Consider the following 57,671-nt stretch of genomic DNA (forward strand, 5'->3'; position numbering starts at 1 on the left):
TCGGCGGCTCCTCGAACAGCCAATTGAAATGGGTGTCGTCCAGCAGCGGGGAGTCCGCACCGAAGTGGTCGCGCTGGAAGGACTCCAGCGCGACACGATCCTCGGACATGAACCGTTCCACACCCCGCTGAAGCCAGGGCATTGCGGTCATGCGTCGCTCCCATCCACCTCGACCGGCTGCACCAGCGCGGCGTTGCGCAGGATGCGGCCCGACGTGCGGCGCTTCAGGACGATGTCCTTGTAGACGCGGCGGACCTGATCGACCGACAGGTTGAGGGCGCGGGCCGCCTCGTCCTCCGGCACGCCGCGGCCGTAGGCGCAGAGCGCGAGGTCCAGCTTGTCGTAGGGGATGGCGTAGTAGAACTCCTCCTGCGACTGCGGCAGGGTGTAGGTGTCGGTGCTCGGCGACTGGCTCTGGATGTCGTCGGGCAGGCCGAGCCAGGCGGCCATCTGGTAGACCTGGGTCTTGAACAGATGGGCGATCGGCTTCAGGTCGGCCAGACCGTCGCCGCCGCGCACGAAGAAGCCCAGCTCATACTCCAGCCGGTTCGGCGTGCCGAGGACCGCGTAGTTCAGCCGGTCGGCGTGGGTGTATTCCATCGTCTTGCGGACGCGCTGCTTCAGGTTGGTGGCGGCGACCACCGACAGATAGACGTCCACCGGCATGCGGCTGGTCTGGCGGTCGCCCTCCGGCGATTCCACCGTCATGGTGAAGTAGTTGACGCGGTCGGCGTCGAGCAGGCCGGCGGCGAGGCCGATCTTCTGCTTCCAGCCCGGACCGTATTCCGGGAAAAGGCGGCGGATGGCGCTGTCGCGGCGGTCGTAGCAGCCGAGCGCGGTCAGCGGAGCGGTAAGGTTCTCCATGATCGGCTCGATGCCCAGGCTCTCGCAGAGCAACCGGCCCCGGCGGGTGCTGTCGGGCGAGGATTCCTTCTCCGGCATCAGGATGGCCAGGACGCGCTCCGGCCCCAGCGCGCGCACGGCCAACGCCGCGCAGACCGAGCTGTCGATGCCGCCGGACACGCCGAGCACGATGCCCTGGCGCTTCAGGTCATGGGCGACGGTGCGCTGGATGAACTGTTCGATCTCCCGGGCAGCCGCCGCGCAGTCGAGCGAGAGGGCGTTGGCGTCGAAGGGATGCAGGGCGTTCAGCATGGTGTCGGTTTTCCCGGTTGGCGTTGTTGCATCGACTGTGAGAAGGGGACTGTGAGAAGGGGACTGTGAGAAGGACTGTGCCTTGGGGACCACGCCGGTCCGCCGGATCAGGCGGCGGCGCTGTCCAAATGCTCTTCGAGAATGTGGATGGGCGCGGCGTCCAAGCGGGTGCGGAGCGTCGAGGCCCGGCCCGGCAGCTCGTCCAGCACGTTCCTGGCGAGCATCTGGAGGGTGAGCACGCCGACCAGGGCCATCTCCTCGCGCTCGCCGGCCATACGGCCGTCGGTGCGGTGGGCCTTGGCGGCGAGGGCGGCGACGCCGACGGCATCGACCAGCCCGTAGCGGTTCAGCGACTCCTCGGACAGCAGGTCCTGGACATAGGCCGGTGCCTGGGCGCCGAAGAGGGCGGTGGTCATCGGGGCGCGGTAGGGGCGCTTCGGGCGGTGGAAGATCTCCGCCGGCAGCAGGCGCGAGGCGACGCGGCGCAACGCCAGCTTGTCGCGCAGCCCCAGCATCTTGACCCGGTCGGGGAGGGCGGCGCAGAGGTCGTCCACCTCCGGATCGAGGAAGGGGTAGCGGACCTCGATGCTGTTGGCCATCGCCACCCGGTCGCCCTGGCTGGTCAGCAGGTAGGGCGACATGAAGGCGGCGATCTCCGTCCACTGGGTGCGGGCGAGCGGGCTCCAGCGCGACCAGCCCGCGGGCAGATGGGCGGCGACGACCTCGTCGAATGCCTGCGTGTTGGCGGCGGAGCGCACGTCCGGGGCCAGCAGGCGCTGGGTCCAGGCGGTGTTCTGCCAGCGGATGCGGTGGGCGTAGAAGGGATCGTCCGTCTCCGTCATGCCGCGCTTCCAGAAAGCCTGCCAGAGCGGGCTGTCCTTCTGGCCGCTGGTGGCGGCGTAGGGATGGATGCGGCTGAGCAGCTTCGGGCGCGCCGTGGAGTGCGGCTGCCGCGCCCAGAAGCGGCGGACCTTGTCCTCCTTGAAGATGTCGTAGCCGGCCAGCCACTCGTCGGCGCCCTCGCCGGACAGCACGACGCGGATGCCGCTGTCGCGGACGAGGCGGGAGAGCAGGAAGAGCGGCGCCGGGGCGGTGCGGACCAGCGGCGATTCGCCGTGCCAGATCACATCGGGCAGGGCCGCCTGGATGTCCTCCGCCGTGCAGAGGATGTCGTGATGCTCCGTCCCGACATGGCCGGCGACCAGCCGCTGCTGCGGCGTCTCGTCGAAGGCGTTGTCGGCGAAGCGCACGCCGAAGCTGTGCATCTGCGTGGTGTCGAGCTTGCGGGCCAGCGCCGCGATCACCGAGCTGTCCAGCCCGCCGCTGATGTAGACGCCCACCGGCACGTCGGCGCGCAGCCGCAGGCGGATGGCGTCGAGCAGCTTCTCCTCCAGCCGGTCCGCCGCCTCGTCCAGCGTGATGCGGGACAGGGCGGGATCACCGGCCATGTCCGGCTCCCAATAGCGGGCCTCGTGCAGGCGCAGGTCGGCGTCGATGCGGATGGCGGTGGCCGGCGGCACGCTCTGCACTCCGGCGAAGACGCTGCCCTGGGGGGCGACGCTCCAGTGGGTGAAGACCTGGGCGAGGCGGGCGGCGTCGAAGCGCGGCTCGATGCGGCCGCCGCCGAACAGGGCCTTGGCTTCCGACGCGAAGGCGAGATGGTCGCCGCTGCGGGCGTAGAACAGCGGCAGGATGCCCAGCCGGTCGCGGACCAGCCACAGCTCGCGCTTCACCGCGTCCCACAGGCCGATGGCGAACTGGCCGTTCAGCTTGGCCCAGGCGGCGGGGCCGTACTCCTCGAAGGCGTGGACGATCACCTCGGTGTCGGTGCGGGTGTAGAAGCGGTGCCCGCGCGCCTCCAGGTCACGCCGCAGCTCGACGTGGTTGAAGATCTCGCCGTTGAAGGTGATCCAGAGAGTCCGCTCCTCGTTGTGGATCGGCTGGAAGCCGCCGGCCAAGCCGACGATGCTGAGGCGCGCATGGGCGAGCCCGATCCGCCCGTCGCGGTAGAAGCCGTAGCCGTCCGGGCCGCGGTGCCCGATCATGGCGATCATGCGCTTCAGTTCGTCGAGTCCGGCGGGCTCGGCACGCGGCCCGGCGAGAACTCCGGCGACACCACACATCGCACGCTCTCCTGTGTGTCTTGATCCGGCGGGAAAGGGATCGGCGGTAAGAAAGTCAGGCGGTTTCGGCGAGCATCGCGCGCTTGATCTTGCCGGACTCGGTCTTCGGCAACTCGTCGCGGATCTCGATGAATTTGGGCACCAGATGGCTTTCCAGGCGGCCCCGGCAGTGCTGGCGGATCGCCATCTCGGTCAGGGTGGCGCCGGGGCGGACGACCAGATAGGCCTTCACCGCCATGCCGTCGGCGGAGTCGGGCACGCCGAGAACGGCGGCCTCGACAACGGCTTCCAGCTCGTAGAGGGCGTTCTCGACCTCCTTGGGGCTGACCTTCTCACCGCGGCACTTGAACACGTCGTCCTTGCGGCTGACGAAGTAGAGGCAGCCGTCGGCGTCCATGGTGAAGAGGTCGCCGGTGTAGAGCAGGGTTTCACCCTGCGGCCCGCTGCGCAGGCGCTTGGCGGTTTCCTCCGGACGGTTCCAGTAGCCGCGCATCACGTTGGCGCCGCGGACCACCAGCTCGCCGACCTCGCCGGGGGCGGCGCGGTTGCCCAACTCGTCCACCACATAGGCTTCGCAGTTGGGAATGGCCCGGCCCACCGAGGCGGTCTTGGTGCCGAGGTCGCGCGGGTCGAGGTAGCAGATGCGGGTGCAGCATTCCGTCATGCCGTACATCGAATAGAAGGCGGCATCCGGGAAGCGCTCGCGCAGGCGGTCGATGTGGGCGGTCGGCAGGGGAGCCGCCGCGTTGGTCAGGTAGCGCAGGGAGGACAGGTCGGCGGTCTTCAGCGCCTCCATCCCGAGAAGGGTGGAGAAGAAGGTCGGCACGCCGGGCAGGCCGGTGATGCGGTGCTTCACCATGCGCGCCAGCGTTTCCGCCGGAAAGGCGAAGGAGCGTTCCAGAACCACCGTGAAGCCGACGCGCGCCCCGGTCAGGATCTGCGACAGGCCGTACCCGAAGGTCAGCGGCAGGACGCACATCACGACGTCGTTGGGCGTGTTCTCCAGATAGGTGGAGATCGACCAGGTGGTGTTCACCAGCGCGGCGTGGCTGAGCATAACGCCCTTGGGCCGCCCGGTGGTTCCCGAGGTGTAGAGGATGGCGGCCAGATCCTGATCGATCAGGCCGCGGTTCTGCGGCTTGGTGCCTCCGGACTGGGGGTCCGGGTGGGTGGCCACGATATCCGTGAAGGAGAGCCCGCCGGCCCCGGCCGGCACAGCGGGCCCAACCCACAGCGTGGTGGCGAGGTGAGGCGCCTCGCCAGCCGCCGGCACAACCTGCCGGGCGAGCGCGGAGGGCGCAATGAGTGCCCGCACGCCGGCGTCGGTCAGGATGTAGGCCAGCTTGTCCGCCTTGGTGGACGGGTTGACGGGGACGTAGACGGCCCCGGCCTTCAGCGCGCCGAACAGGCCCGCGACATACTCGATCGAGTTCTCCAGCATGACCGCCACACGGTCGCCGCGCACCACCCCGGCGGACTGGAGCGCGCAGGCGACGGCGTCGCTCTGGCGATCCAGCTCGGCAAAGGTGACGGCGTTCTCCCCCGCGATCAGCGCGGTGTGGTGAGGCCGCCTTGCGGCGGTTTCGCTGAGGAACTGATGAAGCAGGTGCGCCATGACGCTGTTCCCTTGCCTGGCTTCGGTGACTGTCCCGATGACCCGTTCCGTCCTGGCGGATGGATCAGGCCGCGTCCTTCAGGGTCCGCTTGCGCTCGACGTAGGCGGCGATGCGGCTGACCGATTCGAGGTTGTCGGCCACCATGTCGTCGTCCTCGACGATGATGCCGAAGTGCTCCTCGAGGAAGGCCACGACGTGCATGATGCCGGTGGAGTCGATGATGCCGGTCTCCAGCAGGGATTCGGCGTTGTCGAAGCCGGAGTCGCTGCCGAGCAGGAAGTTCTCCACGATGAAGGCGCGGATTTCCTGGGTGGCGGGTGCGCTCAGGGTCGTCGTCTCGGTGGTGATGGCGGTCCGCATGTCGCTGGCAACTCCTGTGGGTTTGATCGTCGATCCTTGGCCGGCAGTTCGGGACGGTGGTCGGCCTCGTTGGGAGTTACTCCAAAGGGGCCGGTCCGTTCCTTTCGGTGTTACCGCCTCGTTGCGTGGGATTGGGAAAGGCATTTCCCGTTCTTTGCAGAGAGGCTTCGGCAACGCCGCCGAGTACGTCATTCTTTATTGCATTCGAATGCGGTGTTTTCGAGAGTGCAAAGGACGATCGGACGGTGAAGACAGTGGCTAACCACTCAGGGTCATTGCAATTGAGCAGGGAATACCTTCTCGTACTCTTGGGGAGCCCTCTCTGACTTGCGGCGTAGGAGGGCCTATCGCTCTCGTCATGGTTGCTGAGAGGGCGTGCGTGCTTTCCCTCGCCCCTCCGGGGAGAGGGTGGCCCGAAGGGCCGGGTGAGGGGGGTGCCCGTGGCGCCAAGTCCGGCAAAAGCGCAACCCCCTCACCCTAACCCTCTCCCCAGAGGGGAGAGGGGACATGGGAAGCGCTTGTCATAAGGCGAGGATCACGCCGCCGGCAGAGGATCGCCGTGCGTCGGGGTCGGGGCCGGCGTGACACCGTCGCCTTTGCGCTTGCGCAGCCAGGCCGGAATGCCGGTCACCTGCACCGACAGCCAGTCCACCGAGGCGTCGTCGGAAATCGGCACGGCGTGCAGCCGCAGCGGGTCGGCCTTCGGGCCGTTCCAGCCCGGATCGATGGTGCGCGCGGTGCGGTAGCCGGCCTGCCGGATGATCGCCACCTCGCGGTCGCTGAAATCGCCGTTGGGAAAGGCGAAATGACGGCAGGGCAGGCCGGTCGCCTCCTCCAGCTCAGTCTTGCACAGCGCGATCTCCTCGGCGCAGCGCTGGTCGTCGCATTGCAGGAGAATCGGGTGGGTGCGGGTGTGGGCGCCGTAATCGGTGACGGCGGCCAGATGCCGGACCTCGTCCCAGGTCAGCGACTGGCGGTCGGCGCCGTCCCGGTCGGGATCGTCGCCGGCTTCGGCAAGCCGGCGGCGGCGCTCCGGGTCGGGGAGGCGTTTCAGAGTCTCGGCGCCGATTCGCGCGGCGGCGGCGGTCTTCCACCAATAGGGGCGGGCGGTGCCGACCACACGGCTGCACAGGTAGATGGTCGGACGCACCCCGAATTCCTTGAACAGGGGTTCCAGGCGGGCGTTGTTGCGGTGGCCGTCGTCGAAGGTGACGACAAGCGGATAGGGCGGCAGGTCACCCCACCGCCCGCTTTCCAGCGCATCGGCCACCGCGTCCAGCGTGGTGAAACTGTAGCGTTCGGCGTACCAGGCGAGGTGCGCGCGCATCACCTCCGGGTCCGGGTCGTGATACACGACGATGGTCACGTTCCGGCGCGCGAACAAGTTTCGGAACAGGGCACCGACTCCCGTCCAGCGCACGATTCCGGCCGCGATGGCTTGCTTCATGGGGATTGGACCTCTGCTGTGGTTCCGGTCCTTTGTTCACGGCTGGCGAGGCGGTTGCGGACCGGTTGAAAGGCAGGACGGGCCCGGTTCGGAACCGGGCCCGGATCGGCGGGATCGTCAGCCGGACCGCGCCCGGCGCGGCCCGATGGAGGCTGTGGGCGCCGGCTCGGACATCCAGCCGCGGGCGTTGCGTCGGTAGATCTCCACGATGCGCTCCCGGTAGACGGCGATGTCGAACTGGCGTTCGAAGCGGCGGCGGGCGCCCTGGCCCAGCCGGCGGCGCAGCTCCGCGTCGTCGATCACGCGGGCCAGCGCCTCGGCCAGGGCCGTCCGGTCGCCCGGAGGCACCAGCAGGCCGGTCTCCTCGTCGGCGATGGCGTCGCCCACGCTGCCGACCGGGGTGGCGACGATGGTCAGGCCGTTGGCCATGGCCTCCAGCACCGACATCGGCAGACCCTCGAACATGGAGGGCTGGACCAGCACATGGGCCTGCACCAGCTCCTTGCGGCAGCCGGTCTGGTCGAGCCAGCCGGTGAAGCGCACGCGCTCCTCAAGCCCCAGCGCCTTGGCCTGGGCGCGGTAGGTCTCCAGGTCGCCGTCGCCGGCGATGGTCAACTGCCAGGAGCGGCTGCGGCACGCCTCGGACGCCAGGGCGTCCAGCAGCACGTCGATGCCCTTCAGCTTGATCAGGCGGCCGAGGAACAGCAGGCGCACCGGCCCGTCCTCCGCGCGCTCCGGGATCGTCTCCGGACCCGGAACCGCGTTGTGCAGCAGGGTCGTGCGGCGCACGGCCGGGAAGGTGGTGACCACCCAGTTGCGCCAGTATTCACCCAGCACCACCACCTCGCTGGTCATCTCCATCATGTGGCGGATGGCCCAGCGGGACAGCGGCTTGGCGTCCTCGTAATGCTTGGGGAAACGGCCCCCGTGCAGATGCAGGACGACCGGCACCCGGAACAGAGAGGCCATGGCGACGATCAGCCCCTTGCGGAGCACGCTGCCATATTCGGCCATGTGGATGTGCACGAGCTGGGCCTTGCCGGTCGCGAAGCAGCCGAACAGGCGCAGCATCGCTGCGGCGAAGTAGAAGGGCATCAGATGAAATTTCGCGTCCGGCCCGTAGCTGTCGATCACCTCGAACTTCACGTCGGGACGGTTCTCCCGTAAGTCCGTCGTGAAGTTGTCGACGATTCGCCCCATGCCGCCCTTTTCGAGCGTGCCGCCGGGTGAAACGATGTAGATCATATCCGCTCCTGACTGTCGCGCTCCCCTCGCGAGGCTTCAGGGAGGAAGGAATTAGGGACCCCGCGGAAAAATGGGTTCTTACTGTCGGCCCGCGCGGGTCAGCGATGGCTTGGCCGCCGCGGCGTCGGGCAGCGCTCCCAATGAGGGGCGCCGAACGGCGTCGGGACGGTTCAGCTCCGCATAGATGTCCTGAAGGCTGCGGCCATAGGACTCGATGACGAATTTCTCCAGGAACAGCCGGCGCCCCTCCGCCGACAGGTGCGCGTAGAGCGCCGGCCGGGCGGCAAGGTCGCGGACCGCATGGGCCAACGCCTCCGGGTCGTTGACCGGGACGATGCGCGCCGTCTCCCCGTCGGTCAGCACCTCCGGGATCGAGCCGACCGGGGTGGTGATGACGGGCATGCCGGTGGACAGCGCCTCCAGGATCACCATGGGCAACCCCTCGTGGGTCGAGGGAAGCAGCAGCATGTCGTGATCGCGCAGATGGGCGTGCGCCTGCTCGCGGGAGATCCAGCCCTCGAACCGGCATTCGCCGTCCACGCCCAGCTCCGCCGCCATGCGGCGGTAGCCCTCGACGTCGCCGCCACCGCCGATGGTCACGCGGAAGCGGAAGCCCCGGTCCTTCATCAGCCGGCAGGAACGCAGCAGCGTGCCGATGCCCTTGCGCTCCGACAGGTTGGCGAGCACCAGCAGCGACACGATCGCCCCCTCCGGCGGCGCCGCGCGGACGGGCAGGTCGGCGCCGATGTCCGGCACGGCGTTGTAGAGCACGCGGACCTTGTGCGGGTCCGTCCCGACCGACTGCACCAGGAAGTTCCGCCAGCTCTCGCCCAGCACCAGAGCGATGCCGCAGCGGTCGAACAGCCAGCGGCTGATCGCGCGGGACACCGGCCCCTTTTCAAAATACTCCATGAAGGACGCGCCGTGCAGATGCACCACCGTGGGGCAGGAGAACAGTCCGGCGAAGAGCTGGACCACCGCCTTGCGCCAGACGCTGGCGTTCTCCGACACGTTGATGTGCACGACCGTCTGGCGGCGGCGCAGCATCAGGGCGCCCAGCCGCGCCAGCGTGCCGGCCAGATAGACCGGCGACAGCAGGGCGCTGCCGGTGCCGCGGGTGTCGAGCACCACGGTCTCCGGGGCGGTGGAGCTGTTCTGGAAGGCGTCGACGATGTAACCCGTCATCCGCCCGATCCCCCCGCCGCCGTCGAGCGCGCCGGGGGTGGCGAAGACAATGCAGGCGCGGGCCGCCTTTTTGCGCCGGAAACCCCTATCGATCAAACCCATTCTGCCCTCACGCCGCGCCGGGAGCCGAGAAGATGGCCTGACGCAGCCGACGCCGCAGCCCGACCGGCATCAGCGAATGCATCAGGAAGGTGGTCAGCGCCATCGGAGTCGGCGCGCCGTCCCGCAGCGCCGATTTCAGGATGCGCTTGCGCACCGCCGGGGTCCGCGCCGCCTGTTCGCCGCCGGTGGCCTGGAGCAGCAGGCTGGCGTAGGCGCGGGGCGACAGCTTGGGCCGCACCGACTCCGCCCAGTTCAGGGCCATGTCGATGTTGTGGCAGGTCGACAGGGTGATGCGGTCGGATTCCGTGTAGTGGATCGCCAGCACTTCCGGCACCGTCACCAGGGCGCAGCTTTCGATCTGCCCGCAGGAGATCAGCCACTCCCAGTCGTCGAAGGCCGACTTCGGGATCGGCTGGCGCTGGAGCAGCGCCTTCGGGGCGAGCAGGGTGGTGGTGGGGGCGAAGGTCTCGCCCTTGAACAGCCCGTGGCGGACGAACAGGTAGTCGCCGATCCGGTCCCGCGGGGTGCACAGGCGCCGCGGCCATTCGAAGTCGCCGCGGGCCGTCACCACCTTGCAGCGGCAGCTCATGATCGGGTAGCGCACGCCGGGCGGGCGGGCGGCCATCTGCAGGGCGATCTTGCCCGGCATCCACTCGTCGTCGTCGTCGAGGAAGGCGATCCAGGCGCCTTTCGCGCGCTCCACGCCCAGATTGCGGGCGCCGGCGGCGCCGCGGTTCTGTTCCAGCGCGATCACGGTCAGCCGCGCATCGCCGAACGCCCTCAGGCGCTCCTCGGTGGCGGGGTCGGGCCCGTCGATGACGACGACGACCTCGAGCGGGGCGTAGGTCTGTGCCAGCGCGCTTTCCACGGCCCGCGCGACCATGTCCGGCCGGTTGCGGGTGGGAATGACGACGGTGACCATCTCTTGTGAGGGCGTCATGACATTACCTTCTGTCGCGACGGAGAATGCGGGGGGCGGAACATGAGGGGGCCTCCTTCCGTCAGCCGGGCCGGGCCGGACCGCTCCAGCCGGCGGCCGGAGGCCCGCCGTAGGAGGTTCCGTAAGGGGAGGAACTGGCGAAGCCGGCGTTGTACGCCTGCTGCTGGTCCTGCATCCGGGCCTGCATCTTCGCCCAGCGGCGGCGCTGCACGAGACGGGTCGCCGCGATCACCAGCACGATCCAGTTCAGGGAATGGCGCTCCAGGAACACGCTCTCCGACACCGAGATCAGCAGCAGGGCGCAGCCGACGGTGAAGATCCAGGCGGGCTCGGCGCGGTTCTCGCTGTAGCGGATGGCGCCGAAGCCCTGGATCAGCAGGCGGCCCATCAGCATCGCCGTCAGGATCACGCCGGGCAGGCCGAGGTCGAGCCACGCCTCCATCCACCCGTTGTGGGCGGAGTTGATGCCCCAGCCCTGGGTGAAGGTGCTGCCCGGACCGTAGGCTCCGTACCAGTAGGCGCCGTAGCCCCAGCCGAGCAGGAAGCGGTCCTGGATGGACATCAGCGTGTGTTCCCACAGCACCGTGCGCCCGGTCAGCGTCGGATCGCGGCCCAGCATGTAGAGGATGTCGTGCCAGAAGGTCGTGCCGCTGGTGATGCCGACCACCGCGACCAGCAGGACGAAGGCCATGGCCGGCGCGAAGCTGCGGATGCCGCCGCGCACGAAGCCGCTGACCAGCAGCAGGCCGGCGACCAGGATCGAGGTCACCAGGCCGGTGCCCGACCGGCTCATCACGATGAGCAGCAGGGCCATCAGCAGCAGCGGGCGGACCACCCAGCGCTTGCCCTCGCGCGTCCAGTCGAGCCAGAGCAGGCAGAGCACCAGCCAGACCATCATGCGGCCCGTGACGTTCTTCTGCCAGAAGATGCCCTTCCAGGCGCCGACATGCTGCTCGTGGTCGAGCCCGACCGCCGGCATGGCGAAGACCGAGGCGTAGGACAGCACCATCAGGATCGACAGGCCCGTCGCCAGCATCCGGACGATCTCCGGAAAGGTGTAGCGCAGGGCGAGATAGACGGCGAAGGCGGTGGTGAACAGGAAGGCCACCGCGCGGCGCAGCGTCACGTCCGGGTAGATCGACCACAGGGCCGACAGGAAGGCCAGCGCCACGATCAGCGACACCGCCGGGCTTCCCGTCGGGATGCGGAAGGCCAGGCTGGGCCGCAGCGCGATCAGGCCCAGGATCATGACGTAGACGGCCATGAAGTAGATCACCGCGCCCGGCGCGTCCGGATCGGTCGCACCGCCGCCGGTCAGCAGCGCCGGGAGCACCGACCCGCCGAACGAGACGATGCAGAAGACGGTGATGCTCTTTTCCAGAACTTCGAGGACTTTCATGGGGCCGCTGTTCCGGTGAAAAGGGCTGCTATGGCAGTGAACGCCCATGACGGGCGCACCGCATCGTTTTCTGAAGATGCCAACCCGATGCCCGGACCTGTAGCCGGGCGGAGGCATTAGGCCGAAGGAGGCCATCCCCGTCGGGGCTACCTCCGGTTGGGCCATCCACCCCGATCTTGCGGGTCCCGCAGGGCCTATGACGGCCGCTTCCGGCGGCGTCGGAGCGGACCCCGGAAAAGGGAAAGCCCCTCTCCCGGGTGGGAAGAGGGGCCTGGATGGAGCGCTGCGGGGTCATGACCCTTCGCCCTTGAGGACGATCACCGCCGTCTTGCACAGGATGTAGAAGTCGAACAGCAGGCCGCAGTTGCGGACGTAGAAGACGTCCATGGCGACGCGTTCCTGGAAGGTGGTGCGGTGGCGACCCGACACCTGCCAGTAGCCGGTCAGGCCCGGACGGACGGAGCCGATGACGTCCGCCGAGGCGCCGACCTCCGGCAGTTCCTTCGGCATGTAGGCGCGCGGGCCGATCAGGCTCATGTCGCCCATCAGGATGTTCACCAGCTGCGGCAGCTCGTCGAGCGAGGTCTTGCGCAGGAAGCGGCCGACCGGGGTGATGCGCGGGTCGTAGGTCAGCTTGTGGTAGGTCATGTACTCTTCGCGCATCTTCGGATCGTTCTCCAGCAGGCGCTGGAGATGCTCCTCCGCGTTGATGTGCATCGAACGGAACTTCAGCACGTCGAAGGTCTTGTCGCCACCGGCCCAGCGCTTCTGGCGGAACATGACCGGGCCGGGGCTGTCGAGACGGATCGCCGCGGCGATGCCCAGCATCAGCGGCGCCACCGCCACCAGCAGCATGGCCGACAGCAGGATGTCCAGCGCGCGGCGGATGCGCAGGTAGCTGGTCGGCGGACGGACCGAGACGCGCAGGGCCAGCGAACCGTGCAGATTGTGGTAGGTAGCGTCCACCGCGCTGACGTTGCCCTCGCCGAGCAGGCAGTAGACCTGCTTGAAGGGCAGCCGTTCGACCAGGGCCGTCAGCTCCTTCTTGTGGCGACCGATGTCGGCGACGATGGCGGCCTGGGCCTGCTGGGCGTAGGCCGGGGACTTGGCGAGCAGGTCGGTCGAGCCGACCACCGGCAGGTTGGCGACGCGGGTCTGCCACAGCGTGTCGTCGTCGTCGAAGAAGCAGACCGGACGCATCCCCAGCCAGGGCAGGCGCTGCAGCTTCTCCGCGATGGCCGCACCCTGCGGGCCGGCGCCGACGATCACCACCGGGGTGCGCCAGTTCAGCGCGCTGGCCATCAGGCCGTGCACCAACAGCAGGTCGGCGGCGTAGGTGATCGCGAAGCCGATCAGGGCGACCGACAGCGCCTCGACGAAGAAGGAGCGGAAGCCGTCCATCACGATGAAGGGCACGGCGAGAACGGCCACAGACAGCAGGGCGGCCTGGAAGGTGCGGCGGGTCCGCTCCAGATAGTCGAAGCGGCCGAGCGAATAAATTCCGAAAACCGATTTCACCAGCGGCACCAGCATCAGGCCGGTGACCAGGGCGCGCTGCGACAGGTCCGCTTCCGCGGTCAGGGTGTCGCTTCCGAACAGCTGGATGAGCGTCCAGCCGAGCAGGGCGAGCATGAAGCCGTCGGACAGCGCCAACAGCAGCCCGGGTCCCACCGTCGGCATGGCCGTCTTCTTCACCGGGGCCAGATTGATGACCGCTTCTGGGTCGAGTTTGCTCATCGCAGGTCCCATTTATGTGTGAAACGGAATGTCATCCGTCTCGCGCCTGACCTAACGCGCCGCAGCGAAAGACGGTTTCTCATCAGCTTTTTCTTTGAGTCCTTCTGTGTTCAGAAAGACACACAAATATCAGCGCGTGCTCCGCCTCTGTGCAGACAGATCAGAAGGTTGCGCTGTTCTCCACGAATTAGGATAAAGGCGGCCGTCAATCAACAAATCACAAGAGGCTTCCTCCGCCACCGGCGATACCCCTTACATCCAGAGTGGATTCCCCTGGGTGAGTTTGAAGAGATTAAGGAAAGTGGGTGACTTCGTCCGGATCATCCGGATCGGTGGCGGCGCTGCCTCCGCCGCTCTCCGACTACTCCTTTCCTTCCCGCAATTTGGAGGTATTCGGGGGATGTTCCGCGTCCCCTATGGTGGGGTGCGGCACCGGGCGGCAGCGGCATGTCCCGAGTTGGTCTGCCTGTCCCGCCGAGGCGGCAGCGTGGGCGTATCCCATAAGAAGCCGCTCGGCGATTCCGGATGAGACTGTGTCTCCAACGCCCCGTTGATCACGGTGGAGTGCCCTCGCAGGCTGGGTCGGTTGTCTGCCGGGTGGTTCGGCCGATTGCCCCCACCCCGGCCCTCCCCCGCTTTCGCAGGGGAGGGTGCCTTCTGCGAAGCGGCGGCAGTCCCCTCCCCTGCGTCAGCGGGGGAGGGTTAGGGTGGGGGCAGGGACGCCGCCGATGCGCCTTCATGGGGATAAGCCTGAAGAACAGCGCGACGGCACCAACGCGAAATTGAAACGTCCCGGTCCGGTTCCAATCATCGGAATTGCGTTCGCGGGTGCGGCAGAGCCGCCCCACCGGAGTTCTAGGCGGAGTTCCTGATGGCGTCCGAAGCAGCGACGATCTTGAAACACGGTTGGCTGTTCATGCTGGCCAACGTGGTGAACCGGGCTGCCGGGCTTCTGCTCCTGCCGCTCTACACACGGCTTCTCAGCCCTTCCGAATTCGGCGTCTACGCGCTGGTGGTGGTGGTCGCCGACCTGCTGGCGGTCATGCTGATGATCGGCATGAACAACGCCTTCACCGCCGTCTACTTCGAACACGCCGAGGAGGGTGACCGGCAGCGCGTCGCCAGCACCTGCCTGCTGGCGGTGGTCGGCACGTCGGTGGCGATGGTCGGGCTGGCCTGGCCGCTGGGCATGGCGGGAAGCTGGGCGATGTTCGGCGACACCGGCCATGCGGCGGTGATGGCGATCGCGCTGGCCGGCGTCGCCCTGACCACCCTGTTCGAGCTGGCGCTGGCCTATTACCGGGCGCGCAAGCGGTCGGGCCTGTGCTTGCTGGTGTCGCTGGCCAAGGTGATCGCCCTGCTGGCCTTCAACCTGCTGTTCCTGTGGGCGCTCGGCTTCGGGGTGGAGGGCATCTTCCTGGCGAACGGCGCGTCCTTCCTGGCGCTCGGCCTCCTGCTGGTGGTGGCGATCCTGAAGGACACGGGCTTCTCCTTCTCCCTGCCGATCCTGAAGCGGGTGGCGGCGCTGGGGCTGCCTTACGCGCCGCAGTCTCTGCTGGACATCGCCAACAACTTCGTCTCGCGCTGGCTGCTGAACATCCTGCTGTCCACGGCGGCGGTGGGCCTGTTCGCCTTCGGGATGCGGCTGTCGCAAATCCTCTTCATGTTCCTGACCGCTTCCTTCCTGCAGATATGGTCGGTCAGCCGGCTGGAGTCCCAGCATGGCGCCGCGGACCACGGTCAGGCGGATTTCGTCTTCCACCTCTTCGTCGTCCTATTGACCGGAGCCGGGCTGGGGCTGGCGCTGACCGCGCCGGAAATCCTCTGGCTGATCGCGTCGGCCGACTACACGCCGGTCCTGACCAGCATGCCCTTCCTGGTGCTGGCTTATGTGCTGCACGGGGTGCGGATGAACCCGGAGGTGGCGATCCTGAAGGCCAAGCGCGTCGGCGTGCTGCCCTGGATCTCCGCGGCCAGCCTCGCGGTGGGCTCGGCGCTGGCGCTGGCGCTGGTCTGGCAGTGGGGCCTGCTCGGCGCCGCGTTGGCCAACCTCGGGCGCGAGGTCTTCCAGATCGTGCTCACCGAGACGGTGCGCCGGCGCATCTGCCGCGACGAGGTGCCGCTGAACGCCGTGCGGATCGGCTGGATCCTGGTGCCGGCGGCCTTCGCCTACGCGGCGGGCTGGTACCTGTTCGGCACTGAGGTCGACCCGGCCTTCACCGCCGAGAAGGTGTTGCTGGTGCTGGTCTTCCTGGCGGCGGCGGTGTTCGGTCCGGGCATGGGATCGACGGGCCGGGCGATGCTGGGCAAGATGCTGCTGGGCCGCGTCCGCCGCCTGCAATCGGCGTCCTGAAGGCGCATGCCCTGAAAGCGGAAAGGGCCGGCGGATCGCTCCGCCGGCCCTTTGTCATGATCCGCTTCCGCGGTCGTTACGCGGCCTGATGCTCGAGCAGCAGGTTCGCGGCGTCCATTGCCATCATGTGCGCGACGTCGACCGTCGAGAGGTCGAGCGCGCTCTGCGCATCCGCCGCCTGAGCGGTCGCCGTGTCCTGGGCCAGGGCGTGGGCCAGCAGGTCCGCCGACAGGGCCTGGGCCGAGCCCGGCGGGTTGATGGTGCCCACACCGGTCCCGTCGGCGATGGTCGCCTGCGTCGGGTTGGAGAGCTTCAGGTTGAAGGTCTCGACACCCTCGACCACGTCGTCGCTCAGCACCTTGACGGCGACCGTCTTGGTGGTCTCGCCGGCGGCGAAGGTCAGCTTGCCGCTGGTCGCCAGATAGTCCGAGCCGGCCTTGGCCGTGCCGTCCGCCGTGGCGTAGTCCACCGTCACCGTCTGGTTGTAGGCCTGGGACAGCTTGATCGTGAACACCGCGTCGGTGGTGACCGGGCTGGCGGCGGTGCTGCTGTACAGACCCGCCTTGATGGCGTTGTACTTGTTGTAGTCCACCTGCCAGCTGTCGTTCATGATGCCGCCGGTGTCGCCCGAACCGGGGCTCCAGGCCCAGTAGGTCCAGCTCGCCCCCTGATCGCCCGTGGCGAGGTCGATCTTGCCGTCGCCGTTCCAGTCGCCGTTCATGTACTGGATCAGCTTGGGCATCCACGCCTTGTCGATGGCGGTTTCCATGCGGCTGCCGAACTCGCCGACCAGGATCGGGGTCTCATCGTTCTGGATGAAGTGGCCCCACATCTGGTCCCACTTCGCCGGCATGTTGTTCGGGAAGTTGTTGGCCTTGAACCAGTCCATCATGTAGAGCGACGGGCCGTAGTCGTGGACCGAGTAGACCAGCTTGCCCGGCTCGTTGAACTTGACCTCGTAGTTCTTCTCGCCCAGCAGGTTGCCGCCCCACCAGTACCACTGGTTCTGATAGGTCTCGATGCCCTCGACGATCAGCAGCCAGTCCTTGTTGACCGACTGGATGGCGTTGCCGATGCGCTCCGCGGCGCGGGCCCAGTCGTTCGGACCGCCGTCGCCCCAGGTGGCCGGGTTGTGCGGCTCGTTGTGCAGGTCGGCGCCGATGACGGCGTCGTTGCCCTTGTAGCGCTCGGCCAGCATCTTCCAGTTTTCGATCATCTTCGATTCCGGGTACTGGCTGGTGTACCAGAGCCCGTTCTCGTTGGCCGACGCGCCATCACCGGAGCGGTGGTGGTCGAGGATGATCTTCATGCCGATCTTGTCGGCGTAGTCGATGATCTTGTCGAACACCTCCAGCGAGGTCTTGCCGCGCAGGTCGGGATTCTTCGAGTAGTCGATGCCGGTCGGCATGCGGCCGTTGTCGAGCATCGCGTCGGAGTAGGGCAGGCGGATGGTGTTGAAGCCCAGATCCTTCATCTGGTTCATGTGGCTCTGGTAGCTGTCCATCCACAGGCCCTGCGGCGCGAAGGCGTAGCCCTCGGACCCGAACCAGTTCACGCCGGTCAGCTTCACGGCCTTGCCGCTGCTGTCCATGATCTGGCCGCCCTCGGTGTGCAGGAAGCCCGGCGCGATGCCGCTGGTCTTGCCGGTCGGCTCGGTCACCGACACGTCGCTGACCGTCAGGGTCGGCTTGGTCGGGGTGGGGGCCGGTGGGTTGGTCGGCGTGGTCGGATTGGAGGAGCCGGGGAAGAAGCTCTTGTCGGCGTCGACGACCAGCGTGCCGTCCCACCACATGCCCTGCTGGCCCTTGATCACGTCCTTGCCGTCGAGCGCACCCTTGTCATAGGTGACGATGCTGTCGGTGGGCAGGACGGACTTGCCGTTGATGGTGATCTTGTTGACCAGCAGGTTGCGGTCCTGGCCGTTCACGAAGCCATCGTTGTCGTACTGGATCTGGACCTTGTGCGCCTGATCCGCCGTGGCGTTGATCGAGAAGACGTAGTCCTTGGCGGTCGTGCCGGCGACACCCTCACCGACCTTCTTGCCGTCGATCAGCAGGTTGAAATGCGCGTTGGTGCCGCCCGCCTCGTTGCCCTGCAGGTTCAGCACGACCTGGGTGGTGCCAGTGACGGGCGCCGGCGGCGTGGTCGGGGTGGTGGGGTTGGTCGGGGTGGAGGAGCCGGGGAAGAAACCCTTGTCGGCGTCCACCACCAGCGTGCCGTTCCACCACATGCCGGACTGGCCGGGGACCACGTCCTTGCCGTCGAGCGCGCCCTTGTCATAGGTGACGATGCTGTCGGTGGGCAGGACGGACTTGCCGTTGATGGTGATCTTGTTGACCAGCAGGTTGCGGTCCTGGCCGTTCACGAAGCCGTCGTTGTCGTACTGGATCTGGACCTTGTGCGCCTGATCCGCCGTGGCGTTGATCGAGAAGACGTAGTCCTTGGCGGTCGTGCCGGCCACGCCCTCGCCGACCTTCTTGCCGTCGATCAGCAGGTTGAAATGCGCGTTGGTGCCGCCCGCCGGGTTGCCCTGAAGGTTCAGGATGACCTGGGTGTTGCCCGCGGGGGCCGGCGGCGTCGGGACCGGGAAATAGTCCTTGGTCAGCGCGAAGTCGAGCGAACCGTCCCACCACATGCCTTCCTGGCCGGGGATCACGTCCTGGCCATCGGCGGCGCCGCGGTCGTAGGTGACCAGCGAGCTGGTGGAGTCGACGGTCTTGCCGTTCACTTCCACCGACTTGACGAGCAGGTTGCGGTCCTGCCCGTTCACGGAACCGTCATTGAAGTAGACGATCTGAAGCTTGTGCGCCTGATCCGGAGCGACCTGGGCCTTGAAGGTGTAACGGCCGGCGCTGGTCGAGCTGACCGTCGCCTGGCCGAGGTTGACACCATCCAGGAGCAGCCGGAACTGCGGCCAGATCCCGCCGGCAGCCTGCCCCGAGGCGTTGACGACGAAGGTCGTGTCGACGAGACCCGTGGTGGTCGTTGCCATTGGAAGTAACCTCTCTCCATTTTCGGTGGAGCAAAGGTGAGGCCCAATTGGTTAACGAGATATTTCGGATTTTAGGGAAATGCTGCTCAAAAGCCACGGGCGGCTGTGAAAAGAATGAGGCGCGAAAAACCGCCTTTGCTGCGGTTTCCGCGCCACAGTGGGGCCTTGCGGCCACGGGGAGGAGAAAGTGTAAAGTCTTGTTACAGAAAGGTTTCCGAAATCCGCCGTCTCAGCCCTCGTGACTTTTGTGAGCCACCATGAAGACCTCCGGACGGAACAGGTAGAGCTGGCCAAGCTTCCCGAGCTTGCGCCGCAGGGTTAACGGCATCGCCCCCATGAAGGATTCCACGGCCTTCACATAGGCGAGGTAGCCGCGCCCGGACCCATGGATGTGCATGCGCCGGCGGATCGCCATCGGGGCAATGTAGACGGCCTCCATCCGGGTGAAGCCGGCCTCGCGCAGCGCGCGCTCGGTCTCGCTCCAGGTGTATTCGCGCAGATGCATGCAGATCGGCTCGTCCAGCCCGAAGACCTCCGACAGGTCCATCGGCCCGGCGTGCTTGTGCGGCATGCTGAGCACGTAGCGCCCGCCCGGCTTGAGGATGGCGTGCACGTTGGACAGGTGCACGGACACGTCCTCGGGGTGGAGATGCTCGATGACGTGGGTGGAGACGACGGCGTCGTAATGGCCGCGCGGCTCGAACTCGGCGAGGTTGACGCCGTCGCAGCAGCGCCACGTCACGTTGGAGCGCTCGTCCGTCCAGCGCTCACCACGCTCGCGGGTGATCTCGGTGGCGACGCAGCGGTGGCCGTGGCGGGCCAGATAGCTGAGCAGCCGGCCTTTGCCCGACCCGACCTCGTAGACGTCCCGCGCGCCCTTGAGCAGCGTCAGGAAGTGGCGGAAGTCCAGCTCGTCGTTCTGCGCCGCCGTATCCACCGCGTCGTTCAGCCAGGGGCATTCGCTGTAGAGGGTGGTGTAGTTCCGCTCGAACACCGTCCAGCGCTCTTCGCGGCGGGAGTCCAGCAGCTCGCGGGCGAGCTGGCGTTCCAGGTCCCAATGCTGGCGGACCATGGTTTCGCTGAGGGGATAGTTCGGGGCCAGACCGAACTTCCGCTTGTAGCGGGCGACCAGCTCATCCGACGTCAACGTGTCCACAGATCACCTCGTTGGGAGAAACGCTGCTGTTCCGCTAATCTAAGGTCGCTGTCGGAAATCCTTACAGGCGCGGACGGCGGAGCGGGTCGCGCGATCGGGCGGGGTAGCGGGGCCGGAAGGGGTACCGCGCCGACTGCCGGACGGATTCGCCCCGGTCCGCCTCACCCCGATCCGCCTCACCCCGACCGGTTGCGCCCGCGCAACGCCTGCACCGACGCCTCGTACAAGGGCAGCGGGCGCGACGCCGCGTCGTAGGGGGAGGGATGGGGCTTCAGCTCCGGCATCTCCCGGGAGATGTAATTCAGGTCGGAACGCAGGTGCCACCAGCACAGCTCGGCCAGCCGGGCGTTGCCGGCGATGTCGCCCAGATACTGCCCGGCCAGGAAGGCCATGGCGCGGTCCTTCTCCGCCCGCGACCAGGAGCGCGGCAGGTGCTTTTCGTTCACGTCGAACTCGGTGACGTGGATGGGCAGGCCCAGCCGGTCCATGGCCCGCAGAAAGCCCTTCATGCCCTCGCGGTCGTAGGGCTTGCCGGCCATCAGGTGGCTTTGCAGACCCACCCCGTCGATCGGCACGCCGCGCTTGACCGCGTCGGTCAGCCAGGTCTGGAAATAGGCGCGCTTGCGCTGCTGCCAGCCCTCGTCGATCTCGATGCCGAACTCGTTGATGACCAGCTTGGCGGAGGGGAATTCCTTGCGGATGTGGTGGAAGAAGGGATCGAGCCAGTCCGGTCCCTTGGTGCCGCCGGCCACCACCCACCACATGCCCTTGCGGAAGCCGTAACGGTCCTGCTCCTGGGGGTGGCTGCGCTCGGTCTCCCAGAAAAAGGCCTCGTTCATCACGTCGATGCGGTAGAAGCTGTCGCCGTAGCGCTGCTTGACCGCCGCGACCATGGCGGTGAAGCGCGGCCAGTAATTGTCCTCGGACAGCGTGCCGTCGGCCGAGAAGTACGCGCTTTCGCCGATGCCCAACGCGCGCTGGCGGCTGGCCGGCAGCGTCATGTAGTCGGGCATGCCCATGTGCTGCCACAGGGCGCAGTGCCAGTTCGGCTTGGCGCCGATGCGGCGGGCCAGTTCCACCCCGGCGTCGAAGCGGCCCCAGTCGAAGTTGCCCTCCTGCGGCTGGAAGACGGCCCATTTGCCGCCGTTCTCGGGAGTCACCACGTCGCATTCCCGCGCCATCAGCGTGTCGAGCATGGGGTCTTCCGGCTCGATCAGGTGGTCGCGGGCGGCGCCGTGAAGAATCCCGGCGGCTCGGCAGGTGTCGCGCAGGGTGGGGTTGGGCACCGCCGCGGACGCTGCCTCGGCGACGGATGGGCCGGCGGCGGCCTTGCAGCTTGCCAGCACCGCGGCCGCGGCGGCGGCGCGCAATGCGTCCCGGCGCGTGAAGGAGAGGGTTTTCGGCGAGGTGGCTTTTGGCGAGGTCTGGGCCATGGGCGTCGGGCCTCGTGTGGTTTGCGATGAAATGAAAATTCCCTCTCCCCCCTGGGGAGAGGGTTAGGGTGAGGGGGTTGTGCGTGTCGGAACGTCCCTCACAAGCGCATCCCCCTCACCGGCCCTCCGGGCCACCCTCTCCCCAGGGGGGAGAGGGTTATTCAGGCAGAGGTGAAGGAGACGTCGCTTACGGCGCGGCGCGCAGGGTCTGGTCGCCGTAGTATTTCCGCGTGGCGACGTAGCTGTTGTACGGACCCTGGTAGCCCTTGCTGGCCGCCTTCTTCAGGTTCACGTCGGTCATCACGCAGACGAACTTGCTGTGGTCGATCGGACCCAGGTCGGCCACCGCGTCCAGGTCGCTCGCCGTGGTGTGGCCCCAGCGGGTGACGAAGAGCACCTTGGAGGCGGCGCCGCAGACGATGCGGGCATCCGACACGGCCAGCGCCGGGGCGGTGTCGAACACCACCAGATCGAAGCTGGGCGACAGGCCGGCCATCAGCTGCACCAGGCTGTCGACGTTGAAGCGGTCCAGCGTCATCGGGTTCAGCTTGCCCGCCGGAACCATGGCGAAGGGCACGTCGTCGGAGGTGTGGACGATCTCGTCCAGCGTGGCGTCACCGGCGATCCAGTCCGACAGACCCTTCTTGGTGGACAAGTCGAACAGACCCTCCATGCGGGAGCGGCGGAAGTCGGTGTCCACCACCACCACCCGGCGGCCGGCCTGGCTGGCGACCTGGGCGACGGCGAGCGTCAGCGAGGTCTTGCCGTCCTGCGGGCGGGCCGAGGTCACCGCCAGCGCACCGACCGGACCGAGATCCGACAGATGGTTGCGGAACAGGGCGCGCAGGGATTCGCTGAACAGCGAGAAGGGGTGGCGCTGGAAGATCTTGTAGAGCCGGCCCTTGGCCCCGCGGTCGCTGTGGTGCGGCACGATGTGGACGGTGCCGACGCCCAGGATGCGGCGCACGGCGTCCGGGGTGTGGATGCGGCGCTGGAGAAGCTCCAGACCGAAGACGCTGAAGATGGCCAGCGCAAGGGCGGCGACGAAGCCGGCCAGCAGCAGGAGGACGCGGAAGGGACCCGACGGCTCGTGCGGCACCTGCGGCGCGGAGACCAGCTTGACGGCGGCCGGGAAGGCGCGGCTGTCCTTCTGGGCCTCGACCTCTTCCAGACGGCCCAGCAGGCTGTCGAGAAGCTGGCGCTTGGCGGTCGCCTCGGATTCCAGGGTGCGCAGCGGGATCGCCTGCTCCTGCATGGTGGCGTAGCTGCCCTCCATGCGGGTGATCATGGAGCGGAGCGCGGTTTCCTGCTCGACCGCGACCTGGGCGGCTTCGCGGACGCCGTTGATCTCGCGGCGGATTTCCTGCTGGAGCGAGGAGTTGGCCTCGTTCAGGCGGCCCTGCAGCTCGACGATGCGCGGGTGCTTCGGACCGTACTGGCGGGAGAGCTGGGCCATTTCCGTGGAGATGGCGGCGACCGTGGCGCGGAGCTGGGCGACGACCGGGGAGGCGATGCTGCCGCCGATGGCGTTCCAGTTGCCGGCCTTCAGGTTGCGCTCCAGCGTGTCGGCCTGGGCGACCGAGCGGGCGCGGATGGCCGAGGCCTCGCTCAGGCGCAGGCGGGTCTGCTCAAGCTCGTTCTGGGCCATCAGGCCGGTGCCGCCCTTCAGCAGGCCGCCCTTGACGCGCGCTTCCTCGACCTTGGCGTCGGCCTCGGCCACCTCCTTGCGCAGCAGGACGATGCGGTCCTGCAGCCAGGAGATCGCGCTGGTCGACAGGTCGCGGTCCATCTGCTGGCGGGTTTCCATGTAGCGGCGGACGATGCCGTCCACCACGTCGCGGCTCAGCTGCGGCTCCTTGGAGGTGAAGCGCACCTGGATCACGCGCGACCGGCCGACGATGGCGACGTCCAGCTTGCGGTGGATGCGCGCGATGATCTGGTCGTTGCCCAGCGCCGCGTGCGCCTCGCGCGCCCGGATGTCCTGCGCCACCTCGTCACCATGGCTCAGCAGCCAGGCGACCGGGGCCGGCGGGGTGCCCTCCCAGAAGCGCCCGGCGAGGTCGCGGCCGTAGGCCACCGCGCGCTCGACGAGCGGGAGCGTCTCGTCCTCCTGCGCCGGCGGGTTGAATTCCGGATGCTGGGCGAGCTGGAGATCGTTCACCACCTGGTTCAGCACCTGCGGCGACTTCAGGATCTCGATCTCGCTCAGGATGGCGGCGTCCTCGGTGGGGATCGCGCCCACCACCTGCTCGACCTCGCGGACGACGCGGACCTGCCGGTTGTCGACCAGCAGAAGGGCTTCGGAGGTGTACTGGTCCTTGAGCGTGGAGACGCCCAGGGCCGACAGGCCGGTCAGCACCACCACGATGGCCGCGATCAGCCACTTGTGGCTGCCCAGCACGCGCAGGATGAAGCGGAAGTCGGGACCCATGGACGGGGTCTGGGATTCGAACTCGCTGCGCCGGGACGGGCCGGGGGCGGCGGGCCATGCCGGAACCGGAGCCGGCGGACCGCCGTGATGGCCGCCATGATTGACTTGGGGCAGATTTTCCACGTCTCAAAGCTCCTTATGCATGGGCGCTGGTGCTGGGGCGCTGGACGAACGCATGGCGGCACGGCGCATAAGCATGACGGTGTGGGCGAAGCCGAAAGCGCCGACGCAATAGCGGCGAAACAGGCGGCGGGGCTCCTGGACCAACCGGAACGCCCATTCCAGCCCGATGCGCTGGACGGCGGCGGGGGCCCGGGTGAAGCGCCCGGCGAGGAAATCGATGATGGCGCCGCCGTTGACGATCAGCACCTTATGATCCAGCGCGCGCTTGAGCTGCACCGCGACCTCCTCCTGGCGGGGCATGCCCATGGCCAGGATGATGACGTCGGGCTGAAGCTCCCGCGCACGGGCGATGTAATGCTCCACGGAATGGAACCCGTGCTGGGCATCGACGTAGTCGTGCGGGGTCCGCTCCTTCAGCCGCTCGATCCCTTCGTCCAGCCAGGGCGCCGCGGTGCCGTAGACGGCGACCCGACGGGGCGACAGGTGGCGGAGGAGAAGCGGGATGAAGTCGGTGCCGTTCATGTTCAGCCCGACCGGCTGGTCGAGCCACGGCAGGGCCGTCTCCAGCGCCACCCCGTCCCGCAACAGGACGTCGGAGGCGCGGAAGGCCGACCACGCGGCGGAGGATCCCGCGCAGAGGTTCACGCCGTGAGCGTTGAGGAACGACAGGATGGTCGGTCGCTCGACGGCTGACAATGTCTTTATCAATGCATGGCGCTCGTCCTCGCAAGAAATACACCGTATTCTCTCGATCAGTGCCAGGACGTCACGAGGGGTCGGCATGCACATCTCCTAACCAAATCTGCGAAGCGACGACAGTTACGTTGTCTGTGCAACGATGATGCCCGACAGTTTGCGGTGCAGTAAGACGATATTGCTTGCTAACACTTTCGATTGGTGGCAGCCGGCGAAACCGTTACCGGGTACCCCTTTCGACGCGACCGCCGGACAACAGGGAATGATGTGGCCGGCACCGCCCCTTTTTCGCAGCGGTGGGATGGGAGAAGGGAAAGTTCAGGCGAATTAGCCCGGCCACGCCGGGAGAACCCCTGAATCGGCTTGCCCTATCCTATGGCTCCGACCATATAGGTACGCCCGTAGGGTGCCGGTGTGCAGAATAGGGGGTGGGCGTCCGTCCCGCGGCGCGGCACTGTTCGAGGTCCGGCAAAGCCCCGCAAGACCGCCAGCCCCAACCAGCCCGCCAACCAGCCCCTTGAATTCTCAGGCCGATCTCTCCGGGGCCGGCGATGGAAGAAGACCAGTTCATGAGCAACGACGAGACCACCCCCCGCCAAGCCGGCACCGCTGACGAATTCGACCGCCGCGACGCGCTGCGCGCCATCGCCGCGGTGGTGCGCGGCGACGGGATCGAGGTGGACGCCGACAGCACCCCGGCCCGCTGGTCGGTCGCCGTCGTCCACGAGGTGGTCGTTCCCGGAACCGACCGGAAGCTGAAGCTGCGGTTCCGCGTGGCGCTCGGGCCGCTGCCCGACATCGAGGCGGAGCTGTGGGGCCTGATGACCGCGGAGGAGGGCTTCGGCCGTCCCCAGGCGAAGACACTGGGCAAGCGGGTCAAGGCGGCCTGCCTGTCCTCCGCCGCCATCGAGAAGGCGCGCGGGCGGGTGGACGGCTGGTTCGCCTCCATGGCCCAGCGCGCCAACGGCTTCGGCGAGGCGTGGCGGCCCAAGGGCTTCGCCGACGAGCTGGGCCGGGTGATCGGCTTCGGCGGCCGCATCCCGCGCCTGCAGACCCTGCTGGACGCGCTGGAGGAGGCCTTTTCCACCGCCGCCGCCCGCGCCGGCCTGAAGGTCCGGCGGGAGCGGCTGGAGAACGCCTCCGGCCTCGGCGTCTATCTCGACAGCTTCGCCACGGCCCGCGCCATGGTGCGCAAGCTGCGGCTGTTCGTCGGCCCGACCAACTCCGGCAAGACCCACGCCGCCATGGACCGGCTGGCCGAGGCGCAGAGCGGCTGCTACCTCGCCCCGCTGCGCCTGCTGGCGCTGGAGGGGCAGGAGGCACTGGAGACGCGCGGGCGCCCGTGCAGCCTCGTCACCGGCGAGGAGCGCGACGTGCGGCCCGGCGCCTCCTTCACCTCCTCGACCATCGAAATGGTCAATACGTCCAAGGTCTGGGGCGCCTGCGTCATCGACGAGATCCAGATGATCGGCGATCCCGACCGCGGCTGGGCCTGGACCCAGGCGGTGGCCGGCGTGGCCGCTCCGGAAATCCTGATGACCGGCTCCGCCGACGCCATCCCTTACGTGCAGCGCCTCGCCACCGCGCTGGGGGAGGAGCTGGAGGTCGTGGAGTTCACCCGCAAGTCGCCGCTGCGTGTGCAGGAGGAGCGGGTGCCGCTGGAGAATGTCCGCCGCGGCGACGCGGTGATCGCCTTCTCGCGCAAGGACGTGATGGGGCTGCGGCGCGAGCTGCTGGCCCGCGACCACACGGTGGCGGTGATCTACGGCGCGCTGTCGCCGGAGGTGCGGCGGGCCGAGGCGCGGCGCTTCCGCGACGGCACGGCGGACGTGCTGGTGGCGACCGACGCCATCGGCATGGGGCTGAACCTTCCGGTTGCCCGCGTCGTCCTGTCGACCACCCGCAAGTATGACGGGCGGGAGGAGCGCGACCTGAACTCCTCCGAAATCCGTCAGATCGGCGGACGGGCGGGGCGCTTCGGCATGCACGAGGAAGGCCGCGTCGCGGTGCTGGAGGGGGAGAACATCAACCCGGTGCGCCGGGCGCTGACCACCCCGCCGGTGCCGCCGGAGGACCCGCGGGCCTGGATCAGCCCCAACCTGACCCACGTCGAGGCCATCGCGCGCGAGCTGGACACCGACAGCCTCGCCAAGGTGCTGCGCACGGCGGGGCAGGAGCTGCTGCGCGCCAACCAGACCTTCCGCATGACCGACCTGGAGCAGCGCATCCAGGCCGCCACGGCGGTGGACCGGGCGAAGCTGCCGCTGGCGGAGCGCGACATGCTGGCGCGCTGCCCCATCGACGTGCGCGACCAGAACAACCTGCGCCTGCTGGCGCTGTGGGCGACCAACCAGGGTAAGGGAATCCGCAACTCCGCCCCCGACGCCGCCGAACGCTTCCACCACCGCGTCGGCACCGACGTGGAGTTGGAGAAGGCGGAGCGCGCGGTAAAGGAGCTGACCGCCTACGCGTGGCTGGCCTACCGCTTCCCCGACGCCTATCCGGACATGGACCTGTGCCAGGAGCGCCGGGCCATGCTGAACGCCTTTATCGAGCGGACCCTGGCCGAACGCTCGCTGGCCCGCGCCTGCCCGGTCTGCGGCACGCGGCTGAAGGCCAACCACCGCTTCCGGGTCTGCGACAGCTGCTACGCCGGGCGGGTGGAGGAGCGGCAGGGCGACCGCCGCGGCCGCCGTCCCGACGGGGCGCGGGGTCCGGACAAGGGGGCGGCCTCGGCGGAGGGCGGCCACCCGCAATTCCACCACCCGCTGCCTGGCCGCAAGCGCGGCAAGGGCGGGGCGGGGCATCGCGGGCGCCGGCCGGCCGGGGGATGAGGTTTGCCCCTCGCCCCTCTGGGGAGAGGGTGGCCCGAAGGGCCGGGTGAGGGGGATGCGCGTGACGGCAGGTTCGGCACAAGCGCAACCCCTCACCCCAACCCTCTCCCGGGGCGGGAGAGGGAATTCCAAGCCCTCAGGCTGCCACGACGCCGCTCGGACCGCTGTCCTCCCGGCGGGTCCAGGTGATCTCCTCGGTGCCGCCGCCCTCGGTCAGGAAATAGCGGCGCAGCGGCACCAGATCGGCGCCGAGCTCGTAGACCAGCGGGCGGCTGGTCGGGATTTCGAACAGCGGGATGTCCTGGTCGGGCACCTTGTCGAGATGCTTCACGAGGCCGCGCAGGCTGTTGCCGTGGGCCGACACCAGCACCCGCGCGCCCAGCCGCAGGGCCGGGCAAATGCCCTCCTCCCAGAAGGGGATCACCCGGTCCGTGGTGTCCTTCAGGCTTTCGCCGCGGGGCAGATTCGCGCGGCCGATGCCGGCGTAGCGCCGGTCCGACACCGCGGAGCACGGGTCCTCGGGCTCGACCGGCGGGGGCGGGACGTCCCAGCTCCGCCGCCACAGGAAAACCTGATCGGCGCCATGCCGGGCCGCCGTCTCCGTCTTGTTCAGCCCCTGGAGCGCGCCGTAATGGCGCTCGTTCAGGCGCCAGTGCTTGTGCACCGGCAGCCACATCCGGTCCATCTCCTCCAGCACGATGTCGAGCGTCTTGATCGCCCGCTTCAGGACGGAGGTGAAGGCCACGTCGAAATCGAATCCGGCCTGTTTCATCAGACCGGCGGCGTGGCGGGTTTCGGCCACCCCCTGTTCGGTCAGATCGACGTCGGTCCAGCCGGTGAACAGATCCGAGCGGTTCCAGACGCTCTGACCGTGCCGCAGCAGCACGAGCCGATGCATGGGTCCCCTCCTCCTCACGTGACGGTTGCTCCTTCGGGGAACGGGAGGGTGGGGGAAAGGGTTCCGGCCGGGGCGTCACAAATGGCCCAGCTTTATGTCAATTTGGAAACGCACGCGACACATTCGGACAACAAATGCGGGGTAATCTGCGGAGCAGGCGAAATTATACGCCCGGCGCGTTGCGCAGCCGGACTGCGACGCCGAGCCAACTTGCGTTCCGAGGCCGCCATGCAGCATCATGACCTCCTCTCCAGGACCGTTTCGACCGATCGGGACATCACCCTGGAGGCGCTTCGTGTGTTCACCTATCTGAGCCGGCGGCTCCATTTCGACCGTCCCGTGCCGGTGCTCCAGTCCGAACTGGCGGATGCGCTCGGCATGCAGCGGCCCAACGTCAACCGGGCCATCAAGCTGCTGGAGACCAAGCAGATCCTTCTGCGGGACTCCAAACTGGGGCGTGCGATCACGTTTCGGTTGAACCCGGAACTGGAGGGCGGCCGGGCCTGAAACTGGTCCGGAATGATTTTCGAAACGCGTCACCTTGTCTTCACGAACTCGGCCCTCAAGAAAGCCTTCGGCTGGTACCAGAAGGTGCCGAATCAGACCGATCTTCCCTTGGGGCTGATCGCCTCCGTCGTTCCCAAATCGGACGGGAGCGTGGTGGTCATGGTGCAGCAGGGGGCCGCGAAGGTGCGGGACGTCGCCTTCATGCCCAGCAAGACGCTCGGCATCCTCCTGCTTTTCTGCCGCCGCCAGAAAATTCCGATTCCGCGCGACGCCGACAAGGACATCTTCCAGTCCGACGACGGGATCATGCTGACGATCCGCGGCAGTTGCAGCACCACGGCGCCGCCGCCGTGATCGCGCCTGCGTGATCGTTCCCGGCCGGCTCAGTCGGTTCCGCAGGCGACGGGCTGGGCCACGGCCAATGGAATGTCCGCCTCGGTGAAGCGGTAACCGTGACCGGCGGCGAAATCCACCAGATCGCCCAGGGTCAGCAGGCCGCGCGACGCCCGCCGCAGCGCCACACGCAGAGCCGGGTCGGCTTCGGTCGCAACCAGGAATCGGATGTAGTCGCCATGACACATGCCCAAACCTCCTGGAATGGTTGCGACTGCCCTTCGTCCCCGGAGCGTGGAAACGACGTCGATGCTGCGTTGCGGACGCAAGCAATGGCTCAACGCGAACAGTCCGTCGTCTTGATATCGTCTATTTGCCTAAAATTGTATATAAAAAGATCGAGAAACGGTGCGTCGTCCTGCCGCACCGTTCTCTAAGACCAGATCGGGCCGGTGATCACTCGCCCGACTGCTGCACCGCCTCGGCCGGGCTGGAGCCCGACGCGATGCTGTCCGGCGTGATCGCCGCCACCGGCTCGCCCGGCCCGGAGGCGGCGCGCAAAGCCCGCGCGGCGGCCTTCAGCCCGATGTCCGAGCGGCGGTCGGGCATCAGTTCGAACAGCAGCAGCGACCGCCCGTTGACCGGGATCTCGTCGCCGGTCTGGGCGGTGGCGACCTCCAGCCGGTCGGGCTCCGTGGTGTCCACCAGCGTCAGCCAACGGCTGCCGCCCGCGACCTCCGGCAGCTTGAAGGGCACCACGTCGTGGTAGGCGTTGATGATGAGCAGCAGCGTGGCGTCGGATGCCACCTTCTTGATGCCCGTGGCCTGCGCCCGCCCGTCGAGCAGCATGCCCAGGCAGCGCGCCATGGGGTCCTGCCACTGCTCGGTCGTCTTCTCCTCGCCGGCGGGGGTGATCCAGGTGAGGTCCTTCACCTCCAGATCGGGGTTGTAGGCGCCGGTGAAGAAGCGCCCGCGGCGCAGCAGCGGGTGGCTCTGCCGCAGCCCGATCAGGTGGCGGACGAAGTCGGTCAGCGCCCAGCCCTCGTCGCTGACGCCCTCCCAGTCGATCCAGCTGATTTCGTTGTCCTGGCAGTAGGCGTTGTTGTTGCCGTTCTGGCTGCGGGCGAACTCGTCGCCGGCCAGGATCATCGGCGTGCCCTGGGACAGCAGCAGCGTGGCCAGCAGGTTGCGCATCTGGCGGAAGCGCAGGGCGTTGATCTCCGGATCGTCGGTCGGCCCCTCCGCCCCGTGGTTCCAGGAGATGTTGTGCGAATGGCCGTCGCGGTTGTCCTCGCCGTTCGCGTCGTTGTGCTTGTCGTTGTAGGAGACGAGATCGTGCAGCGTGAAGCCGTCATGGGCGGTGACGAAGTTGACGCTGGCCCAGGGCTTGCGCCCACGCCGGTTGAACACGTCCGCCGAGGCGGCCATGCGGGTCGCCAGTTCGGGCAGCTTGCCCTCGTCGCCCTTCCAGTAGGAGCGCACGGTGTCGCGGAACTTGTCGTTCCACTCCGCCCAGCCCGGCGGGAAGCCGCCGACCTGATAGCCGCCGGGGCCGCAGTCCCACGGCTCGGCGATCAGCTTGACGCGCGACAGCACCGGGTCCTGGCGGCAGGCGTCGAGGAAGCCGCCGCTGTGGTCGAAGCCGTAGGTCTCCCGCGCCAGGATGGTGGCGAGGTCGAAGCGGAAGCCGTCCACATGCATCTCGGTCACCCAGTAGCGCAGGGAATCGGTGACCATCTGCAGGACGCGCGAATGCACGAGGTTCAGCGTGTTGCCCGTGCCGGTGTCGTTGATGTAGTAGCGCGGGTCCGGCGCCAGCCGGTAGTAGGAGGCGTTGTCGATGCCCTTGAAGGACAGCGTCGGCCCCATCTCGTTGCCTTCGGCGGTGTGGTTGTAGACGACGTCGAGGATCACCTCGATCCCGGCGTCGTGCAGGCGGGCGACCATCTCCTTGAACTCGTGGATCGCGCCGGTCGCCATGTAGCGCGGGTCGGGCGCGAAGAAGGAGATGCTGTTGTAGCCCCAGTAGTTGCGCAGCCCCTTTTCCAGCAGGTAGCGGTCGTCCACGAAGGCGTGGACCGGCAGAAGCTCCACCGCCGTGACGCCCAGCGAGCGGATGTACTCCACCACCTCCTGCTGGGCGAAGCCGGCGAAGGTGCCGCGGTACTGCGGCGGCACCGCCGGGTGCCGCATGGTGTAGCCGCGCACGTGGGTCTCGTAGAAGATCGACTTCTCCCAGGGGATCGCCGGGTGGCGGTCATGGCCCCAGGTGAAGGCCGGGTCGATCACCACGCATTTCGGCATGCCGGGGGCGCTGTCGCGCCGGTCGAAGGACAGATCGCCGCGCGGCGAGCCGACGCGGTAGCCGAAATGCGCGTCCGACCAGCGCAGCGGCCCGACCATATGCTTGGCGTAGGGATCGAGCAGCAGCTTGTTCGGGTTGAAGCGATGGCCCGCCTTGGGTTCGTACGGCCCGTGGACCCGGTAGCCGTAGACGGTGCCCGGCCGGGCGTCCGGCAGATAGCCGTGCCACACCTCGTCGGTGTATTCGGGCAGCTCGATCCGTTCCAGCTCGCGGCGTCCCTCCTGGTCGAACAGGCACAGTTCCACCTTGGTGGCGTTGGCGGAAAACAGCGCGAAGTTGACGCCAAGCCCGTCCCATGTGGCACCGAGAGGGTAGGGAAGACCTTCCCGGATGCGGGACTGGCGGAAAACTTTAGGAGCGAACGGCGGCTTCTTCACGGTTGAACCTCGTGTGGGCGCGTTGCGGCATGAAGCAGCACAGGAACGCGCAGACCGCCTTGGTGATCCCGTCATCGGCACAATTTCCGATGAATGCCGGAGCCTCAACTCCTGGCCGAACCAATTGGTGCCCCCTCACCCAAAGAGTGGGTTCGGTATGAGCATGGTCATAGTCGTCATGGCGGGTCGCGCCGATAACTATCGCATGCTATCATCGGTTCCAGACAATAAAGGCAAATAAACTTCTGGGGGATGTCCGGGAGCTTCTCGATAAAGGGCTGAGGAAACGGGTGTAACGCAGATGACAACTTTCGCCTTTCCACACCGTCCCCGGGTCTTTAGGGCTGAAGTCGCGGGAAGATCAATGAAGGGCAGGTCCGGCCGCCATTCCTCTCCGGCCTTTTCGACCCAGACGCGATTTGCTGTCCGGCGACCCGCGAACCATTGAGTGTCCTCCCCATCCATCGATCATCGCTCCAGGCACAGGCTTCGCCGGTGACCTGTGGCATCGTGCATCCGGCGGGCCGGCGACGCCCTCTCCGTTCCGCCTTACCAAGACGCCCCCGCCCATGATCCGGCTCTCGGTCAACGCCCTGCTGAACTTCCACCCGAAGGCCATCCTGGCGGCCATTGTCCTGGTGATGACGCTGCTTGGCGGTGTGGCCTGGGGTGGGCTGTCTCTGGTCGATTACGTCAGCACGCTCGACCGGGCCGAGCGCGGCACCCGGCAGGCCGCCGCCTTTCTCGAAGGCCACGCCGACGCGGTGCTGGACGGCGGCGCCGCCGCTCTGGCGCGGGTGGCCGACCGTCTGGAGGAGGGCGGCTTCGCGGCGCTCCCCGACCATGCTCTGGGCGAGGCGCTGGCGGCGTCGCGCTTCGGTGCGCTGTCCATCCTGGACGCCGGCGGCCGGACGGTGTTCGGCCCCTCCATCCATCCCGACGGTGGCACGGCCAGCCTGTTTCAGGGGGTGGACGGCGGTCTCGAGCTTTTGCACGGACAGGTGGACGGGCTGGACTCCATCCTGATGGTCCGCCGCATCCTGGGGCGCGAGGGCATCCTGGAGGGGGCGGTCCTGCTGGCGCTTCCGTCCTCCAGCCTGCACACCGTGCTCGACGTCTTCGGCGACGGGCGGCACAGCGTGGCCGGGCTGTTCCGCTTGGACGGCACGCGGCTGGCCGGCATCGGAGGCGCTGGGGGCATCGGCATTGGGGGCGGCACTGGAGGCGGCACCGGGATCGGACCGCTTCCCACGCTGGAGCCGGGGGCGGAGAGCGGCGACGGCGACTGGAGCGTCGCGGGGCAGGGGGTGGTCATCGGCCTGAAGCGGATGCGCGACTTCCCGGCGGTGGCGGCGGTCGCCCTGCCGCGCAGCGTCGTCCTGGAGCCGTGGAGCAACCGCCTGCAGCACGGCTTCATGATGGTCGGCGTCAGCGTCGTCGCGCTGTTCGGTCTGGCCGCGCTCGGCTGGGCCAGCCTGCGGCGCGAGGCGGCGGCCCGCGACGCCCTGCGCGACGCCAACGCCCGGCTGGAGCAGCGGGTGGAGGAGCGCACTGCCGACCTGCGCTCGCTCAACCAGAAGCTCGTCCGCGCCCTGGCCGAGAAGGAGCGCGCCAATCAGGCCAAGGCCCGCTTCCTGTCGGCGGCCAACCACGACCTGCGCCAGCCTTTCCAGGCGCTGCGTCTGTTCCACCACCTGCTGATGGAACGGCTGAAGGAGCCGCGCGAGCGGTCCATCGCCGAGAAGATGGGCGAGGCGCTGGACAGCGGAGAAAAGCTGCTGCACGCGCTGCTGGAGGTCGCCACGCTGGACGCCGGGGTGGTCCGCCCGAACATTGCCGACGTGCCGGTCGCCACCGTTCTGGACGGTGTGGCGGCGGAGTTCCGGGGGCTGGCGGCGGACAAGAAACTGGATTTGCGGGTGCGCGGCTGCACCGCCATGGTGCGCACCGACGCCACGCTGCTGACGCGGATGCTGGGCGACCTGCTGCGCAACGCAATCGCCTACACCCCGGCGGGCGGCGTCGTGGTCGGCTGCCGGCGGCGCGGCCAATGGCTGCGCATCGAGGTGTGGGACACCGGCTCCGGCATCGCGGCGGAGCATCTCGACGCCATTTTCGAAGACTTCGTGCAGTTGGGCAACCCGGAGCGCGACCGCCGCCGCGGCCTGGGGCTGGGGCTCCCCAAGGTGCGCCGCAAGGCCGCGCTTCTGGGGCACGCGGTGGAGGTCCGCTCGCGTCCCGGCCAGGGGTCCGTCTTCTCGATCATGGTTCCGCTGGCGGCCAGCGAATCGCGGACGGACGCGGTGGCCGCGGCTCCCGCCGGCCGGGCGGAGGGTTCCGACACCCGCCTGATCCTGATCGTGGAGGACGACCCGGTGCAGAGCGCTGGGATGCAGCTCCTTCTGGAAAGCTGGGGGCACGATGTTCTGGTGGCGGCGGACGGGCCGGCGGCGCTGGTGACCCTGCGCGCGGCGCCGCGCTGTCCGGACGTGATCCTGTCGGATTTCCGCCTGCCGGGACCGCTGACCGGCGCCGAGATGGTCACCCGCGCGGCGGAGCAGCAAGGGCGCCCCATTCCCGGCATCATCCTGACCGGCGACACCGCCCCCGAGCGCATCCGCGAGGCGGTGGCCGTCGGCTGCCGTCTGCTGCACAAGCCCGTCACCCCCGACGTGCTGCGCGACGCGCTGAACGCCCTGGGCACGGAGCGCCAGCCGCTCCGCCAGCCGTCCGCGGCCTGACGGGTGGAACAGCGCTTCCGGCGACAGGAACGGTCTCCTATCGAGAGCTGCATTAAAGCGGATTGCAATCCGCTTTGGACCGCGACGGCGGTCCCGGTCGCATATGCGACCGGAGCCCGCCGGCGAATGAGGCGATAAGAGTCTAAAGCGAACGGAAGTTCGCTTTAATCATTCGTGAAGGCCACAAAGGGTACTCTGAAACCGTGATCAGAGGCGAACACGGCCATGCAGCAGCGTCCTCTCACCCGTCTGGATCAGGTCCAGCTCGATGCGGTGGTGCGCCGGCACGAGATGTTTCGGAACGCCCGCATCGGCGGAGCGCGGGCGACGCTGTCCTTTTTCGACCTGAACGGGCTCGATCTCGCGGGGCGTGACCTCGCCCATGCCGACTTCGTCGGGGCCAGCCTGCGCGGCGCCAATCTGGCCGGGGCGCGGCTCGACTGCGCGTCGATGTTCGCCACCGACCTGCGGCTGGCCAATCTGGAAAACGCCAGCCTGATCAAGGCGGACCTGCGCGGCGCCTGCCTGCGCGGGTCGATCCTGATCGGCGCCAACCTGTTCGAGGCCGACCTGCGCGACGGCTCGCTGGCGGAAAAGGACCGCGACGGCAGCCTGCGCGTCATCCGGGTGGAGGGCCAGCCGACGGAAGCGTCGGGGGCCGACCTGTCCGGCGCCAACCTGACCAACGCCCGGCTGTCCGGGGCCATGGCGATCCACACCGACTTCACCGACGCGCTGATGCGCGGGTGCAAGCTGGTCCGCGCGACCATGCGCGGGGCCAACTTCACAGGATCGAACCTGGAGGGGGCGGACCTCTCGGGGGCGGACCTGCGCGGCGCCTGCCTGCGCGGTGCGGTGCTGACCGGCGCCACCATGGTGATGACGGAGCTGGCCGACGCCGACATGGAGGACGCGCTGACCGACGATCCGGTGGGCCGTGTCGTCGCCGAACTCGGGCGTCCGCTCGACGAGCTTCTGCACGACCACATCCGCTGGGTCGGGTCGAGCGGGGCGGAGGGGACGGCGCTCGACCTGTCGGGCTTCGACCTGCGGCACGCCCCATCGCTGGCCCACACCTGCCTGACCATGCTGCGGGCGGTGGGGGCGACCCTCTACGGGCTGGACCTGACCAACGTGCAGCTCCAGGCCGCGATCCTGGAGAAGGGCGACCTCCGGCTCGCCAAGCTGGTGGGCGGCGATCTGCGCGGCGTGAACCTGCGGCTCGCCAAGCTGAACAACGCCGACCTGCGCAAGGCCAACCTGCGCCCGCTCTACTTCGACGAAAGGCGGTCGATGCAGTCCGACCTGTCGGGCGCGCGGCTGCGCTACGCCGACCTGCGCGGCGCCTGCCTGCGCGAGGTGAATTTCGCGGGCGCCGACCTGTCCTTCGCCAATCTGGCCGGCTGCGACCTGACCAAGACGGACCTGACCAACGCCCGCATGTTCGGGGCGAAGCTGGAGCGCCGCGCCCTGTCTGACGGCGCCATTCTCGACGGTGTGGCGGGGCTCAAGCTTTAGGACTATATCTGTTGCGGATTTCCTGCGGGAGTGCGGTCCCATGTCCGGGCGCGTCGGTGCGGTTTGCGGTGGCGTGATGTTCGGTCTGGTGCTGGCGGTCGGGCTGACGGCCCTGTCCGGTCCGGCGCAGGCGCGGTCGTCGGTGTTCCTGTCCTTCGGGGGGCCGGTCTATCCCGACTATCCGCCCCTCTACCGGCATTTCCACGGCTATCCGCCGCCGGTCTACGGGCACCCGGTCTATGGGCCGCCGGTCTACGTGGTGCCGGCCCCGCCGCCGGTCGTCTATGTGCAGCCGGCGCCCGTTCCGGCCCCGTCGCCCACGGTGGTCTTCACCGAGCCGGCCCCGGCCCCCATCGCCGCCACCCCGACCGGTCCGGCCTACACGGCGCGCAACGGCCAGCTCTGCCGCGAGTACCAGACGACGGTGATGGTCGGCGGCCTGGCGCAGCCCGGTTACGGCACCGCCTGCCGCCAGCCGGACGGAAGCTGGCGGGTGGTCAACTGACCGGCGGGCGCGGCCGTCGAAAGCGTCGTCAGGCCGCGCCGCCCGGCGTGCCGATGGTGGCGCTGCCCTTCTCGTGCCCGTCGGGGTCCATCGTGTCGGCGTAAGGTTTGCCATCCGGCGTCGTCGTTTTCGGGTGGCGGCCTTCCTTTTCGGCCTGAAGCCGTTCGGAGATGCCGGTCGGCGCGTCGTCGGCGCGGCGCGGGTCGGCGTTCGGCGCGGGGCCGCCCGTGCTGCTGGGGTCGCCCGGGATCTGCAGGCCCCGGGGATTGACCGGCTGGTTGGAACGGTCCTGTGCCATGGCGTCTGTCCTTTCCTGGAAAGGCGAATCCAACCGGTCCGGGTGGAGCGAGTTCCCCATTTCATCGACGGACAGGGCCGCTCTGCACCGCACTATGCCTCCTAAGACCGTGACGGCGGCGCGGAATGTGGTATATCCGGGCAGCGGTTCAGCCCGAGGAGAGTTCTTTGCCCGCCGATACCCGTGCTCTTGGCGCGCCGGCGCCCAGCGCGTTGGCCGATGACTCGTCGAATGCGCCGGCCGGTCAGCCGCTGGTTCTGGCCCTGCCCAAGGGGCGCATCCTGAAGGAGCTTCGCCCGTTGCTCGCCCACGCCGGCATCGAGCCGGAAGCGGCGTTCGACGACGCGGACAGCCGGCTCCTGCGTTTTGCGACCAACATTCCGAATCTCAGCATCATCCGCGTCCGGTCCTTCGACGTGGCGACCTTCGTCGCCTTTGGTGCCGCCCATCTGGGCGTGGCCGGCAACGACGTGCTGATGGAATTCGACTATCCGGAAATCTACGCGCCGCTCGACCTCGGCATCGGAAAGTGCCGCCTGTCGGTCGCCGAACCGGTCGAACTGGGGGAGAGCGACGATCCGTCGCGTTGGAGCCACGTGCGCGTCGCGACCAAATACCCGGAGGTCACCAGGAAGCATTTCGCAGCGCGCGGGGTGCAGGCGGAGTGCGTGAAACTGAACGGCGCGATGGAGCTTGCCCCGACCCTCGGCCTGTGCCGCCGCATCGTCGATCTGGTGTCCACCGGCTCGACGCTGAAGGCGAACGGGCTGGTGGAGATCGAGCACATCGCCGACGTCACCTCCCGCCTCATCGTCAACCGGGCCGCCTTCAAGACGCGGCCCGAGGAAATCTCCGGTTGGATCGACCGCTTCCGGGAGGCTGTGAATGCCCGTCAGGCTTGATGCCCAGGACCCCCGCTTCGCCGAAGGCTTCGAGGGGCTGCTGCACGCCAAGCGCGAGACCAGCGAGGATGTGCAGGCGCTGGTCGCCGGCGTCATCGACGCGGTGCGCAAGCGCGGCGACGCGGCGCTGATCGACTACACCGCCCGCTGGGACCGCCAGACGCTGACTCCCGCCACCCTGCGCATCTCCCAGGAGGAGGTGGACGCGGCGGTCGGGCAGTGTGGCGGCGACCTGCTGCGCGCGCTCGACACCGCGGCGGAGCGGATCGAGAGCTTCCACCGGCTCCAGGTGCCGGAGACAACCGACTACCGCGACGCCCAGGGCGTGCGGCTGGGCGCCCGCTGGACGGCGGTCGGCGCCGCCGGCCTCTATGTGCCGGGCGGCACGGCGTCCTACCCCAGCTCCGTCCTGATGAACGCGCTGCCGGCCAAGGTGGCCGGGGTGGAGCGCATCGTCATGGTGGTGCCGACCCCGGACGGGGCGATCAACCCGCTGGTCCTGGCCGCCGCCAAGCGCTGCGGCATCACCGAGATCTACCGCATCGGCGGCGCCCAGGCCGTGGCGGCGCTGGCCTACGGCACCGAGACCATCGCGCCGGTGGACAAGATCGTCGGGCCCGGCAATGCCTTCGTCGCCGCCGCAAAGCGGCTGGTCTACGGCACCGTGGGCATCGACAGCATCGCCGGCCCGTCGGAGATCCTGGTGGTCGCCGACAACCGGAACGATCCGGCCTGGATCGCCATGGACCTGCTGTCCCAGGCGGAGCACGATACCTCGGCCCAGTCGATCCTCATCACCGACGACCCGGCTTTCGCCGACGCGGTCGCGGCGGCGGTGGACCGGCATCTGGAGACGCTGCCCCGCGCCGCCATCGCCGGGGAAAGCTGGCGCGAGCACGGCGGCATCATCGTGGTGCGCGACCTGCTGGCCGAGTCGCCGGCCCTGATCGACCGTCTGGCGCCGGAGCATCTGGAACTGGCGGTGGAGGACCCCGACGCGTTGGCCGCGAAGGTGCGCAACGCCGGGGCCATCTTCCTCGGCCGCTACACGCCGGAGGCCATCGGCGACTACGTCGCCGGTCCGAACCACGTCCTGCCGACGGCGCGCTCCGCGCGCTTCTCGTCGGGCCTGAACGTGCTGGATTTCATGAAGCGGACGACCTTCGTCGCCTGCGACGCGGAGAGCGTGAAGGCGATCGGCCCGGCGGCGGTGACGCTGGCCCGGTCGGAGGGTCTGGACGCGCACGCGCTGTCGGTGGCGCTGCGCCTGCCGGGGGGAGGTCAGGGGTGAGCACGAAGGGCAACCGCCGCATCGTCCACGTGACGCTCGACGAGAAGACCGTCATCCGGCGCAAGCCGGAGGTGGAGCACGAGCGCGCGGTTGCCATCTTCGACCTGCTCGAAGACAACGAGTTCTGCCCCTGCGACCATGCGGACGACGGCCCCTATCACCTGCATCTGTCGATCGAGGACAACCGGCTGGTCTTCGACGTCCGGCGCGACGACGACAGCGCGCTGGACAAGATCACCCTGCCGGTGACCGGCTTCAGGTCCATCGTCCGGGACTATTTCCTGATCTGCGAAAGCTACTATCAGGCGATCAAGCGCTCCACGCCCTCGCAGATCGAGGCGATCGACATGGGGCGCCGCGGCCTGCACAACGAAGGATCGGAGATGCTGCGCGAACGGCTGGCCGGAAAGGTCGAAATGGATCTCCAGACGGCGCGTCGGCTGTTCACGCTGATCTGCGTCCTCCACATCCGCGGCTGACGGGGTCGGGCGGCGCATGGCCCCGGTGCTGCAACCGCTCCCCGTGACGAGCGTGTTGTTCGCCTGCACCTACAACATGATCCGCTCCCCGATGGCGGCGGCGATCATGCGGCATTTCCATGGCACGCGCGTCTATGTCGACTCGGTCGGCGTGCGCGAGGGGGACGAGGTCGATCCCTTCGCCGTGGCGGTGATGGAGGAGATGGGCATCGACCTGTCCCGCCACCGCTGCCGCAGCTTCGAGGATCTGGAGGACACGAATTTCGACCTGATCGTGTCGCTGTCGCCGGAGGCGCAGCACCGCGCCATCGAGATGACCCGCACCATGGCCTGCGACGTGGAGTTCTGGAACACCTTCGACCCCACGCTGGTGGACGGCAACCGCGAGGCGATGATGGAGGCCTACCGGAAGGTGCGCGACGGGCTGCTGAGCAGGATCAAGGAGCGATTCCCCCTCTCCCGCGGTCCGACGGTGTGACCATCCGGTGGTTTGGCGGCGGGATTTCGCGAAGTGCTTTTTCAAGGTTGGGTTGAGGTGCTATTGAGATGAATCATCGAATGGCATGCGCGCCTCCCCCTAGACTTTAGCGGTCCCTGAGAGGTTCCCCGCCTGATGCTCGCCGGTCTGCCGTCCCGCCTGTTTCGTAGCACCGGCCTGCGGAGTCTCCGGCTGCGTCTGATGGGCGTCGTGCTGATGTCCCTGGCCCTGCCGCTGGCCGGGGCGCTGTACTTCTTCGACCAGCAGCTCGACCAGCGCCTGAGCAGCGCCCGGGAACTGGCCCGGCACCTGACCGAGGACGGGGTGGAGCGGCAGCGCGACCTGATCGGCGAGGCGCGGAACCTGCTGGGCGTCCTTGCCCTGGTGCCGGCGGTCCGCGACGCCGCCCACGGCAACACCGACGCCTGCGTCGCCACGCTGGCGCCGATGCCGCGGCAGCACCGCTGGACGACCGGCGTGTGGGTGACCGACCCGAACGGCCTTCTCATCTGCGACACCACCGGCCCCGGCTCTGGGATGAGCCTGCGCGAGCGCGAGTACTTCCAGCGGGCGCTGGACACCAAATCCTTCGTGCTGAGCGAGGTGGTGATCGGCAAGCGGTCGGGAAAGCCGCTGATCCTGGCGGTGCAGCCGGTTCTGGTGAACGGTGAGATCGAGCGGGTGCTGGGCGTCGCCATCGATCTCGCCTGGCTGACCGATCTCGTGAAGGTGACGCGGCAGGACGACGCGCGAATCCTGGTGCTGGATCGCCACGGGGTGGTGATCGCGCGCCAGCCCGATCCGGAAGGCTGGGTCGGGCGCAGCATGGCGGATTACCCGCACATCCGCCGCATGCTGGCCGAGGGCAGCGGCGCATTCGAGGGCGAAAGCGCCGATGGGCTGAACCGAATCTGGGCCTTCCGCCACTCCCCGGAAACCGACACCGTCTTCGCCGTGGGCATGCCGACCGGGCCGATCGTGGCGGATGCACAGCGCGACCTGCTGCGCGGGCTGGTCCTGCTCGGCATCGCCGGGCTGCTCAGCGTGGCGGCGCTGTGGTCGTTGCTCCACGCCTCGGTCCTGCGCTGGATGCGAGTCCTCAGCCAAGCGGCGACCCGGATCGGTGCCGGCGACGTTGGGACCGTGGTGGAGGCCCGCGGCGCGCCCGACGAAATCCGGCTGGTGGCCAACGCCTTCAACGACATGTCGGGGCGGTTGAAGCGGCGTGAGCAGGAACTGCGCGCCGCCATGGAGGAGGCCCGCGCCGGCAGCCGTGCCAAGGAGGACTTCCTGGCGACCATGAGCCACGAGATCCGCACGCCGATGAATGGCGTGATCGGCTTCGCCGACATGCTCCTGGAAACGCCGCTGACGGCGGAGCAGCGGCGCTACGCCTCCCAGGTGCGGGAAGCCGGGCGCTCCCTGCTGACCGTCATCAACGACGTGCTGGACCTGTCGAAGCTGGAGGCGGGCAAGCTCGATCTGGTCTGCGTGCCGTTCCGGCTGGACGATCTGGCCGACCGCTGCCAGGCCATCGTGCGGCTGGCCGCCGAGCAGAAGGGGCTGGAGATCCACACCTCCGTCTCCGCGGCGGCGCGCGGCTATGTGCTGGGCGATCCCGACCGGGTGCGCCAGATCCTGCTGAACCTGTTGGGCAACGCGGTGAAATTCACCGATACGGGCAGCGTCCTCCTGACCGTCAAGGCGATGGGCGACGAGTCCGGCCCCCGCCGCTACACCTTCACCGTCAGCGACACCGGCATCGGCGTGCCCGAGGACCGCCAGCGCGAGCTGTTCCAGCGCTTCAGCCAGCTCGACCGCGGGCGTGGTGGCACCGGGCTGGGGCTGGCCATCTGCCACCGTCTCGTGGAGTTGATGGGCGGCGAGATCGGCGTGGAGAGCCGTCCCAGCGTCGGCAGCACCTTCTGGTTCAGCCTGCCGCTGAAGCCCGCCAGCGCCCCGGAACAGGACGACCATGACGGCGGCGGCCTGCACGATCACGAGCCGTCCAGCCGCGGCGCGCGGATCCTGCTGGCCGAGGATCTGGCGATGAACCGCGATCTGGTCATCGCCATGCTGACCCGCGCCGGGCACCATGTGGACGCGGTGCCGGACGGCGCCGCCGCCGTGGCTGCGGTGCAGGAGCGCACCTACGATCTCGTCCTGATGGATGTGCAGATGCCGGTGATGGACGGGCTGGAGGCGACGCGGCGCATCCGGGCGCTTCCCGGCGCGCTGGGCCGCATCCCGATCCTGGCCCTGTCGGCGGGAGTGCTGGCCGTGGAGGTGGAGCGCTGCCGCCAGGCCGGGATGGACGATCATCTGGCCAAACCCTTGGAGAAGAACCGCCTTCTGGCCGCCGTCGATTATTGGAACGGCGAGGGGCGGCGCACGGCGGTCGACGCCGGACCCACCCACAGGGCCGGTACGCCGGTCGATTGAGTCCTCCGTGCCGATCCGGGGCAATGATTAAGAAAAATTAAGGCTTTTGTGCTAAAGCTGCGCCGAAGGGTTCCGCGATGGCGGTTCCGGTCTGACGGTTCCGGTGTTCCATGAAGGTCGCGCTGCCTCCACTCGCCCCGATTCCCGAGCGCAAGCCGGATGTTCCCGCGTCGCCGTCCGCCACCGGCGCCGCGACGGGTGGATCGTTCCAAAGCGCGCTGGCGGACGCCCAGCCGGTCCCCCGCGGGCGGCTGGCCAACGGACAGAAGGTGCCGCCCCTGCCGGCCACGAAGCCGGAGGCGCCGATCCAGCTCGCCGACGGGACCCGCGTGCCGTTTCCCGCCCGCAAGCCCGAGGCCGCCGCGACGGCGGTCGCCCAGTCGACGGTGATCGGCGCCGCCCTGGCGAACAGCCCGGCCGCCGGGCAGGTGGTTCTGGCGGCCCAGCAGGTCGCCGGCCTGTCGGGCCACAGCTTCACCGCCATTCTCGCCCAGGCGACGCAGGAAAGCGGGCTGGACCCGGCGGCCCGCAACCGCTCCAGCTCCGCCGCCGGCCCGTTTCAGTTCCTGGAGCGCACCTGGCTCGACCTGTTCCGCCGCCATGGCGCCGCCTACGGCCAGGGGGAACTGGCGAGCGCAATCCAGAGCCGCAATGGCATTCCCTCGGTCAAGGACCCGGCGGTGCGCCGCCAGATCCTGGCGCTGCGCCACGACGTCGACCTCTCCGCCGGGATGGCCGCGCGCTACCTGTCCGAAGGGCGCGACCGGCTGGAGGAGCGGCTGAAGCGGCCGGTGTCGGAGACCGAGAGCCGCATCGCCTATGTGCTGGGCGTGGGCGGGGCGGCCAAGCTGATCCGCGCCGCCGAGTCGTCGCCCAGGGCCTCCGCAGCGGAGCTTCTGCCCTCTGCGGCGCGGAGCAACCGCGGCCTGTTCTACGACCGCGCGTCGGGCCGGGAGCTGACGGCGTCGGAAACCGTCGCGTGGCTGACGCGCCGCATGGACACCGACCAGAAAGAGATGTTCGAACGCATCGCGCAGGCCGCGGAACCCCGCGTCCGGCTCGATGGCGGCCCGTCGCCGCTCAGTTCTTTCCAGTCGGCGGCGCTTGGCGGCACCGCGGGCATGGACGCGGACGGCGCGGGGGAGTATGAAAACGGCGACGGAAACCCGCTCGGCTGAACCGCCGGCTGTTTCCGTCCCATCTGGAAGGCTTTGGCCAACCCCCACGCCGGAGGCTCACCGCCCCCGGTGGAATCCCCCTTGACCGGGCGGCTTCGGGAGGTCAGTTATTGCCTCGAAACTGTTACGGACTTAAGGGGCTATGGCTAAGGAAGATCTGATCGAGTTCTCCGGAACCGTCGTCGAGCTGCTGCCGAACGCGATGTTCCGTGTGAAGCTCGACAACGAGCATGAAGTGCTGGCGCACACCTCCGGCAAGATGCGCAAGAACCGCATCCGCGTGCTGGCCGGTGACCGCGTCAATGTCGAGATGACGCCCTACGACCTGACCAAGGGCCGGATCACGTTCCGGTTCAAGTGATTGAACCGGTTTTCCGCGTTGAACCGGTTTCCACCGTCGGCCATCCTCCCCGCGTTATGAGCACCGAAACCACCCACCGGCTCGTGCTGGCGTCCGCCTCGCCCCGCCGGCTCGACCTGTTGCGCCAGATCGGCGTGGTGCCCGACGCGGTCGACCCCGCAGACATCGACGAATCGCCCCTGCCGCGGGAGCTTCCGCCCCAGCACGCGCTGCGTCTGGCCGGCGAGAAGGCCGCCGCCGTGGCCGCGCGCCATCCCGGCGCCTTCGTGCTGGCCGCCGACACGGTGGTCGCCTGCGGCCGCCGCATCCTGCCCAAGGCGGAGGAGGAGAAGCAGGCGCGCGCCTGCCTCGCCCTGCTGTCCGGGCGGCGGCACCGGGTGTTCGGCGGGGTCGTGCTGCTGTCGCCCACCGGCGACGGGGAGGCGCTGCGCCGGTCGGACCGGCTGGTGCGCACCGACGTGACCTTCAAGTCGCTGTCCCACGAGGAGACCGAGTCCTACATCGCCTCCGGCGAATGGCAGGGCAAGGCCGGCGGCTACGCGATCCAGGGCCGGGCGGCGGCCCACGTGCGCTGGATCGGCGGCTCCTACAGCAACGTGGTCGGGCTGCCCCTGTTCGAAGTGGCGGCGCTGCTGCGCGGCGCGGGGTTCCCACTGCCGTGAGTGGCCCGGCGGGCGGTACCGGATCGGAAATCCTCATCGACCGCGACGGTCCGCTGACGCGGGCCGCCGTGCTGACCGGCGGCCGGCTGACCGACCTCTATATCGACCATGCCGAGCGTCCCTCCCTGCTGGGGCATGTGTTCCTCGGCCGGGTGGAGCGCATCGCGACGGGGCTGGACGGTGCCTTCGTCGATCTCGGCACCGGAAAGTCGGGCCTGCTCTCCGCGCTGGACGCCCGCGGGCCGCAGGGGCGCCCGAAGGCCAAGGGCGAGCGGATCGGCAACCTGCTGCGCACCGGCCAGACCGTGCTGGTGCAGGTGAAGGCCGACGCCACCGGGTCCAAGGGGCCGTCCCTGACCATGGACATCACCCTGCCGGGCCGCTTCCTGGTGCACGCGCCGCTGGGACGCGATGTGGCGGTGTCGAAGCGGCTGGGCAGCGGGCCGGAGCGCACCGAACTGGCCCGCCGCATCCAGGACATCGCCCCCGGCGCCGGCTGGATCGTCCGGGCGGGCGCCGCCACCGCGCCGGACGGGCTGCTGGCTGCGGAGTCGGACGCGCTGCATCTGGCGTGGCGGTCCATCCGCGACGCGGCGGAGCGGGGCGGCGGCCCCTCCTTGCTGCTGACCGGTCCCGACGCGCCGCGCCGCGCCCTGATCGAGCATGGGGCAACCGCTCCGTCGCGGATCATCGTGGACGACGTGGCCCTGGCCCGCGACCTCGCCGACTGGTGCGCCGACCGTGCACCGGACCTGGAGGAGCGGGTGGAGCCCTTCGACGCCCGGCTTCTTGCCGCGCCGTGCCCTGATCGAACAGGGGGCGGCCGGCAACGGCTGTTCGACCTGCGCGACCTCGACGCTGAAATCGAAACGTTGCTCGGTACGCGGGTGCCGCTGTCCGGCGGCGGGTCGCTGGTCATCGAGCGGACCGAGGCGATGACCGTGGTAGACGTCAACGCGGGGGAGCGTGGCAACCCGCTGGATGTCAATCTGGAGGCGGCGGCGGAGATCGCCCGGCAACTGCGCCTGCGCAACGCCGGGGGGATCGTCGTCGTCGATTTCGTCAACATGCGCAACCGGGGCGACGCCGAACGGCTGCTGAACGCCCTGTCCCGCGCGGTGGAGGACGACCCGGCGCAGACCCAGGTCTATGGCCTGTCCAAGCTGGGTCTGGTGGAGATGACCCGCGCCCGGCGCGGCACGGCCCTGGCCGAATTGCTGGGAACCGTCCGCACGGCCGCGGCGGAGGATTGAGCGATGAACGACAACCAAAAGCCTGTTGAAAAAGCCTGCCCGATCTGCGGCCGCCCGGCGGTGGAGGAGACCAAGCCCTTCTGCTCCAAGCGCTGCGCCGACGTGGATTTGTCGCGCTGGCTGGGCGGCGTCTACCGCATCGAAAGCCCCGACCGCCCGGACGCCGAGGAGGCCGACGAGCGGGAGTGACGGGGCGGCGGATTTCTGCATTTTAGGGCTGGACAGGCCCGGCGAATTTGCCTACAAAGCGCGCCTCGACGCGCCGCGGTCTCCACCGCGGCCTCGGTGCCCAGGTAGCTCAGTTGGTAGAGCAGGGGACTGAAAATCCCCGTGTCGGCGGTTCGACTCCGTCCCTGGGCACCACTTCTTCCCCTCAAGGGGTTGTGGTGTTTCAAACGCTCCGTCATCCGCGGGGCGTTTTTTGTTGTCCGCGCCGCGTCACCCGGCCGGGCGAGCGCGCGGAAGGGGTGGCGTTCCCGCCGCGGCGACCGTATCGTGCGTCGCGCAACGATCCGGCGCGGATGGCGGGATGCTCGATCAGCGGACAAGCGCGTTTCTTGAGGAATTCCTGGCGAAGCCGGGCGGCGATCCCGAGCGGCTCGACCGCTTCCTGCTGCACGGCCCGTACCGCGGCCGGCGCGGCGGCAAACCGCGGCTGAAGCTGGCCTTCCACGACTTCTGGCCGGAGTTCGACAAGGGCACGAACTTCTTCATCGAGATCCTGTCCAGCCGCTTCGACCTGTCGGTGGTCGAGGACGACAGCGACCTCGCCATCGTGTCGGTCTTCGGCGGGCGGCACCGCGAGGCGCGCAGCCGCCGCACCCTGTTCTTCACCGGGGAGAACGTGCGCCCGCCGTTGGACGGCTTCGACATGGCGGTGTCCTTCGACCGCGTCGACGACCCGCGCCATTACCGCCTGCCGCTCTACGTCATGCACGCCTACGAGCACATGCGGGAGGGGGCGGTGCCGCATTTCTGTTCGCCGGTCCTGCCGCCGGTGCCGCCGACGCGGGCGGCCTTCGCGGAGCGCGGCTTCTGCGCCTTCCTCTACAAGAACCCGAACGGGGAGCGCCGCAACCGCTTCTTCCCGGTGCTGGACGGGCGGCGGCGCGTCGATTCGGTGGGCTGGCACCTGAACAACACCGGCAGCGTCGTCAAGATGGGCTGGCTGTCGAAGATCCGCGTCTTCGAACGCTACCGTTTCGCCTTCGCCTTCGAGAACGCCAGCCATCCCGGCTATCTGACGGAAAAGATCCTGGACGTCTTCCAGGCCGGGGCGGTGCCGCTCTATTGGGGTGATCCCGACCTGGAGCGCGAGGTGGCGGTCGGCAGCTTCATCGACGTGTCGCGCTTCGCCACGGACGAGGAGGCGGTGGACCACATCCTTGCGGTGGACGACGATTACGACGCCTATTGCGCCCACCGCGCCGTGGCGCCCTTCCTGGGGACGGAGGAGTTTTATTTCGACGCCTACCGCCTCGCCGACTGGATCGAGAGCCGGCTGTAAGGGCTGGGGGGAGGAGGAGCCGATGGCGCGGGTGCTGCTGAATTACGCGGACGGGGCCTTTCTGGCGGCGCAGAAGCGCAACGCGCGGAGCGGGATGGACATCGGCGGCTTCGACTCCGTCGCCATGCTGGGCCGAAGCCACATCGACCCGGCCTTCGTCGAGCGCAACCGCTTCATCCTCGACCAGCCGCGTGGCGCGGGCTATTGGCTGTGGAAGCCCTGGGCCATCTGGACCCTGCTGCGCGACCATCTGAAGGACGGCGACGTGCTGTTCTACTGCGACAGCGGCGCCCATTTCGTGCACCGCGCCGACCCGGTGATCGAGCGGTGCCGGGAGCGGCGCGACCTGCCCATCCTGCTGTTCACGCTGCAGGACGAATTCAAGAACCGCGGCTGGACCAAGCGCGATTGCTTCCATTTCATGCGGCTGGACCGGCCCGAATACACCGACGCCACCCAGATCCTGGCGAGTTTCATCGTCTGCGAACGGACGCCGGAAACCATCGCCTTCGTCTCCGAATGGCTGCGCTTCGCCCAGGACGAGCGTATCCTCACCGACGCGCCGAACGAGTGCGGCAAGCCGAACTACCCGGAGTTCCGCGACCACCGGCACGACCAGAGCATCCTTAGCCTGCTGGCCCGCCGCCGTGGGGTGAGCACGATCCCCGACATCTCGCAATGGGGCGATGATCGGCGCCCGCCGGAGATCCCGCGCATCCTGCTGCACACCCGCCAGCGGGACTGAGAGGGCGCATGGGCCTTTCCGAAACCGCCGAACGGGCCGCAGCACTGCACCGGCAGGCCGTCGCCGCCCAACGCGAGGGCCGCGTCCACGAGGCCATGGCGCTGTTCCAACAGGCGTTGGCGCTGCACAAGGACGCGGAGGTCTATCTGGATTTCGGCAGCCTGCTGGCCGGGCTGTCGCAATGGGGCCCGGCGGGGGCGGTCTATGCGGCGGCGCTGAAGCTGGCGCCCGACTCCCCCGACGCCCATTACGGGGTGGCGCTGTCCCTTCATGCCCAAGGGCGCCCGGCGGAGGCGGAGCCGCATTACCGCGCCGTCCTGGCGGCCTGCCCAGGGGTGGGCGCGGTGTGGAACAATCTGGGCGTGGCGCTTCAGGAGCAGGGCCGCCCCGGCGCGGCGGAGGCGGCCTACCGCGAGGCCCTGCGCCACCAGCCGGAGGACGCCGGCACCTGGAAGAATCTGGCGGTCGCGCTGGACGCTCTGGGCCGGACCGCCGAGGCCGAATCCGCCTACCGCGCGGCGCTGGCGCGCAACCCGGAGCACGCCGTTTCCCTGAACAATCTCGGCGGCCTCGCCTTGGCCGCCGGACGCCCGGACGAGGCGTGGCGGATCGGCGGACGCATGGCGGCGCTGAACCCGGCGGACCGGAACGGCTGGATGCTGCTGGGCAACGCTGCCCACGCGACGGGCCGCCGGGGCGAGGCGGTGCGGGCGAGTGCGGTGGCGGTGCGGCTGGCGCCGGACGATCCCGCCCCGCGCCACAACCATGCCAACGCGCTGGCCGCCGCCGGCCGGCGGGAGGAGGCGGTGGCCGAGTACCGGACGGTTATCCGGCTCCAGCCAGACTCCCTGGCGGCGGTCGATCTGGCGGTGGAACTGTGCGGCCTGCACGACACGGCGGGCGCCCTGGCGGTGCTGCGCGGCGCGATCGGGCGCCATCCGGAGCATGGCGCGGCGTGGCGGGTTCTCGGCCAGACGCTGACCGGCGCCTTGCGGCCGGAGGCCGCGCTCGACGCGCTGCGCCGGGCGGTGGCCCTCGATCCCGGCGACCCGGCGGGGTGGGAGGATCTCGCCGCCGCCGCGACTCTGGCCGACCGGGTTGCGCCGTCCATCGATGCCCTCCGCCGCGTCCGCCGGCTCTCCCCCGCCTACAACCCGGCGCTGGCGCAGCTGGTGCAGCAGCAGCGGCACGCCTGCGACTGGCGCGACCTGCCGGCCCTGGAGCGCGACCTGATCGGGCGGATGCGCGCCGGGGCGCTGGGCGTGCCGCCCTTCGGTCTCCTGGCGGTGGACACGACCCCGGCGGACCAGCAGGCGGCGGCGGAGCGCTGGGCGCGGCAGAAGGCGCATGGCGTGCCGGCCGTGGCGCGGCCCACGGTCTCGGGTGATGGGCGCCTGCGCATCGGCTACCTCTCCGCCGACTTCCACGAGCACGCCACCGCCTATCTGATGGCGGAGCTTCTGGAGCGGCATGACCGCAGGCGCTTCGCCGTCACCGCCTATTCCACCGGCATCGACGACGGCAGCCCGATGCGCCGCCGCCTGACCGCGGCGGTCGAGCGTTTCGTGGATCTGCGCGACCGCTCCGACCGCGACGCCGCGCAAGCCATCGCCGCCGACGGCATCGACATCCTGGTGGACCTGAAGGGCTACACGGCCTTCGCCCGCACGGCGATCCTGGCGGCGCGGCCAGCCCCGGTGCAGGTGAACTGGCTGGGCTATCCCGGCACCATGGGGGCGGACTTCATCGACGTGATCCTGGCCGACGCGGTGACCATCCCGCCGGGCGAGGAGGGGTTCTACAGCGAGGCGGTGGTGCGGCTCCCCCACTGCTACCAGCCCAACGACCGCCACCGCGCCATCGCCGAGCGCACGCCGTCGCGTGCCGACTGTGGCCTTCCGGAGGACGGCTTCGTCTTCTGCTGTTTCAACAGCCCCTACAAGCTGACGCCCGCTGTGTTCGACGTCTGGGCGCGGCTGCTGCGCGCCGTGCCGGGGAGCGTGCTGTGGCTCTACGCCGGCAACCCGCTGGTGGCCGGCAACCTGCGGCGCGAGGCGGCGGCCCGCGGGGTGGCACCGGAACGCCTCGTCTTCGCGCCGCCGCGCCCCCTGGCGGAACATCTGGCGCGGCACCGGCTGGCCGACCTGTTCCTCGACACGCTGCCCTACAACGCCCACACCACGGCCAGCGACGCGCTGTGGACCGGGCTCCCGGTGGTGACCTGCCGCGGCGCCACCTTCGCCGGGCGGGTGGCGGCCAGCCTGCTCGACACGGTGGGGCTGCCGGAACTGGTGACCGACTCGCCGGCGGCCTACGAGGCGCTGGCCCTGGACCTCGCCCGCGATCCGGCACGGCTGGCCGGGCTGAAGGCGCGCTTGGCATCGGCGCGGACGGCCAGCCCACTGTTCGACGGCGACCGCTTCGCCCGCGATCTGGAGGACGCCTATCGGGCGATCTGGCAACGCTTCGCACCGGCAGGAGACCCGCGATGACGACCACGGACCGGCGGCTTCACATCGTCGTGCCCTACCGCGACCGCGCGGCCCATCTGCGGGACTTCGTGCCGCGGGTCGGCGCTTACTTCGCAACGCTTGCCGATCCCATCGACTACCGCGTCACCATCGTCGAGCAGGAGGCCGGGCTGCCCTTCAATCGGGGCGCCATCAAGAATGTCGGCTTCCTGCTGGGCGAGGCGGAGAGCGGCTACACCTGCCTGCACGACATCGACTATCTGCCCATCGACGCCGATTACGCCTGGGTCGACCGGCCGACCCCCATCCTGTCCTTCGGGGCGGAGCAGCGGCCGGTGGCGCCCGGCCGCTCGGACCAGACGGTGACCACCGACCTGGAGAGCACGATGGGCGGCGTCCTGCTGATGCCCAACGACGTGTTCCGGCGCATCGACGGCTATTCCAACGCCTATTGGGGCTGGGGCTATGAGGATTTCGACCTGTCGCTGCGCATCCGCTCCCGCCGCATCCCGACCGCGCGGCGGCCCGGCCGGTTCGAGCCGCTGGACCACGACAACGAGGGCTTCAACCCCGACGCCTCGGCCTCGCCCATTTCACGGGTCAACAAGCGGGTGTTCCAGGCCAATTGGGCCGGCGGTACGATCCCGGAGGAGGACGGCCTGTCGAGTCTGTCCTTCGACATTCTCGACCGCCGCCCCTGCGACGGCGCGCCTCCCGACGCCACCGGGCGGTGGGAGATCGTGCGCGTCCGCCTGACCATGGCGCCGCTGCCCGGCCAGTTGGCGGCCTTCAAGGCACGCTGAACCTGTTACCTTTCGGGACACCGGCGCATCTGCGGGAAGACACCGGCGCGTTCCAATGCGTATAGTGCGCCGCTTTCGGCGGCTCTTGGCCCGCAGGACGAACACCCGCGAAACGACGAAGCGGAATGGACATGACCAGCCACGAAGACGTCTTCGACGCGCCGGAGGCGCGGCAGCCGACCATCCTGGCGGTGTACAATCAGAAGGGCGGCGTCGGCAAGACGACCACCTCCGTGAACCTCGCCCTGGCGCTGGCCGCGCTGGGCAAGAGCGTCGTCCTGATCGACTTCGACCCGCAGAGCAGCGCCACCAGCAACTTCCTGCTGCGGGAGAAGGCGCGCGTCGGCATCAACGACCTGCTGAGCCAGGACACCTTCGTCGAGGACGCCATCACCCCGACCAGCTTCGACGGGCTGTCGATGATCGTCGGCGCGCGGAAGCTCTATTCGCTGGAACACGCGCTGGACGCCCGCGGCGGGTCGCAGCGCGGCCTGCGCAAGGCGCTGCACTTCTCGCGCAACCCGCCGGATTACGTGGTGATCGACTGCCCGCCGGCGCTCGGCCATCTGGCGGCGGGCGCGCTGGCGGCGTCGGACCGGCTGGTGCTTCCCGTCTTTCCGGGGCGCTACGCGCTGGACGGGCTGAAGCGCACCCTGTCGGTGGTCGAGCACATCCAGAAGGGCATGAACCCCAACCTGTCGGTGGCCGGCATCCTGATGCTGTCGATCACCAACGACGAAGTCGGGCGCGAATCGCTGACCCTGCTGCGCTCCGAATTCCCGGAGCTGATGTTCCGCACGGCGATCCCCTACGACGTGGACGTGGTGAAGGCGACCTACCGCCGGATGCCCGCCGCGATCTTCAGCCCGGAGGGGCGGACGACCACGCGCTTCCTGGCGCTGGGCTGGGAGATCGTCCACGGCCGCGGCTCCTTGCCGACCGACGAGCAGCTGAAGCCGGCGCAGGACCGCATCCGCGCGTGGCACGCCGACACCGACTCCTCCTACACCGCCCGTCGCGCGGCGGCGCCCGACGAGGGCGACGAGTTCACGGGTGGCAGCAACGGGCGCGGTGCAGGAGCGGAGGCGCCCAAGGGCAGCGGCGGCCGGGCGCTGGTCGCGGCGGCGGTCGGGCTGATCGTCGGATTCGCCCTGGGCGCTTTGTTCGGCCAACCGCTTCTGGGCGGCGTTCTGGCGGGGCTCGGCGGGTAGCCTACAGCACCGCCTTGCGGGCGGAGAGCAGGATGCTGGTCTCGGTGGAGGCGATGCCGGCGATCTGCCGGACGCGGCGCAGCGTGTCGTCGAAGGCCTCCAGCGACTCCGTTTCGATTTCAGCGACGACGTCCCAGCGTCCGTTGGTGGTGTAGACCGTCCGCACCTCCGGAAAACCGTGCAGGCGGGCGATGACCGTCTCGGCGGCGCGGCCCTCCACCTCGATCATCGTGATGGCCCGGACCATGGCGGGCCGCAGATCCTTGCGCAGCAGCACCGTGAAGCCGGCGATGACCCCGCTCTCGACCAGACGGTCGATGCGGGCGCGCACGGTTGCGCGCGACACCTTCAGCGCGGCGGCGAGGCCGGCGACGGGCTGGCGCGCATCGGCGCGCAGCAGGCCCAGCAGGCGGTGGTCCAGGTCGTCCATGCCAGAATGATAAGCTGGGCTTGCCAGACTGTCAAAAACGCCGCCGTTCGTTGGCACTTTTCCGTCTTTCTGTCGCCGGCTCCGCTCCCGATAGTCATGGAAGGCACGATCGCACAGGGAGAGGGGCGGCATGGCGTCGGGGGATCGGGACGATCAGCGCTTCGTGGAGATCATCGGCGTTCCCATCGAGGCGGGGGCCGGCCATCCCGGCGCCCTGATGGGGCCGGCGGCGCTGCGCACGGCGGGGCTGGTCCGCGCCCTGCGCGAACTGGGGCACGAGGTTCGCGACCTTGGTGACCTGACGCCCGACCCCTGGAGCGAGGGCGACGCCGCCACGGCCCGTCTGGCGGAGATCACCGCCTGGTCGCGGGCGCTGGCCGACCGTTCCTATTCCATGATGCGGGGCGGCGGCGTGCCGGTCTTCCTGGGCGGCGACCACAGCCTGTCCATGGGCTCGGTCACCGGGGTGGCCCGCCATTGCCGGGAGACCGGCAAGCCGTTGTTCGTGCTGTGGCTGGACGCGCACGGTGACTTCAACACCCCCCACACCTCGCCGTCGGGCAACATGCACGGGATGCCGGTGGCCCTGCTGTGCGGGGAGGACGGCTTTGACGACGTCTTTCCGCCGGAGCAGCGCGCCACCGTGAACCCGGCGCACGTCCATCTGTTCGGCATCCGCTCCCTCGACCCCGGCGAGCGGCGCCTGCTGCGCGCCCGTGGGGTGGACGTGGTGGACATGCGGCTGATCGACGAGCATGGGGTCGGCGTCCACATGCGCCGCATCATCGAGCGGGTACGGCAAGCCGGCGGCCATCTGCATGTCAGCCTGGACGTGGATTTCCTCGACCCCGCCATCGCGCCGGCGGTGGGCACGGCGGTGCTGGGCGGGGCGACCTACCGCGAGGCGCACCTGATCATGGAGATGCTGCACGACGCGGGCGTCGTCGGCTCGCTGGACGTGGTGGAGCTGAACCCCTTCCTCGACGAGCGGGGCAAGAGCGCCCTCCTGCTGGTCGATCTGGTGGCCAGCCTGTTCGGGCGCCGCATCATCGACCCCGCCGTCACCCAGTCGCAGATCGGCGGCCAAGCCGTCTGACGTTCCGATAAGAAACAACTCCCGGAGAGAACGCCATGCTTCAGCACGCCGCCGACCTGATCGGGACCGAACACCGCCTGGGCGCCCACAATTACAAGCCGCTGGACGTCGTGCTGGCGCGCGGCGAGGGCGTGTATGTCTGGGACACCGAAGGCAACCGCTATCTCGACTGCCTGTCGGCCTATTCCGCCGTCAATCAGGGCCATTGCCACCCGAAGATTCTGGAGGCGATGGTGCAACAGGCGTCCAAGCTGACGCTGACCTCCCGCGCCTTCCGCAACGACCAGCTCGCGCTGTTCTACGAGGAGCTGGCGGCGCTGACCGGCTCGCACAAGATCCTGCCGATGAACAGCGGGGCGGAGGCGGTGGAATCGGCGATCAAGACGGTGCGCAAGTGGGGCTACGAGGTGCGCGGCGTGCCGGAGAACCAAGCGGAGATCATCGTCTGCTCGGACAATTTTCACGGCCGCACCATCTCCATCGTCAGCTTCAGCACCGACCCGGACGCCCGCGGCGGCTTCGGCCCCTTCACGCCGGGTTTCCGCACCGTGCCCTTCGGCGACGCGGCGGCGCTGGAGGCGGCGCTGACCCCCAACACGGTGGCCGTCCTGCTGGAGCCGATCCAGGGCGAGGCCGGCGTGGTCATCCCGCCCGCCGGCTATCTGCGCCGGGTGCGCGACCTGTGCACGGAGCGCAACGTCGTGATGATCCTGGACGAGATCCAGACCGGGCTGGGCCGCACCGGCAAGCTTCTGGCCGAGGAGCATGAGGGGGTGGAGGCCGACGTCACCCTGATCGGCAAGGCGCTGTCCGGCGGCTTCTACCCGGTGTCGGCGGTGCTGTCGAACTCCGAGGTGCTGGGCGTGCTGAAGCCCGGCCAGCACGGCAGCACCTTCGGCGGCAACCCGCTGGCCTGCGCCGTCGCCCGCGCCGCCATGCGGGTTCTGGTGGAGGAGGGCATGATCGACAACGCCGCCACCCAGGGCGCCTATTTCCTGGAGCAACTCGGCGCCATCCGCAGCAACGTGATCCGCGAGGCGCGCGGGCGCGGCCTGATGCTGGCGGTGGAGCTGCACCCGGAGGCGGGCGGGGCGCGCCGCTATTGCGAGGCGCTGCGGGCGCGCGGCGTCCTGGCGAAGGACACCCACGACCACACCATCCGCATCGCCCCGCCGCTGGTCATCACCCGCGAGCAGGTCGATTGGGCGCTGGAGCAGTTCGACGCCGTCCTGACGGGAACCGCCGTTCCGTAAAAGGCCGGGGCCGTCGAATTCGGCCTTTTTAGCCCTCTCCCCTCCGGGGAGAGGGTGGCCCGGAGGGCCGGTGAGGGGGTTGCGCTTGTGCCGGACGTACCGCCAAGCGCCCCCCCCTCACCCTAACCCTCTCCCCAGGGGGGAGAGGGGATCTTGACGCGACAGCCCAGCGCAAAAGGCGCTTGCGGCCCGCCCCAGCCTTCGCCACGGTGGGGGCGGGCTTCTCATTCATCCGGCAGCGATCCGCCATGCACAGCGCCATCATCGACCTCCCGTCCGCCACCCCCGGCACCCGGCGGACCCTGACCGTCCAGCGCTTCGGCACGGCGGGCGCGCGGCCCTGCGCCTACATCCAGGCGTCGCTGCACGCCGACGAGATCCCGGCGATGCTGGTGGCCGACAAGCTGCGCCGCATCCTGACCGCGCTGGAGGCCGAGGGGCGGATCGCCGGCGAGGTGATCCTCGTCCCGGTCGCCAACCCGGTGGGTCTGGGCCAGTCGCTGATGGACCATCATCTGGGCCGCTTCGACCAGGACGACGGCAAGAACTTCAACCGCGACTACCCCCACCTGACCGAGGCGGTGGCCGAGCGCGTGGCCGACCGGCTGACCGACGACGGCGAGGCCAACAAGGCCGCCATCCGCGCCGCCCTGGCCGAGTCCCTGGCCGAGCGCCGCCCGCGCACCGAGACGGAGCACATGAAGCACCGTCTTCTGGACCTGGCGCTCCAGGCCGATTGGGTGCTGGACCTGCATTGCGACCTGGAAGCGGTGATGCACCTCTACACCCTGACGCCCTCGGCGGAGGCCTTCGCCCCGTTGCAGCGGCTTCTCGGCGCGCAGGCGGTCTTCCTGGCCGAGGAATCCGGCGGCGACCCCTTCGACGAGGCGGTCAGCCGCCCCTGGAACGAGCTTGCCAAGCGCTGGCCCGACCGCCCGATCCCCTTCGGCTGCCATTCCGTGACCGTGGAACTGCGCGGGCAGGCCGACGTGGAACACGCCCAGGGCGAAGCGGACGCCCAGGCGATCGCCGGCTTCCTCACCCATGCCGGCGTCCTGTCCGGCGAGCCTCCGGCCCTGCCGGAGCCGCTGTGCGCCCCGACCCCGCTGGAATCCTCCGAACCGCTGACCGCCCCGGTGGGCGGTGTGGTCGTCTTCCACCACAAGGCGGGTGACCGCGTGGAGGCCGGCGCCGTGGTCGCCGACATCCTCGACCCGCTGACCGGCGACGTGACTCCGGTGCGCTGCGAATCGGCGGGCGTCCTCTACGCCCACAGCGCGACCCGCTTCACCCTGGCGGGCAAGCGGATCGCCAAGGTGGCGGGGTCGACGCTGCGGCGTACGGGGCCGTTGCTGAGCGCGTGATACAGCCGGACGATGATTGCGTCCGTTATTGTCCAACCGTGACATCCGGCAGATCAATGCGTTGGCACGGATCGAGAGGGCTATGTCGGTAGCGCCTTGCAGGGGGGGCGGCATGAGGTGGCAGCCTTGCCCATGCTCGCTCTCTCAATCCGTGTCACCACGCCGATCCGGATTTGATTTTATCAAGGATCTTTTCGTTTTCTTTCGCATGATTGTTCACGTCCGCTTCGGCCAACATCTTGATGGCGGATTCGAATTTTTCCGATTTGAAGCCAAGCTCGTTTAGCCGTTGTCCGGCTTGGCGTTCTTCATCACTCTGCACGTAGCGCTCATCGCCAGCGTTCATAAAGTACGGAGTGCTAACATTTCCAAAGGATTTTTTGGCGGCTTCGAATTCTGCAGAGCCCTCGGCATTCTTGCCGAAGATTTCGCTTTGCATTTGCTGCATCGCGGCGATTTCCTGAGCGCCGGTCATGCCGCTGTTTTTGATCGCGCTGCGCCGCGCGGCGGTCTGACTCATCTGCTCTGCCGAAATGTCAAGCGGGCCGGGCGTTCCGGATGCACGGCCTGAGAGGGATTCGACGGCATCGGATGCCTTCCCCCAGAATGTGTTGGCGCGTTGTTGCTTCAAATGACTGGACAGAGCAAGTCCCAGGTCCCGCGCGCTTATTGCTCCGGAGGAAACCAAGTTTCCAAGTTTGCTCCGATCCTCGGTTGAAAGCTGTGAGAAGACCTTAAGGGAGTTCTCCCTTCAATTCCGAGGCGAGAGGGCTGAGGACAATGGAATCTTGTTGAGAGCCTGCGCGGCTGAAGGCCTGAGCGCCATCGTTTCTTGTTGACGCGGCGCCGGGCGGGGGCGTGGCCGGGATCGTCTTT

The 57,671-nt window shown here is 68.8% G+C and carries 46 protein-coding genes, 1 tRNA gene and 1 pseudogene (1 of these 48 only partly in view); 26 read left to right on the forward strand and 22 right to left on the reverse strand.

From position 1 onward, the window contains the following. From ACWPN7_RS02015 to ACWPN7_RS02065, 11 genes and pseudogenes are all read right to left on the reverse strand, one after another. On the reverse strand, positions 1-109 hold the 5' end (the start) of the coding sequence (locus tag ACWPN7_RS02015; RefSeq protein WP_247875058.1) for a GNAT family N-acetyltransferase. Its footprint begins 956 nt before the window's first position; only the first 109 of its 1,065 coding nucleotides appear in the window; it begins with the start codon at positions 107-109; its stop codon lies beyond the left edge, outside the window. A gap of 38 nt (positions 110-147) precedes the next feature. After that, a complete protein-coding gene (gene nadE / locus ACWPN7_RS02020; protein WP_149650262.1) occupies positions 148-1,155 on the reverse strand; it encodes an NAD(+) synthase in 1,008 nt (335 codons plus the stop codon). A gap of 107 nt (positions 1,156-1,262) precedes the next feature. Beyond that, positions 1,263-3,278, reverse strand: a complete 2,016-nt coding sequence (gene asnB, locus ACWPN7_RS02025) for an asparagine synthase (glutamine-hydrolyzing) (RefSeq protein WP_459197799.1) — start codon at positions 3,276-3,278, stop codon at positions 1,263-1,265. A gap of 55 nt (positions 3,279-3,333) precedes the next feature. Then, positions 3,334-4,893, reverse strand: a complete 1,560-nt coding sequence (locus ACWPN7_RS02030) for a class I adenylate-forming enzyme family protein (protein ID WP_200775730.1) — start codon at positions 4,891-4,893, stop codon at positions 3,334-3,336. A gap of 64 nt (positions 4,894-4,957) precedes the next feature. Next, a complete protein-coding gene (locus ACWPN7_RS02035; protein WP_051658288.1) occupies positions 4,958-5,254 on the reverse strand; it encodes an acyl carrier protein in 297 nt (98 codons plus the stop codon). 535 nt (positions 5,255-5,789) lie between these two features. Next, positions 5,790-6,701, reverse strand: a complete 912-nt coding sequence (locus ACWPN7_RS02040; RefSeq protein WP_459197800.1) for a polysaccharide deacetylase family protein — start codon at positions 6,699-6,701, stop codon at positions 5,790-5,792. 117 nt (positions 6,702-6,818) lie between these two features. Then, a pseudogene (locus ACWPN7_RS02045) lies at positions 6,819-7,967 on the reverse strand (glycosyltransferase family 4 protein); the annotation flags it as partial. A 57-nt stretch (positions 7,968-8,024) separates the two neighbouring features. Further along, positions 8,025-9,233, reverse strand: a complete 1,209-nt coding sequence (locus tag ACWPN7_RS02050) for a glycosyltransferase family 4 protein (protein WP_040134563.1) — start codon at positions 9,231-9,233, stop codon at positions 8,025-8,027. 7 nt (positions 9,234-9,240) lie between these two features. Continuing rightward, complete coding sequence (locus tag ACWPN7_RS02055; RefSeq protein WP_137104711.1) at positions 9,241-10,173, reverse strand: glycosyltransferase family 2 protein; 933 nt, start codon at positions 10,171-10,173, stop codon at positions 9,241-9,243. A gap of 61 nt (positions 10,174-10,234) precedes the next feature. Next, on the reverse strand, positions 10,235-11,572 hold the full coding sequence (locus ACWPN7_RS02060) for an O-antigen ligase family protein (RefSeq protein WP_040134561.1): 1,338 nt from the start codon (positions 11,570-11,572) through the stop codon (positions 10,235-10,237). Between the two features lie 291 nt (positions 11,573-11,863). Further along, positions 11,864-13,309, reverse strand: a complete 1,446-nt coding sequence (locus ACWPN7_RS02065; protein ID WP_137104713.1) for an exopolysaccharide biosynthesis polyprenyl glycosylphosphotransferase — start codon at positions 13,307-13,309, stop codon at positions 11,864-11,866. Between the two features lie 871 nt (positions 13,310-14,180). On the opposite strand from ACWPN7_RS02065, the gene ACWPN7_RS02070 reads away from it, so the two are divergent. Further along, entirely contained in the window at positions 14,181-15,662 is a 1,482-nt protein-coding gene (locus ACWPN7_RS02070) for a lipopolysaccharide biosynthesis protein (protein ID WP_349621255.1), read from the forward strand. Positions 15,663-15,738: 76 nt separating this feature from the next. Here ACWPN7_RS02070 and ACWPN7_RS02075 read toward each other — a convergent pair whose 3' ends face one another. The 5 genes from ACWPN7_RS02075 to ACWPN7_RS02095 all read right to left on the reverse strand — a co-directional run bounded on the left by ACWPN7_RS02075 (position 15,739) and on the right by ACWPN7_RS02095 (position 24,586). Beyond that, positions 15,739-18,654: a cellulase family glycosylhydrolase gene (locus tag ACWPN7_RS02075; protein WP_459197801.1), complete on the reverse strand. Its 2,916-nt coding sequence runs from the start codon at positions 18,652-18,654 to the stop codon at positions 15,739-15,741. A gap of 229 nt (positions 18,655-18,883) precedes the next feature. Further along, complete coding sequence (locus tag ACWPN7_RS02080) at positions 18,884-19,810, reverse strand: class I SAM-dependent methyltransferase (protein ID WP_456522284.1); 927 nt, start codon at positions 19,808-19,810, stop codon at positions 18,884-18,886. 176 nt (positions 19,811-19,986) lie between these two features. Next, complete coding sequence (locus ACWPN7_RS02085) at positions 19,987-21,243, reverse strand: endo-1,4-beta-xylanase (RefSeq protein WP_459197802.1); 1,257 nt, start codon at positions 21,241-21,243, stop codon at positions 19,987-19,989. A gap of 187 nt (positions 21,244-21,430) precedes the next feature. Further along, positions 21,431-23,797 carry a GumC family protein gene (locus ACWPN7_RS02090; protein ID WP_244947763.1) on the reverse strand — a complete coding sequence of 789 codons (2,367 nt, stop codon included), beginning with the start codon at positions 23,795-23,797 and terminating at the stop codon, positions 21,431-21,433. 3 nt (positions 23,798-23,800) lie between these two features. Then, on the reverse strand, positions 23,801-24,586 hold the full coding sequence (locus ACWPN7_RS02095) for a WecB/TagA/CpsF family glycosyltransferase (RefSeq protein ID WP_040134555.1): 786 nt from the start codon (positions 24,584-24,586) through the stop codon (positions 23,801-23,803). A gap of 476 nt (positions 24,587-25,062) precedes the next feature. Here ACWPN7_RS02095 and ACWPN7_RS02100 point away from each other — a divergent pair, with 476 nt between their 5' ends. Continuing rightward, a complete protein-coding gene (locus tag ACWPN7_RS02100) occupies positions 25,063-27,327 on the forward strand; it encodes a helicase-related protein (protein ID WP_459197803.1) in 2,265 nt (754 codons plus the stop codon). 136 nt (positions 27,328-27,463) lie between these two features. Here ACWPN7_RS02100 and gpmA read toward each other — a convergent pair whose 3' ends face one another. Next, a complete protein-coding gene (gene gpmA, locus ACWPN7_RS02105; protein WP_040134553.1) occupies positions 27,464-28,225 on the reverse strand; it encodes a 2,3-diphosphoglycerate-dependent phosphoglycerate mutase in 762 nt (253 codons plus the stop codon). A 228-nt stretch (positions 28,226-28,453) separates the two neighbouring features. On the opposite strand from gpmA, the gene ACWPN7_RS02110 reads away from it, so the two are divergent. Continuing rightward, on the forward strand, positions 28,454-28,732 hold the full coding sequence (locus ACWPN7_RS02110; protein WP_236778250.1) for a MarR family transcriptional regulator: 279 nt from the start codon (positions 28,454-28,456) through the stop codon (positions 28,730-28,732). A gap of 12 nt (positions 28,733-28,744) precedes the next feature. Further along, the gene (locus tag ACWPN7_RS02115) at positions 28,745-29,086 is read left to right on the forward strand and encodes a hypothetical protein (RefSeq protein WP_459197804.1); all 342 of its coding nucleotides are present in this window, start codon (positions 28,745-28,747) and stop codon (positions 29,084-29,086) included. A gap of 29 nt (positions 29,087-29,115) precedes the next feature. Here ACWPN7_RS02115 and ACWPN7_RS02120 read toward each other — a convergent pair whose 3' ends face one another. Further along, a complete protein-coding gene (locus tag ACWPN7_RS02120; protein WP_137104720.1) occupies positions 29,116-29,313 on the reverse strand; it encodes a Nif11-like leader peptide family natural product precursor in 198 nt (65 codons plus the stop codon). Between the two features lie 208 nt (positions 29,314-29,521). Continuing rightward, positions 29,522-31,807, reverse strand: a complete 2,286-nt coding sequence (gene glgX / locus ACWPN7_RS02125) for a glycogen debranching protein GlgX (protein WP_459197805.1) — start codon at positions 31,805-31,807, stop codon at positions 29,522-29,524. 569 nt (positions 31,808-32,376) lie between these two features. Here glgX and ACWPN7_RS02130 point away from each other — a divergent pair. The 3 genes from ACWPN7_RS02130 (at position 32,377) to ACWPN7_RS02140 (ending at position 36,571) form a co-directional block, all read left to right on the forward strand. Continuing rightward, positions 32,377-34,548, forward strand: a complete 2,172-nt coding sequence (locus tag ACWPN7_RS02130) for a hybrid sensor histidine kinase/response regulator (protein WP_459197806.1) — start codon at positions 32,377-32,379, stop codon at positions 34,546-34,548. 225 nt (positions 34,549-34,773) lie between these two features. After that, positions 34,774-36,066, forward strand: coding sequence for a pentapeptide repeat-containing protein (locus ACWPN7_RS02135; protein WP_040134548.1), 1,293 nt, complete (start codon positions 34,774-34,776; stop codon positions 36,064-36,066). A gap of 40 nt (positions 36,067-36,106) precedes the next feature. Beyond that, entirely contained in the window at positions 36,107-36,571 is a 465-nt protein-coding gene (locus tag ACWPN7_RS02140) for an RT0821/Lpp0805 family surface protein (protein ID WP_149650257.1), read from the forward strand. A gap of 28 nt (positions 36,572-36,599) precedes the next feature. Here ACWPN7_RS02140 and ACWPN7_RS02145 read toward each other — a convergent pair whose 3' ends face one another. After that, positions 36,600-36,869 carry a hypothetical protein gene (locus tag ACWPN7_RS02145; RefSeq protein WP_459197807.1) on the reverse strand — a complete coding sequence of 90 codons (270 nt, stop codon included), beginning with the start codon at positions 36,867-36,869 and terminating at the stop codon, positions 36,600-36,602. A 167-nt stretch (positions 36,870-37,036) separates the two neighbouring features. On the opposite strand from ACWPN7_RS02145, the gene hisG reads away from it, so the two are divergent. From hisG to ACWPN7_RS02225, 16 genes are all read left to right on the forward strand, one after another. Further along, positions 37,037-37,771: an ATP phosphoribosyltransferase gene (hisG, locus tag ACWPN7_RS02150; protein ID WP_247894836.1), complete on the forward strand. Its 735-nt coding sequence runs from the start codon at positions 37,037-37,039 to the stop codon at positions 37,769-37,771. Beyond that, a complete protein-coding gene (gene hisD, locus ACWPN7_RS02155) occupies positions 37,755-39,062 on the forward strand; it encodes a histidinol dehydrogenase (protein WP_459197808.1) in 1,308 nt (435 codons plus the stop codon). Before hisG ends, hisD begins: the two co-directional genes overlap by 17 nt. After that, complete coding sequence (locus ACWPN7_RS02160; protein ID WP_040134544.1) at positions 39,059-39,541, forward strand: UPF0262 family protein; 483 nt, start codon at positions 39,059-39,061, stop codon at positions 39,539-39,541. The genes hisD and ACWPN7_RS02160 overlap by 4 nt, the downstream gene beginning before the upstream one ends. A gap of 16 nt (positions 39,542-39,557) precedes the next feature. After that, entirely contained in the window at positions 39,558-40,019 is a 462-nt protein-coding gene (locus ACWPN7_RS02165) for an arsenate-mycothiol transferase ArsC (protein WP_149650255.1), read from the forward strand. A gap of 135 nt (positions 40,020-40,154) precedes the next feature. Beyond that, on the forward strand, positions 40,155-42,461 hold the full coding sequence (locus ACWPN7_RS02170) for a hybrid sensor histidine kinase/response regulator (RefSeq protein ID WP_459197809.1): 2,307 nt from the start codon (positions 40,155-40,157) through the stop codon (positions 42,459-42,461). 110 nt (positions 42,462-42,571) lie between these two features. Continuing rightward, positions 42,572-43,639, forward strand: coding sequence for a lysozyme family protein (locus tag ACWPN7_RS02175; protein ID WP_459197810.1), 1,068 nt, complete (start codon positions 42,572-42,574; stop codon positions 43,637-43,639). 142 nt (positions 43,640-43,781) lie between these two features. After that, positions 43,782-44,000: a translation initiation factor IF-1 gene (infA, locus tag ACWPN7_RS02180; RefSeq protein WP_014198195.1), complete on the forward strand. Its 219-nt coding sequence runs from the start codon at positions 43,782-43,784 to the stop codon at positions 43,998-44,000. Positions 44,001-44,056: 56 nt separating this feature from the next. Further along, a complete protein-coding gene (locus ACWPN7_RS02185; RefSeq protein WP_149650253.1) occupies positions 44,057-44,662 on the forward strand; it encodes a Maf family protein in 606 nt (201 codons plus the stop codon). Beyond that, positions 44,659-45,915, forward strand: a complete 1,257-nt coding sequence (locus tag ACWPN7_RS02190) for a ribonuclease E/G (protein ID WP_459197811.1) — start codon at positions 44,659-44,661, stop codon at positions 45,913-45,915. Before ACWPN7_RS02185 ends, ACWPN7_RS02190 begins: the two co-directional genes overlap by 4 nt. A gap of 3 nt (positions 45,916-45,918) precedes the next feature. Then, positions 45,919-46,104, forward strand: a complete 186-nt coding sequence (gene yacG, locus ACWPN7_RS02195; protein WP_040134539.1) for a DNA gyrase inhibitor YacG — start codon at positions 45,919-45,921, stop codon at positions 46,102-46,104. Positions 46,105-46,202: 98 nt separating this feature from the next. After that, a tRNA-Phe gene (locus tag ACWPN7_RS02200) sits at positions 46,203-46,278 on the forward strand. 166 nt (positions 46,279-46,444) lie between these two features. Further along, the gene (locus tag ACWPN7_RS02205) at positions 46,445-47,422 is read left to right on the forward strand and encodes a glycosyltransferase family 10 domain-containing protein (RefSeq protein WP_040134538.1); all 978 of its coding nucleotides are present in this window, start codon (positions 46,445-46,447) and stop codon (positions 47,420-47,422) included. A 22-nt stretch (positions 47,423-47,444) separates the two neighbouring features. Next, positions 47,445-48,167, forward strand: coding sequence for a hypothetical protein (locus ACWPN7_RS02210; RefSeq protein ID WP_040134537.1), 723 nt, complete (start codon positions 47,445-47,447; stop codon positions 48,165-48,167). 8 nt (positions 48,168-48,175) lie between these two features. Next, positions 48,176-50,659, forward strand: a complete 2,484-nt coding sequence (locus ACWPN7_RS02215) for a tetratricopeptide repeat protein (protein WP_459197812.1) — start codon at positions 48,176-48,178, stop codon at positions 50,657-50,659. Then, positions 50,656-51,441, forward strand: a complete 786-nt coding sequence (locus tag ACWPN7_RS02220; RefSeq protein WP_459197813.1) for a galactosyltransferase-related protein — start codon at positions 50,656-50,658, stop codon at positions 51,439-51,441. The genes ACWPN7_RS02215 and ACWPN7_RS02220 overlap by 4 nt, the downstream gene beginning before the upstream one ends. A gap of 131 nt (positions 51,442-51,572) precedes the next feature. Continuing rightward, on the forward strand, positions 51,573-52,652 hold the full coding sequence (locus ACWPN7_RS02225; protein WP_492273100.1) for a ParA family protein: 1,080 nt from the start codon (positions 51,573-51,575) through the stop codon (positions 52,650-52,652). A gap of 1 nt (position 52,653) precedes the next feature. Here the strand turns inward: ACWPN7_RS02225 and ACWPN7_RS02230 are convergent, their stop codons facing one another. Next, on the reverse strand, positions 52,654-53,082 hold the full coding sequence (locus tag ACWPN7_RS02230; RefSeq protein ID WP_014198205.1) for an Lrp/AsnC family transcriptional regulator: 429 nt from the start codon (positions 53,080-53,082) through the stop codon (positions 52,654-52,656). Positions 53,083-53,212: 130 nt separating this feature from the next. Here ACWPN7_RS02230 and rocF point away from each other — a divergent pair, with 130 nt between their 5' ends. The 3 genes from rocF (at position 53,213) to ACWPN7_RS02245 (ending at position 56,795) form a co-directional block, all read left to right on the forward strand. Beyond that, positions 53,213-54,178 carry an arginase gene (gene rocF / locus ACWPN7_RS02235; RefSeq protein WP_459197815.1) on the forward strand — a complete coding sequence of 322 codons (966 nt, stop codon included), beginning with the start codon at positions 53,213-53,215 and terminating at the stop codon, positions 54,176-54,178. A gap of 35 nt (positions 54,179-54,213) precedes the next feature. Next, complete coding sequence (gene rocD, locus ACWPN7_RS02240) at positions 54,214-55,431, forward strand: ornithine--oxo-acid transaminase (protein ID WP_459197816.1); 1,218 nt, start codon at positions 54,214-54,216, stop codon at positions 55,429-55,431. A gap of 248 nt (positions 55,432-55,679) precedes the next feature. Next, positions 55,680-56,795: a M14 family metallopeptidase gene (locus ACWPN7_RS02245; protein WP_103041052.1), complete on the forward strand. Its 1,116-nt coding sequence runs from the start codon at positions 55,680-55,682 to the stop codon at positions 56,793-56,795. A 154-nt stretch (positions 56,796-56,949) separates the two neighbouring features. On the opposite strand, the gene ACWPN7_RS02250 is transcribed toward ACWPN7_RS02245, so the two are convergent. Beyond that, positions 56,950-57,483 carry a hypothetical protein gene (locus ACWPN7_RS02250; protein WP_492273101.1) on the reverse strand — a complete coding sequence of 178 codons (534 nt, stop codon included), beginning with the start codon at positions 57,481-57,483 and terminating at the stop codon, positions 56,950-56,952. Between the last annotated feature and the right edge of the window lie 188 nt (positions 57,484-57,671).

The sequence above is a fragment of the Azospirillum sp. UENF 312511 genome (assembly GCF_058780635.1).

Excerpts from the sequence above, each read along its gene's own strand:
- nadE (WP_149650262.1), bottom strand. The coding sequence starts at position 1,155 with ATGCTGAACGCCCTGCATCCCTTCGACGCCAACGCCCTCTCGCTCGAC.
- asnB (WP_459197799.1), bottom strand. The coding sequence starts at position 3,278 with ATGTGTGGTGTCGCCGGAGTTCTCGCCGGGCCGCGTGCCGAGCCCGCC.
- ACWPN7_RS02030 (WP_200775730.1), bottom strand. The coding sequence starts at position 4,893 with ATGGCGCACCTGCTTCATCAGTTCCTCAGCGAAACCGCCGCAAGGCGG.
- ACWPN7_RS02035 (WP_051658288.1), bottom strand. The coding sequence starts at position 5,254 with ATGCGGACCGCCATCACCACCGAGACGACGACCCTGAGCGCACCCGCC.
- ACWPN7_RS02040 (WP_459197800.1), bottom strand. The coding sequence starts at position 6,701 with ATGAAGCAAGCCATCGCGGCCGGAATCGTGCGCTGGACGGGAGTCGGT.
- ACWPN7_RS02050 (WP_040134563.1), bottom strand. The coding sequence starts at position 9,233 with ATGGGTTTGATCGATAGGGGTTTCCGGCGCAAAAAGGCGGCCCGCGCC.
- ACWPN7_RS02055 (WP_137104711.1), bottom strand. The coding sequence starts at position 10,173 with ATGACGCCCTCACAAGAGATGGTCACCGTCGTCATTCCCACCCGCAAC.
- ACWPN7_RS02060 (WP_040134561.1), bottom strand. The coding sequence starts at position 11,572 with ATGAAAGTCCTCGAAGTTCTGGAAAAGAGCATCACCGTCTTCTGCATC.
- ACWPN7_RS02065 (WP_137104713.1), bottom strand. The coding sequence starts at position 13,309 with ATGAGCAAACTCGACCCAGAAGCGGTCATCAATCTGGCCCCGGTGAAG.
- ACWPN7_RS02070 (WP_349621255.1), top strand. The coding sequence starts at position 14,181 with ATGGCGTCCGAAGCAGCGACGATCTTGAAACACGGTTGGCTGTTCATG.
- ACWPN7_RS02075 (WP_459197801.1), bottom strand. The coding sequence starts at position 18,654 with ATGGCAACGACCACCACGGGTCTCGTCGACACGACCTTCGTCGTCAAC.
- ACWPN7_RS02085 (WP_459197802.1), bottom strand. The coding sequence starts at position 21,243 with ATGGCCCAGACCTCGCCAAAAGCCACCTCGCCGAAAACCCTCTCCTTC.
- ACWPN7_RS02095 (WP_040134555.1), bottom strand. The coding sequence starts at position 24,586 with ATGTGCATGCCGACCCCTCGTGACGTCCTGGCACTGATCGAGAGAATA.
- ACWPN7_RS02100 (WP_459197803.1), top strand. The coding sequence starts at position 25,063 with ATGAGCAACGACGAGACCACCCCCCGCCAAGCCGGCACCGCTGACGAA.
- gpmA (WP_040134553.1), bottom strand. The coding sequence starts at position 28,225 with ATGCATCGGCTCGTGCTGCTGCGGCACGGTCAGAGCGTCTGGAACCGC.
- ACWPN7_RS02110 (WP_236778250.1), top strand. The coding sequence starts at position 28,454 with ATGCAGCATCATGACCTCCTCTCCAGGACCGTTTCGACCGATCGGGAC.
- ACWPN7_RS02115 (WP_459197804.1), top strand. The coding sequence starts at position 28,745 with ATGATTTTCGAAACGCGTCACCTTGTCTTCACGAACTCGGCCCTCAAG.
- ACWPN7_RS02120 (WP_137104720.1), bottom strand. The coding sequence starts at position 29,313 with ATGTGTCATGGCGACTACATCCGATTCCTGGTTGCGACCGAAGCCGAC.
- ACWPN7_RS02130 (WP_459197806.1), top strand. The coding sequence starts at position 32,377 with ATGATCCGGCTCTCGGTCAACGCCCTGCTGAACTTCCACCCGAAGGCC.
- ACWPN7_RS02135 (WP_040134548.1), top strand. The coding sequence starts at position 34,774 with ATGCAGCAGCGTCCTCTCACCCGTCTGGATCAGGTCCAGCTCGATGCG.
- ACWPN7_RS02140 (WP_149650257.1), top strand. The coding sequence starts at position 36,107 with ATGTCCGGGCGCGTCGGTGCGGTTTGCGGTGGCGTGATGTTCGGTCTG.
- ACWPN7_RS02145 (WP_459197807.1), bottom strand. The coding sequence starts at position 36,869 with ATGGCACAGGACCGTTCCAACCAGCCGGTCAATCCCCGGGGCCTGCAG.
- hisD (WP_459197808.1), top strand. The coding sequence starts at position 37,755 with ATGCCCGTCAGGCTTGATGCCCAGGACCCCCGCTTCGCCGAAGGCTTC.
- ACWPN7_RS02165 (WP_149650255.1), top strand. The coding sequence starts at position 39,558 with ATGGCCCCGGTGCTGCAACCGCTCCCCGTGACGAGCGTGTTGTTCGCC.
- ACWPN7_RS02170 (WP_459197809.1), top strand. The coding sequence starts at position 40,155 with ATGCTCGCCGGTCTGCCGTCCCGCCTGTTTCGTAGCACCGGCCTGCGG.
- ACWPN7_RS02175 (WP_459197810.1), top strand. The coding sequence starts at position 42,572 with ATGAAGGTCGCGCTGCCTCCACTCGCCCCGATTCCCGAGCGCAAGCCG.
- infA (WP_014198195.1), top strand. The coding sequence starts at position 43,782 with ATGGCTAAGGAAGATCTGATCGAGTTCTCCGGAACCGTCGTCGAGCTG.
- ACWPN7_RS02185 (WP_149650253.1), top strand. The coding sequence starts at position 44,057 with ATGAGCACCGAAACCACCCACCGGCTCGTGCTGGCGTCCGCCTCGCCC.
- yacG (WP_040134539.1), top strand. The coding sequence starts at position 45,919 with ATGAACGACAACCAAAAGCCTGTTGAAAAAGCCTGCCCGATCTGCGGC.
- ACWPN7_RS02205 (WP_040134538.1), top strand. The coding sequence starts at position 46,445 with ATGCTCGATCAGCGGACAAGCGCGTTTCTTGAGGAATTCCTGGCGAAG.
- ACWPN7_RS02210 (WP_040134537.1), top strand. The coding sequence starts at position 47,445 with ATGGCGCGGGTGCTGCTGAATTACGCGGACGGGGCCTTTCTGGCGGCG.
- ACWPN7_RS02215 (WP_459197812.1), top strand. The coding sequence starts at position 48,176 with ATGGGCCTTTCCGAAACCGCCGAACGGGCCGCAGCACTGCACCGGCAG.
- ACWPN7_RS02220 (WP_459197813.1), top strand. The coding sequence starts at position 50,656 with ATGACGACCACGGACCGGCGGCTTCACATCGTCGTGCCCTACCGCGAC.
- ACWPN7_RS02225 (WP_492273100.1), top strand. The coding sequence starts at position 51,573 with ATGACCAGCCACGAAGACGTCTTCGACGCGCCGGAGGCGCGGCAGCCG.
- ACWPN7_RS02230 (WP_014198205.1), bottom strand. The coding sequence starts at position 53,082 with ATGGACGACCTGGACCACCGCCTGCTGGGCCTGCTGCGCGCCGATGCG.
- rocF (WP_459197815.1), top strand. The coding sequence starts at position 53,213 with ATGGCGTCGGGGGATCGGGACGATCAGCGCTTCGTGGAGATCATCGGC.
- rocD (WP_459197816.1), top strand. The coding sequence starts at position 54,214 with ATGCTTCAGCACGCCGCCGACCTGATCGGGACCGAACACCGCCTGGGC.
- ACWPN7_RS02245 (WP_103041052.1), top strand. The coding sequence starts at position 55,680 with ATGCACAGCGCCATCATCGACCTCCCGTCCGCCACCCCCGGCACCCGG.